Source organism: Ignavibacteriales bacterium (assembly GCA_020635255.1).
Taxonomy (GTDB): domain Bacteria; phylum Bacteroidota; class Ignavibacteria; order Tepidaquicellales; family Tepidaquicellaceae; genus JAEYVS01.
In genome coordinates this window covers 57,672-115,342 of the sequence record JACKAC010000003.1, presented here as the reverse complement: position 1 = coordinate 115,342, position 57,671 = coordinate 57,672, and the positions used below count along the sequence as shown (strand labels likewise).

Below are 57,671 nucleotides of genomic sequence, written 5' to 3'. Positions count from 1 at the left end.
CGATCGTATGAAGGATTATGACCGTATACTGGAGGAGTACTGTACCGATAAAAGCCTTATCAAGAAAAGCTATGAGACAGTAGAGAAATACGTAGAGCCATTCTTTGCAGGATCGGGATTCGAAAAGAAGGAATTTAAGAACGTACAGGAAATGGATCTTATTGCGTTAAAAGGGAGGATATTTTCGTATTCGGATATGCCGGCAGAGGACGAAGCAGGCCCCGAACTCATGAACGCCATACAAACCTTCTACGACAAGCACCAGAAGGACGGGAAAGTAGAACTGGAATATGTAACAAGATTATATAATGGTTGTGTTGGGTTAACAGATGAAGATTTTGAAGATGAGAGAATACAAATTTTTATAAACGCGGTAAAAAAATATACTGACACTATTGAGAATTATAAAGATTATTCATTGATAGGGTTTTTTACAGAAGTTTCTAAAGATATAGCCTTAATATACCAAACATATTTATGTCTGCCTGAAATACCACACACTCTGGAATATTTTGACAGAGATGAAAGATTCAAAAAAGTGGATGAAAGCAAGTTTAGTAATTTATACGAATTTATTGGTGAAAAGTATAGCCGCTATAATCTTGTTTACAACCCCTATTATAAGAGTGAAGAAACGGTTTCAAGTATGTTAGCTGAAGACATCGATAGTATATATTTGGATCTTTATCCTATTGTTAAATTTTTTGATCGCCCTATTGGAGTTAAGCAAGATATTTTATGGAATATACAGTTGTATTTTGGCCACTGGGGGCATCATCTTACTTCAGCATTACATGCATTAAATGCAATTATATACCATTATAATGGGTTAGACAGAGATGAAAGTGAGGACTATGATGACATGATTTTTGGAAAGGATGAAGATGGTCGATGAAAAAAATAATATCGATGAGTTAATTTCTACAATTAGGAACTATTGCTCTTTAGTTGAGGATTATGATAATTACGAAGTGAAAGATTTCTTTACTAAAGTGGATCAGTTATTTTCTAAGATTAGTTTTACAGTGCTAGCTTTACCTCACATTCCACTCAGTAATGTACCGGATAAGGATTTTAATGGAGATAATGGAATTCTGAAGGGTATGCGAGAAAAGTTTGGTGGTGTCATATACCACTATTCCTTTAATCCATTTAAAAAGGAAGAACCGGTCAGCAATGACTTGATCCTGGATATTTTTGAAATTTATGAGGATTTAAAAAGTGAAATTGAAAAATATGATAACGGTGATGATAACTACAAGCAAGATGCATTATGGGAATTACAATTCGGTTATGTATCACATTGGGGAAGACATATGGCTGTAGCTCAATATGTTATATATTATTACCTTCATGATTATTATTGGGGAGATTCTTAAGCATTCATTGAGAGCGATAATTCTAATACCAATATTTGTATTCATCTGCAATAGTTCCTTTGCCCAGGATAAATCTGTTCAAAAATTCTTCTATCAGGATGACGTTGTAAATGTTATGGTGCAGATTCATGGTAAAGAGAATTGCCTCAATGATTCTATAAAGATAAGTTACAGAATAAGAAATATTTCCTGCGAGACTATTTATGCTTTATATGAACAACATGCTATAAATGGCACTGGGGAAAATGGAAGATATATAATAATTGATCTAGGTATGGAGTATTCACCCGGTATGGAATTTGAGGATAAAATCGTTGAGATATTTCCGGGCAGTGCGTATGAGTATAGTGAATTTCTAAAATTAGAAGATAAGGGCATAAATGACTCTGTAAAAGTTATTTGCGGTGTTGCTTATGTATCGGACAATAAATTGAAGAAAAATTTACTTTCAGCTGATTATACTATGACTCAAGATGATAATGTTTATACACTTTTTTCCGGGGAAATATTCCTATCGCTTATATATGGAGACTATTTTTCCTGCGGGAATGTGAAATTACTAAAATGTAATTAATACCCTTCTCTCACATCAACTTCATTCAAAAACTTCCTTTTTCCCTGCGCGAGGCGGGAGAGGTTTTCTATGACGTCGTCCCAGCGGTCGAGGTCGTCGAAGGGTGATGCCGCGCGGTGAGGCGAGATGATCGTGTTACCGAGTTTGTGGAAGGGGAAGTGATACGGGTACTTCCTGCCTTTGCGGTCGGGCTTAGGATCATAGTCATACCATACGTCTATAGCCGCGCCCGCGATGATATTTTCTTTTAATGCTTTGTACAGTGCTTCTTCTTTGACAGCATCCCCGCGTCCAACGTTTACCAGCAGACCGTCCCTTCCGAGCAAGCGCAGTTGTTTCAGCTTTATCATTTCCTTCGTCTTACCTGTCTGCGGAAGCGCTATGATGAGTATGTCGGTCTGCTTCACAAAATCATCCAGCTGTGCGGTGGTATATTTTCGCTTCAATCCTTTGCCTTCCCCTTTTTTCCACGACCTTTTCAATGCGATGAAATCGAGATCGAAATTGGACAGGAACTTATGAGCCTGCTTTGGGATATGCCCGTAACCCAGGAATCCGACGGTCTTTTTTCGGAGGGGAATTGACTTTGCGGCTTTATCGCCGAGACGCCACTTGCCTTCCGAAAGCCACCTGTGGTGGGGAAGTATCTTATTGGCGAGCGTGAGAAGCATTGCTACCGTGTGTTGTGCGGTGAAGTACGCGTTACCGTGCCCGTTTACGAGTACCACTTTTCGCTTTTTAGTGAGTTCGGTAAACATCTTCATCAGGTGTTTCACACCGGCACCGGGATTTATGCAGAGGTTGAGGTTCTCTGCTTTCTGCAGAAGCTTCTCCGGGGGCATCCAGCCAACGATGGCGTTTACTTCAGGAGCGTATTTTAGCAGTGTCTTCTCGTCGGTTTTATTGGGGAAGATGAGGCGGAGGTTCTTATGTTTTCCGAGCCGTTCCCGGAAGCGCTTCTTTAAAGCGGGGAAGGGTTTGAAAAGAAAAAGTACGTTTACCTTCTTATCCATTCTTGCGCGCTTTTATGGAGAACATATGCGGTATCTTTGTCCCGCAATGTTTATTAACGAACTTACCCGGCTCTATTTCCTCATTCTCCGGGAAACAAGGGTAAGCAGAGTAGGGATATTCATTGAATTCTTCAATAGTGAATCCATGCTTAATGAGCGAGTTGATAACGTCCGAGAGGGTAAAGCTCCACTGGTAATCGATGAAGAAATTTCCGTCACCGCCGCCTGTGTAAGTTCCCTCGTGTTCCTCAACATAGGGTTTTCCGGTATTAAAATAACTGTATGGGATGGAGTTGAATTCGGGATCGAACGTGAGATAGAACGGATGAAATTCTACTATGTAAAACGTCCCGCCGGGTTTTGTAAAATGCGAGACTATCTCCGCCCATCCATCCATATCATGAAGCCAGCCGAGCACACCGTACGAGGTGAACACGATATCGAACTGCCCTTCGAGGTTGTCTTTGAGGTCGTAAATGTTTGAATTAACGAAGCATGATTTTAGTCCTAATTCGTCTCTTAATTTTTCCGCCTGGCGCAGGGCTTCATCGGAGATATCGATGCCTGTTGCAATCGCGCCTTCACGCTCCCAGGATAGAGTGTCCATACCGAAGTGGCATTGAAGGTGAAGGAGTGATCTTCCCTTAACATCGCCGAGGGCATCGAGCTCTATGTTCATAAGTGAACTCTTTCCTTTTTTAAAGCTCTCTATATCATAAAACTCCGAACCAATATGTATGGCGGTCCTGCCGTTCCAGGAGTTCTTGTTCGTTTCGAAATACTCTTTATGTTTGTCGTCCATTATAAATGCGCTTTTAATTCGTCCAATGTTTTAATTAATGCGATCAGATCGCTGTCGGAATTTTCGAAATGCTTATGCCCGTATCGTGAAATCCCGATGAAATCCGTTCCGGCGTTCTTTGCCGTCATCGCGTCTATGGGATTGTCCCCGATGAAGAGAGTATTCTCTTTTTTTGAGTTCATTCTTTTCATTGCCAGTAAAAGTCCTTCCGGAGCAGGTTTCATTTCCTTTACATCTTCAGTTCCTACGATCACTTCGAACAAATCGAGATAATTATGCTTACTAAGAAATTCCTCGATCCTGAAACGGTATTTATTTGAAACAATTCCTAATCGGTAATCATTTTTTATTAGATGCAGCAAGGCGTCATGCGTATCATCAAAGAAACGGGTCATATTGGTCATTTGTTCTTTTGCTACTACAAGGTAATTAGAATAGATGCCTTCAAGGATTTTGGAATCTTTATTCCCTGAATGTCTGGAGATAAGCTCGGTCAGTGTTATACCCTCGGTATATTTTTCCATTCCGGGCGATATGAATTCTAGATTCATCTGCTCAAAGCCATAACGGAGGCAATGCTCAATCCCCTCGGAAGCGTCCGCGAGAGTGAAATCAAAATCGAATAATATTGCGTCGTATTTCTTACTCATTTGATTTTGTGGATAAGTAATAAAGGTAATGTATTTACGTTTTTGATTGAAGTGATTTAGGAAAGATTATTTCATCAAAAATGACAACGGGAAAAGTTATATTGCAGTAAACCCAAACATAACTTTTAACCGAAATGAGTACAGCAGAAAAAATAGCAGACCGGGCAGTTCCGAGCGTTTGCCGTATGGCTGAGACGCTCGAGGGATCGAGCATATTACGTATAGCTAACGAAATCAAAGATAAGAAAAAGCAGGGATACGAAATTTATAATCTGACGATAGGCGACTTCGACTCAAAGATATATCCTATCCCGGCTGAGCTGGAAGAAGAAATTGCAAAGTCATACAAAGACGGGAATACAACTTATCCAAACCCACAGGGTAATCCCGAATACCGTGAAGCCATTTCCGATTACATAAAGAAATACGAAGGACTCGATTACAGCCCGGCGGAGTTTTTGATAGCCGGTGGCGCGCGCGCGTTGGTGTACGCGGTTTATAGAACGATACTGGATGAGGGTGACGGTGTAATCTATCCCGTTCCATCGTGGAATAACAATCACTACACTCACCTCGCCGATGCTAAGGGATGGGTGATAGAGACGAAAGCGGAGAATAATTTTATGCCAACTGCAGAGGAGATAGCTCCTTATATCGGTGATGCGAATCTTATTTCGCTTTGTTCACCCCAGAACCCTACGGGAACGGTTCTCACCCGCGAGGGCATGGAGGACATCTGCAATCTAATTCTTGCCGAAAATGCAAAACGCTCCGGGAACAGAAAACCTGTTTACCTCATGCTGGACCAGATATACTGGATGCTTACTTACGGCGATTATGAACACTACAATCCCGTTGCAATTAATCCGGACATGCGCGAGTATACCGTTTTTATCGACGGGCTTTCCAAAACATTCTGCGCGACAGGCTTGCGCGCCGGATGGGGGTTCGGTCCGCCCGCATTGATAAATAAAATGAAATCAATTATCTCACACATTGGAGCATTCACGGCAACAGCGGAGCAGGTGGGAATAACGAATTATCTTAACAGAAGTGAAGACGTTGAAGCACATGTAAGATCAGTAAAACAAAGGCTTTACGGATCACTATCCGGGTTTTATAAAGAGTTCTCCGCCCTAAAAGAAGCGCGCTATCCCGTAAACGCTATCGAGCCACAAGCGGCAATGTACCTTACTGTGGAGTTTGATCTGCTTGGCAAGACCGGTCCTGATGGAAAAGTAATTGAAAACTCCGATGACATAACGACATTCCTCATCGATGAGGCGAAGATCGGATTGATACCTTTCACTGCATTTGGCGCACACAATAACCCGACATGGTTCAGATTATCGGTCGGTACGTGCACGGCGGATGAAGTTCCTGTAATAATGTCAAATCTTAAAACTGCTTTAGATAAAATTAGTTAATAAATGGCTGAAAGAAAAAACATCGACCTGCTTATATATGAGTTGGAAGACATAAGAAAAGTCCTTCTCAAAGGCGTGGATCATTTAACGAAGGAGCAGTTGTTTACTCCGCCGGTTCCGGGCGAGTTTCCCATAGGAGCATACCTCATGCACTTTGCCGAAGTTGACCTTGGTTGGTTGAAGGCTCTTTCTGAAGATACGGTCGAAATAAGCGACGACATAAAGAAGCGTTCCTATTATAATTCATGGTATGATGCGTGGGGTGAAGATAAGGGTGAACCTCCTACAGAAGCGCTCGAAGTACAAGCGTATTTCGACACAATGGCTGAAACCAGGAAAATGCTGCTAGATTATATTAACACAATGACTGATGATGACCTCGAGAAAGAGGTTACCCGTACACATGACGGCAAGGATTATAAGTTCATCAAGAAGTGGATCATATACCATCTCATCGAGCACGAAGCACATCACCGCGGACAGATGTTCATGCTGTTAAGAATGGCAGGCTGGAGCAAAAAGAAAGATAACTGATGGCGAAACAAATGAAGCGATGTTTATGGCCCGGCAGTGATGCCCTCATGGTAGAGTACCATGATAATGAATGGGGAAATCCTGTTCACAACGACAGGAAGCATTATGAATTTTTATTGCTCGACGGATTTCAGGCTGGACTCAGCTGGTCCACAATTCTAAGGAAGCGTAAGAATTTTAAGAAGGCATTTGACAATTTCGATTATAAGAAGATAGCTAAGTATGATAAGCGAAAAATTAACTCTCTCCTAAAGGACGAAGGCATCATCCGCAACAAGCTCAAAGTTCACTCCGCCGTAACAAACGCACAGAAGTTAATGGAAGTGCAAAAGGAGTTTGGATCATTCGATAAGTATATATGGCAGTTCACCGGCGGGAAGACCATCCACCATAAGCACAAAACTATGAAGGATTATCAAGCTACATCCCCGGAATCGGACGCGATGAGCAAGGATCTAAAAAAACGCGGGTTTAAATTCGTCGGCTCGACGATATGCTATGCCTATATGCAGGCGGCGGGCATGGTCAACGATCACTTCGTGGACTGTTTTAGATATAAAGAGGTAAAGAAGTTTAAATAGTTAATAATTCAAATATAAATAAAATGAGCTATGACGACGACCAAATAATAGATGTTATCGATGAATTGAACAGAACAATTTTTTTGCCCGACATTCAAAGAGAGTTTATATGGAAGCCTGAACAGGTAGAAAAACTGTTTGATTCTTTAATGTTGGGGTACCCTATTGGGTCATTTTTATTTTGGAAAATTCGGGAAGAGCATATTAAAGACTGGACAGTATACGAGTTTTTTAAGAAGTTTGATGCAGAATCTCCTCATAATTCTGAAGCAAACTTAAATGAAATTAGAAAAGATATTAATCTTGTGCTCGATGGACAGCAAAGACTGACATCTTTATTTATAGGTTTGAAAGGGACCTATAGATATTTTTACTATCAATGGAAAGAAACAAAATTATACTTAAATCTTTTTAAAAAACCAGAAAAATCTGAGGATCCTGATATATTAACTTATCAATTTAAGTTTGTAGAGCCTTCGGAAGCAAAATCAACTTCGGATGAATATTGGTATCAAGTTTCCAACATTCTAAAATATGACAAACCTACTACAGCTATTAATGAAGTACTAATGGATATTTCAGATTATAGTCAAGAAAAAAAAGATAATGCTCACAATTTGATTAATGATCTTTACAATATTGTTTTCAGCCAAAGGTTAGTTAACTATTATGAAGTGAAAGATCAAGATTATGATAAAGTTGTAGAAATCTTCGTTAGGACTAACACTGGAGGGAAAAAGCTTGAATATTCTGACATCCTTTTGTCAAAAGCTACTGCAAAATGGGAGAATTTAAATGCTAGAGAGGAATTAAATAATTTTACTGATGCTATAAATAAGATTGGAAATGGATATTCATTCGACAAAGATTTTGTATTAAAAGGTTGTTTATATTTAACAGAGGATTTACCAATAAAATATAAAGTTGCAAACTTCACAAAAGATAATCTAGTGAAGATAGAAAAAAACTGGGAGAATATTAAAAATTATATTGAGGAAAGTATAAGGCTGGTATACAGATTTGGATTCAATGATAAAAATTTAACCTCATCTGGAGTATTACTTCCAATTTCGCTTTACTTGAAAAAAGAGGGATTTAAAAACTATTCCAATTCCAGTAATAAAAATCACTTCAAAGATCAGAAAAATATTGCAACTTGGTTAATATTAGTTCTCTTAAAGAATATATTTGGGAGTTCCTCTGATACGGTACTTTCAAATACAAAATCAGTAATTGAAGAGTCAGATTTAGGTAGTTTTCCATATACTGAACTAAATAGTAGACTTAAAGTTGAGCCTACTTTAAGTGATTTAGAAATAAACGAATTACTAGAGACTACTTACAAAACTAAATATAGCTTTTCAATACTTTCCTTGCTATATAGGGATAGGGAGTGGAAAGATGTTAAATATCATGAAGATCATATTTATCCGAAGTCTGAATTTACAAAAGCGAAATTAAGTAGACGTGGGTATACTGAAGCGAAAATAAAAGAATACCAAGCTCACTGTAATACTATTTTAAACTTGCAATTGTTAACGGATTCTGAAAATCTTGAAAAGAATGACAAGGATTTTAATGATTGGATTAAGACAAGAAATACTTATTTTAAAAACATTCATTCAATACCTGAATTAAGCGATTATTCTTTTGATAATTTTTTAGAGTTTATCAGTTTACGTAGAAAAATTATTTACGACAAGCTGTCATCGATTGAATTTGATTAATTTTTTCGGGTTAGTATAACTAGGAATCAATACTTTCTGTAATCTTATCCAATTTTTTCTCGGCTTTTGAAATACTTTTTGCCTTCTTCGCAAACCCCTCCCACGGATCTCCTGATAAACCCGACAATCGTTTAAAGATGTTGTTGATATTATACGACTGTGAATTTGTGTTCTTTTTATTCAGATCTCCCCAGCTAAGCGGAGTCGCGACAGGTGCTCCTTTTATCGCGCGTAATGAATACGGAGCAACTCCAGTCTGTGCATAAGCGTTCCTCAGATAATCCAGGAAAAGCCTTCCTTTCCTTTTATCCTTACGAATGTCTACTGTGTAGTCATCGGGATATTTTATTGACAGGTAAGTCGAGACCTTTTTCGCAAACCGTCTTACAGTATCGAAATCCTCCTTAGCTTTTAGAGGAGAAACTATATGCAGTCCTGACGAGCCTGTTGTCATCGGGAAGACGCTCATGTCCATTTCATTTTCCATCAGATCCTTTATTACAAAAGCCGCCTTTTTTACTATGGCAAAGTTATTTCCGGGCGGATCGAGATCGAATATAAGTTTGTCCGGGTAGTTAATTGCCTTCACTTTTGAGAGCCATATGTGAAATGTGAGACATCCCTGGTTGGCGAGGTAGATAAGTGTGGCTTTGTCGTTGCATATGAGCTGGTCGACATGTCCCCCCTCTTTCTTTATCTCCTTTGACTTTATCCAGTCCGGGAAGTAATCCGAGCGGTCCTTCTGATAAAAACCCTGCTTACCAATGCCGTTTGGAAATCTCTGCATTGTAAGGAGACGGTCTTTCATTAGAGGAAGCATCCGGTCGCTAACTCTATCATAATAGTCAATTACGTTCTGTTTAGTGATATTATCACCGGGATATAATATCTTGCTGCCGTTTGAAATTTCGATATTATATTTTCCTGCTTTCAACTCTGCTTATTTTACCAGCGTCATTTTCTTCGTTTCAACAAAATCGCCCGCGGTGATCTTATAATAGTAAACCCCGGATGAATATTTTTCTCCGTCCCACTCGATCGAATAATTTCCTGCTTCCAGCTTTTTATTTATTAGTGTGGTGACCTCATTTCCGAGCACGTCATACACTTTTATTGTAACATTCTCCTGCCTAGGGATAGAATAGTTTATCACTGTCTTCGGATTGAACGGGTTTGGGTAGTTCTGTCCCAGCTTATATCCTGCTATTTCTGAGTTGTTTTGGATACCTATCGAGCCCAACCCATTCATAAATTTTAGTATCTCGGTTGCAGTATTTTGCAATGGACCGGAATTTTTCCAGTTAGATATCATTACAACACCCGTTTTCACATTCGTTGTAGGATGTGTTGCAAAAATCATATAACTGCAAAATCCCGCTGTGCTGCCGTCTTTAAATGTACTTCTTATTTGATTGCTGGGATTATTGGGAAAGAGTTTGCCGAATTGCCACGCAAGCCCTACGCTGTCAATTGACTCAGGATGCAAACAGGAATCGTTAGTGAGCCTCCGTTCCAGCATTAATGTATCCAGCAAGCCCTGGAGTCCGTGATTGTTGATCTGCATTGCGAACTGCAAGTATGTCATCATATCGTTGAGAGTTGAGGTTATACCGCCCGCGCTGTAATAAGCCGGCCAGTTCGGCATGAGGGCCGGAGCCGGCTGTAGATTTGGCTTGTAACCCTGAGCTAACCTGCTTAGCTGTGAAGGGGTGAAGTCAATTATCCTTGAATCGTACATGCCAAGCGTATCACAAACCATATTTGGGATCAAAAGTTCTATGCTATCCTGTAGTATTGTTTGTATTGCAACACCAAGCAACGCAAAACCCAGATCGGAATAAACATAACACTCTCCGGGTTTTTTAAACAGGTGACAGGTATCGAGGTAATTAAACATCTCCTGGTATGTAGTCATACCTCCGCTTCCGATAGGAGGCTCATCGTCGAGACCCGAATAATGTGTAGCAAGATCTATAAATCTTATTACGGTTGTATCATTTCCTTCTACCCAGACCGGCACATGCACACTGTCGGGCACATATTTTTTTACGGTATCATATAGATTTATCGTTCCGTTATTAACCAGCATCGACAATAATGTTGCGTTAAATGTTTTTGTTATCGAGCCTATCTGGAATAATGTGCTGTCATTTACAAGAGGAGAACTATTTGTGTCTGTGGTCATGTGCCCGTATGGGAATTTCCACATTTCTGGCGTCTGCCCCGGAACCATCTTTACCACACCGACTATTACGGCACAATTAGAGTTACCACGAAATGAACTTACAACACTGTCGACAAAAGCCGACGGATCCTTGCCCCTTTGAGCAAATAGAGTGGAGTTAATTGCTAAAAGAATTATTACGAATAATAATTTTCTCATAATAGTAGTGTAAATTTCCTGAAATATATGCTTTTAATAATCCGTTTGAAATGAGAATTACAGAGTGGGTTTTATATCACTATTTTATCTCTATTTAGTTAAATTTCTTTATGGAAGAAGTAATCATCCAAACAAAGATAATCCCCGAAAAGGATACCTCAAGACTCCTCCCTCGTCCTCAGCTGGTGGATCTATTAAAGAAAAATGCAGGCAAACAGCTGATCGTCATTTCCGCCGGGGCGGGCTATGGAAAAACTACACTTGTTAAACAGTTTATAGATTCGGCAGGAATTAGCTATTGCTGGTACAAAATAGATGAGACGGATAGTTCGCTTTTTACTTTTCTGACTTATTTAATTGGGTCAATTTCTAATTCAGTCGAGGGATTTGGGGAAAGTTCATCTGTCATTCTGGATTCGATAAAAAACAGGAATGGGGCATCACCTGCTTCGGTGATAAATACAGTTTGCGGTACGGTAGTGAACGAGCTTTCTAAATCGGTCAATGAGGATTTTTACATCATATTCGATGATCTTCATTTATTGCCGGATGAGAACTGGGTACAGGAAGTGATGCAGTATCTTTTGAATTACCTTCCGAAAAATATACATACTATAATAACGACGAGGAAGAAAGAGCCGTTTGATACGGGAAAGCTCAAAGCAAAGCGGAAGTATTTTGAAATAACTGATGAATTGAAATTCTCCCCCGAAGAGGTTAGCCGGTTGGCACAGATAGAATATGATGTTGACATTAAAGAAGAGGATACCCCCTTTGTGGGCAAGTTTGGAGGGTGGATCACCGGACTTCATATGTTTCTCCAGACAAATAGGGAAAAAGCTTTCGAACTTCTTAAGCAGGACGTTCTCCCCGAAAACCTTTATGATTATTTTGCTGAGGACATTTTTAATTCCGAAAGAGGCGACTTGCAAGATTTTCTTTTGATGTCATCCGTGCTCGATAACTTCACCGCTAAAGAATGTGATGAAATATTTAACAGAAAGGATAGTGCTAAAATACTTGGCGAGCTTTCACAAAGAAATGTTTTTATACAAAGAGCCGATTCTGCGAAAGATGGTAAGGTCGAGCAGATATATAATTACCAGCCTCTCTTTAAAAATTTCCTTATGAATAAATCTATTCAAAATATTGACCCGGTTAATAGAAAAGGAAACTTCAGAAAGATAGCTGATCATTATTCCAAAGAAAGAGAGCCGGTAAAAGCAATTAAATATCTTTTGCTGGCAGAGGAATATGAGGAGGCTCTTAAGCAAATAATGGATTACATTGATGAATCGGGAAAGAAGGCAAATATACATCTCGCGGAAAAATGGGTAAAATCTTTTCCGGAGGAGATAATGGTTACAAATCCTGATATGCTCTTTTACAGAGGTTGGCTCAAAAAGAATTTAGACGGCGATTATAAAAGTGCTCTTGAGTTTTTTAATAAGGCTCTCGGCTTGAACAATAACGTTACCGATAATTTATTCAGAATTAAAAAGTACATTGTTGAGGTTTTAGTAGGAACAGGTAAGATCGAAGACGCGGAAAAAATTATTGCTTCTGTATTAAAGGAAGATCTTCTCCCTGATGAAAAGGCTACATTCCTTTACTGGTATGGAGTAGTTTTGAGCAATCTTTCGAAATTTAACGACGCAATAATAAAGTTCGAACAAGCTCTCGAGATAGTGAATGTAGAAGATATTACGGGGATAAAGTACTCGATTCTAAATGAGTTGGGAAATATTCATCTAATCAAGGGAGATTACACAAAGGCGGCTTTTTATTACGAAAGTGTGATTTCTAACTCAATAAATGTTTATAACAAATTCCAGACGATAAATAATATTGTACAGGTTTATGCATATGAGGGCAGTTTCTTAAAAGCCGATGAATTTCTTAAGGAAGCGGAGGAGTTTGTAAGTACTTATCCGTCGCAATTTTTCAAGGTGAATTATCTTTTATCTTCGGCATATCTTAAGTTCATGTTATGTGATTACGAAAGGTCTGTTTCTGTATGGGAAGAATTGCTTGCTATCTCGATCAAGAGCAAGATACCCTATTATACTTATGTCGGAAATCTGAATCTTGGGATTTGTTTCTTTTACTTGAAGGATTTTACTAAATCGGAAGGATATTTTTGCCTGGCTGAGGAATTGAGCCGCGATATGGATGAAGGCGAAAAAATTTATCTGCAATACTGGAGGGCCGTACTTGCCAAAGAGGCAAATCTTAGCGAATCCAATGGAAAAGATTTAGAAAAGGCTGTCGAATATTATACTAAGATGAACATGATGTATGAAAGAGTTCACTCGCTTTATCATCTTGCTGATTTTTATTTAAAGAGTGGTAATGAAAAAATGGCTCGGGAGTTTCTTGATAAAGCGCTTACCGAAGGTATTGAGAGGAAATACATTACCATCTTTCAAAAAGAATTTCTATTTAAAAGAGCCCTGTTCGATCTTGCCTCGGAAAAGAAGTTACACCGCGACTTTCTGGGACATCTTATATCAAGTCTTTTTGAGCTTGCAGAGATAAGAGAGGAAGATATTCTTACCGGAGTTTACGATATAAGACTTCAGACATTTGGTGAAATAAAATTAGAAATAAGAGGAACCGGCATACCCGATGACAAATGGGTGAGGAAGATCAGGAAGCTGATATTTATTTACATTCTCCTGAGCAAAAAAACTATTACAAAAGATTCTTTGATCGATCTGTTTTATCCGGATTCCGATCCTGAGAACGCGACAAGTATTTTCCACCAGACTCTGAGTAACATCAGAAGTATCATAAAGTGGGCAATAAAAGGTGACAAGAAAGATAAAAGTCTTGTTCCTGAGTTTGTTATTTACGAGGGGCAGAGAATAACACTTAACACTGATTTCATATATTATATAGACGCTTTTGAATTTGAAAGATTATACAATAAGGCAACAGGTCAAAGTGTAAAGGGGAAGGAAAAGATCGCACTATTTGAAAAGGCTATTTCTCTATACAAGGGTGAATTCCTTGAGGGATATTATCAGCCGTGGTGTGAGGAATTGAGGGAGAGATACACAAGCTATTATATTTCAATACTCGAAGAAATGCTTGAAATTTACAGAAATTTGGGTAAAATGGATAAAATTGTTGAATATTCTGAACTACTCTTGAAAGCCGACAACCTTAACGAGGGTGTTTATCTCGACCTCATTAAAGCGCATCTCGAATCCAAGCAACATGATAAAGCAAAGTCTGTTTACGATTCCATGATCAACACATTTAAAAAAGAACTGGGTGAAGAACCCTCGGCAGAAATAAAAAAAAAGATCGAAAAATTAATTGATATTCATTCTACTTGATTAAGACCATCTTTCTTACTTCTCTCCATTCCCCGGCGGTGATTGTATAGAAATAGATACCGCTCGATAAGCCCGATCCGTCAAACCTTAATTCATATATCCCGGCTGTAAGATCCTTACTTAGTAGTGTTGAAACAAATTTCCCGGAAGCATCATAGACTTTCAATTCTACAAGATCACTTCGCGGTATCGAAAAAATTATCGTAGTGAACGGGTTAAATGGGTTTGGATAGTTCTGTTCGAGCTGATAGCCATTAGGAAGTCCGCCTGAGATCTGATGTATTGAAGTTGTGATCGAATCGAGTACAAACAGTTTCTCATTCTTGTTTGATGCTCCGCTTCCGTCGAATCCTCCTAATGCGTAAACTTCATATTCATATCCCGACGACGTTGTATCGATAATAAATCCATCCACCTGGGCATGTGTAATTGGTGTCGGCTTATCTGACAGTGTGTCAAACCCCGGGCCGTCTTCATAAATGTATGTATCACTTGTCGCGAGATTATCTTTTGGGAAAGTATTCTCTCCGCCGGTAAAGAACACCCTGCCGTCTTTCGCACCCCAGTTCCCGAAATTATATATTTTTCCGCCGGGATATAAGGGTCCCGTGTTCCAGTTTATATTAGCAGGGTTTAATGGGTTTATGATCCCGAGAAAGGTTCGCGCCAGAGCACTGTCGTTATTCTTACCGCCTGTGAATATAACCAGGCTGTCCAATACAAATGACAACCCACCTCCGAATGATTGGATGGGAAGATTATTTGCCGGAAACCAGTTGTTTGCTTTTCCGTTATATAGAAAGACATTATTCACAGGTCCCGCATTGTTTTTTCCGCCGGCTACATAAGCAAGAGAATCATTTCGCTCGGCCGTGCTGTATGTTATCTCGCCCATTGAAGAAGGGAAGTTGGCTTTATTGACCCACGGACCATTGCTTGTCAGATCCAGCTTATACAGAGTGTTCAAAAAAGTATTTCCGGTATTTGTAGAGCCGCCGACTATGTACATCGAGTCGCCTAAAACAAATCCGCCTGCCCTCTCGATCTGCATCGGCATTGGAGGCAAAGGGCTATATTGTCCGCTGGCGGTATTATAAAGTAAAACATTGCTTGAAGTGATACCGTTTATTCTTCCCCCCGCGGTGATAATAAAATTTGTATCCTGGTGTTGCCACGCGACAGTGACATGATATTCCTGGGTGAAGGGAAGATTACCCAGCACAGTCCATTGTGAAAACGGGTTTACACTCAGCGAACTAAAATCCGTGAATGAAAAAAGTGATATTAGAACTAATGTGAGGGATATTTGTAATGACAGACGAAAGTGTGATACTCTCTTCATATTTTCGTCTTTATTTCAAAGATATGTTTAAAAATCCGATTATACAATAAATATCATCCTTCCGATATACTTTCCGATAATAATTAGAAATATATTAGAATAAATAAAATAACTCGATATGAGAGCATTACAATTTGTAAACTGCTGGAAAAATACTTTCTATTTTCCATAGAGTCTTGCCGGTGGGCAGGAAATGACAGACAAGAAAGCGGATGTCTTGAGGGAGGCATCCGTTTTCGCTAATATTTGGAAAAACAATACCGGGGATTTTAACGAATTAATTCTTGGTATTACTTTTTTAAAAATAAAATGATACCTTTTAACTTCAGGCAATATGTGGGGAGTGAATCTAAAATTTCATGGAGGGTACATGAATAAACTTACACTCACTCTTTTTTTAATTCTTATCACCGTATCATTTTCCTATTCACAGACCGGGTACACTATAATAGATAACACACCGTATGGTATCCGTGATTTCTATTCTATTAGAATAGCAGGGTCACCCTTTAAGGAGATCTATGTACAGCAGGGAATGATTAGTGGTTCCCAGGGGCAGGAAGGTGGAAACTATTATAAGATCAACGGACAGCGGACAGGCTGGAGCTCCGCCTCATTCCTTAACTCCATTCAATGCGGCAGCGGAAATTACTATCCAGTGGATTTTGTCGTCCAATCTCGTACTAACCCAAATGTGATGATATTCAACGGGATGTTCGTATGCGGACCCGACAGCGCCGATTATAATAAGCTCACACTCAATGGCGGCACAACTGTTGTCGATCTTCCATTCGGCGGCGGCAATATGGGACAGCAGTGCCGGGGATTCGATATAGATCCTTCAAATGAGAACATAATGTATATGGCGCACACCGTTTACAATAATGTGTATTATTCCGAACCCCGCATATTCAAAAGCACGGACGGAGGCACAACATGGAATGTAATGGATACTCTTTCCGGTATGAAATCGATTCACGGTAAGTGGAACACCACAGGCACTTTCCCCGGCTTTCTCAAAGTCTGTCCGTGGAATACAAATATAATAATGGCAGTTACTGACGATCATTTGGCTTACAGTACGGATGCCGGTAATAGTTTCGTAGTTAGAAATGATGTTCCCTCTATTAAGGTCATTGTATATGACGAAGGTGACAATTGGATACATGGAGTGGGATTCGATAACAAGATATACTGTAACCAGGGAGACCCTAACGGTAACTGGCTCCCTCTCTCTGCAGGATTTGATGTAAAGAACATAGAGGTCAATCCGTTCGATCATAATATATGGTATGGCGGATCTGTGGAGGGCGTTTATCGTTCTAATAATTACGGCTTGCAATGGTTCCTATACAATAACTCCTTCTCGACTTCCGATAAGATAATTGGTATCGCATCGGATAATTTCTCCGGTGACACACTTGTTGTTGCGACCGATCAAAAGGTTTACAGGACTTGGGCATCGGTGATACTCGGTATCACTCATAATAATACTAACCCGCAGAGTTTTGAACTGAAACAGAATTACCCGAATCCTTTTAATCCCGTTACCAGGATAAGTTACTCTCTACCCGTTAAGAGTAATATTTCCATTAAGCTGTACAGCGTCACCGGCGCAGAGCTGATGACGCTGGTAACGGGTATTGCCGAAGCAGGTGATTACTCGTTCGATCTTAATGCAAGCTCATTATCCAGCGGAGTTTACTATTATAGATTACAAACTGAAGGATTTTCCGATACCAAAAAGATGGTGGTTGTGAAATAATAAAGCAGTATTTTAAATTCCACTCACAAATCCCCTTTATAAAAGGGGATTTTTTATTTTATGCCTTATGACTAATTTCTATTAATTAAAGAATTACAATTGAAACTCACTCGACTCGGCAGACCTATTGATCAGGAATATTTTCCAAACGTATTGATAGTGGTAGTAACCATTATTACTATCGCATCCGGTTCGGTATATTACGTTATAGCGGGGGAGCAGGTGACTTTTGTCGTTCTTTATGGATTTGCAATGGGTATCGCCGTCTTTTTGGGATGGGCAATATCCAGGGAGATAGATCCCGATAATGACTTCTCCGCATTTGTGCAGATGCCTTTCACTATATGGGGGATGCTCTACTATGGAGTCCCGAATATCTTCGTAATGCTTTTTCTTCTTCACATGCTCAGGATAATAACACGGTCATCCGGTTATCATGCTACCTGGTTCGAGAGTATCGTGTGGTTTTTATTCGGCGCCACGCTTGTTTTGATCGAAGACTATGTGGCGGGAATTGCTATGGCAGGTGCATTTATTCTGGATGGTACTCTGCGCAATCCTCTGAGAAGGCATTTATACTTTGGAGTTGCCTCGGTAATATGGGTTGCTGTCATGGTCTTTATGAAAGGACACTTTCTAATTATGCAAAGTATCAGCACATGGGAAATTATCTCAGCAGGAATAATCACCATTGCGTTTATTCCCGTGATAATCGGCTCCGGTGCTCCGGTCTCTATGGTTGATACTGAAGAGGAAAGATGTGACGGATCACGTATTCGCGCGTCGCAATTACTGTTGTTATTAACAGCTATCGCTTATATGGTTTTGGTTGGAAAGGAAGGACTGCAGTATAATTATCCTCTGTGGACTATACTGCTTGGCGTTTCAGGATATTGGTATTACAAGAAATTTTTTAAGAAGACTCCTATAGATGGACGAGCTTAATAAAAATAATGAAAGTGAGGTAATTGAGGAGATCGTGTTTGCACCTGCCTCAATGTGGAAGAGACTGGGGGCATTCATTATTGATTTACTGATTGCCGGTATTGCTTCTTTTATTATTTCAATCGCGATTGCTATAGTTTTCTTCATTTTAAATGGACCTTATAGCGAAATGTCAGATAAAACAATTGACATATTAATATTCTTAATGGCTATTCCTGGAGAATTTTTATATTTTTCCTTGATGGAATCTTCGCGGTTTCAGGCTACTTTTGGAAAAATGGTTTTTAATATTAAAGTAACGGATTACAACATTGAAAGGATAAAGTATTGGAGATCGGCAGTAAGGACATTATCGAAATATATTTCTGCAGGATTATTCTATTTAGGATATCTGGTAGGATTTCTTACAGAGTACACACAGATGCTGCATGATTTTCTTGCGAAAACGTACGTGGTTGATGCGACGCCAGTTAGACGAGTTGAGGAAATAAATGAAGTTCAGGAAGATTCAGCTCAGTAACCACTCGATTGCTTCCTCATAATCCGATACCACGTTTATCTTAAAGCCACGGTTCTTTGCGCACATTTCTATAAATTCCATCTTGTTGAAATTCTCGTCCGGGTCATCTATCACAACGATCTTATTTCTCAAAACACTTTTATGCTTCTCCATTTCCATCACTATATTATAAAGCTCGATAGTACCCATGTGCGGGGAGGTCGTTCCCCTTATGTCTATCATTAAATGATGATTCTTATGCTTGCGGGCTTTCTCGACGATAGTGTGAAGCAGTTTCTTACTTTTTGTAAGGTCCAGCTCTCCCCGCGCGGAAGTCTTTAAAAAGTCCCTCCCGTTAATGATCTCAACCGAAAGAAGCATATTTGTATTTTAAAATGAAAATTAACTCAGGAAGAGGAACCGGGTGAAGTAACTAACGTGGATTTGATCTTTCTTCCTGTTGCCTTTCGATAACCCCATTCAAAAATGAAACAGATTATAATTAGCCCTATAAAAGCGAAAAGGATTGCAGAATTGTGAGTGAAAAGATACCAAAAGATAATTCCAATCAATGAAATATTCAAGATAATGCTTGCCAGCAATATTATTGAGTTTGCGCCCGTTTGCTTCTTTACCTTCATGTGAGCAATATTTACTGCTATATAAACAAGCAGATAAACCACTCCGCCCAGCATTGCTATTTTCTCTATTGGAAATGCAACAGCCAGTAATATCGTGACTATAGCGGTAATGAAAAGTCCCCCAAGCGCATTTTTCCATACCTGCCTGCCGAATGCAGACGGAAGCTCGCCGTCGCGTGCCATCATATAGCTTGTATTCGCCGCGCCGTACATAGTTGCATTTATAGCTGAAGCGGTCGAGAGCAATGCCGCTACCGCAATTATCTTAAATCCGACAATACCGAGTATCGGCTGCGCTCCCTCAGCCAGTGCATAGTCTTTTGCTTTTAAAACTTGGGAAAATGGAAGCGTACCCATTACCATTACAGACACCAGCAGGTATATCCCGATTGAAATTATTACGCTGAGATACAGGGCCTTCGGAAGCATCTTCTTCGGGTTTTGCATGTCGCCCGCAGTATTTGTGATGTAACCGAAACCAAGATAGGAAAAGAATACCAATGTAACCGCTACCAGTATGTTGGATGTGTCCGGCCATTGGGAAACCGAAAGAAGCTGAGGTTTGATAAAAAATAATCCGGAGATCCCGAATAGGAGCAGTATACCAACCTTTATCGAAACGATCGTCAGCTCGGAATTTCCAACTGCCTTGGCTCCCCAGAAATTGACCACCACAAAAAGCAATATTATGCCTATCGCGAAATATGTGATCCACTCGCTTCCAGGTGAGCCGGGCATGAATGAAACTGCATAACCGCCGAACCCCCTCGATACCAGCGCCAGGGAGAATATGCTCCCCAGCCATATCAAAATATTAAAACCGCCTGTTGTTATACTGTCGCCAAAACCCTGCATGAGAAATTCTGCCGGTCCGCCGTTGGAGGGGAATGTCGCGCCGAGCTTTGCGTAAGAGTATGTGTTTAACAATGCGACCAGCCCCGCTCCCGCAAAAGCTATCCAGAGAGCGTTGCCTGCCTCCGCGCCGGCAGCCCCAAATATGGAGAAGATCCCGGCACCTATCATAGCGCCTACTCCTATCGAGATAGCCGCCCAAAGGCTCATGGATTTTTTGGGCGGTATGTTAGGAGTAGCGGTTTGATTCATTAAGCCGGCTGTGTTTGTGCGGTTAGACCCTTAATTTTAAATGACAGCGAAACTGCAAACACACCATAGACTAGGAGGAAAGCCCCTATTAACATTGTAAGTGATACCGCACCCAGAAGCGGATTTAAGATCAATAAAATCCCGAAGATCGTCGAGATAACCCCGCTTAAAAGAAAGAGCCACTTTCCGCTCGCTGATACCGTGAAGAAACTTATTACCTGGGAGATACCCATAAAGATAGCCCAAACTCCGACAAAAAGTATGAATATGGCTATAGACATTAATGGATATGATATTACTATTACTCCAAGTATTATATCAAGAATGCCTTCGAAAAGCCACCATCCCCAGTTTTGATTTACTGATTTGTGAGCAAATGCGGCAAAGATCATAAAGAACCCGGTAAAGATAACAAGGAAACCGAAGTAATACGCTAATGCTACTGCGCCCATTCCAGGTGCAAAAAAGATCATTAATCCAAAAATTATAGCCAGAACACCTTTGATGGTTAATGCCCACCAATTCTTGTATAGTGATGTGTTCATAGACGGGAGAATTTGATTAATAAAACAGGTTATTTGTGAGATGACTAACTAAAATAACCATTTTAATTTAAAAATGCACAGGATAGCGGTTATACCCTGTGCATTTTAATCTTGGCAGGCAGACTAAACTATTTTATCAACATCATTTTACTTGTTATAACATTTCCATTCGATTGTAATCTTACGAAATACACTCCGCTCGAAAGACTGCTTCCGTTAAATGTCGTCGCATAGGTCCCGCTTGAAAGAGTTTCGCTCACCAGCGTTTCTATTTCTTTCCCTAGTGAATCGAATACTTTTAGCGAAGTGAATCCCTTTTGCGGTATGGAAAATTCTATTTTAGTCGATGGATTGAATGGGTTCGGATAGTTCTGTTTAAGATCAAATCCCTCCGGTGCTGATGAGTTTATATTTATGATTCCCGAGGTAACACCGGTTATCATTCTGAGTGACCTCGTATTAAAATCGGACACGTATAGCGTATCACCTGTGGTTGTTACTGCGATCCCGTTTGGACCGCTGAATGTCGCGCTTGAGACCGGACCATTCACTTGACCTGCCCCGCCCGTTCCGGCAAAGGTTACCGTGTCTCCGTTCATCGATGTTCGGAATATCTTATTCACCTGGAGAGCAGTGGTGTATATATAACCGTTTGCGACAACCATAAATCCAAGCGTTCCCGGTAGATCCGCTATCTGGTTAAATGTACCCGCCGAATCCACACGGAATATCTTGCCGTCCGTAAAATTCGCTACGAGTAGGTTTCCATCAGTATCTCTATCCATGTCGACAGGTCCGTTCATTCCGCTCCCTGTATAAAGTATGCTGTAGCTCCCGCTAATGTTTGCCCTGTATATCCTGTTTAGCTGGTAACTGCATATCAACATACTCGTATCACTTTCAAAATAAACCGTCGTCGGATATTGTATCGAGGTGATGAATGTATCTACGACACCGCCCGGCGATATCCTGTCTATCCTTCCGGCATTTACATTGTTAGGCACATATAGATAGCCGTCCGGTCCAAAAGCTGTTCCGTTCGGAGTGCTCAGCCCGCTTGCGAAGATACTTGTCATCCCCGCGGGTGTTATCTTTGTTATTGTTGTCCCGACGTAGCGTGAAGCGTATATGTTCCCGTCGCCGTCCAGCGTGAGACAGTCATCGAATGTCGATGGACCCGGCACGAGCGTGCTGACTGTCTGTGAATACGAAATTTGAAAGGTGCAAAAAAGTACTCCGAAGACTGTAATAATTGTCTTTTTCATTTGAGGGCGTTTTAGTTAAAAAAAAAGAGGGCTCGTTGAGCCCTCAAATAAAAATAGTGTTTTTTCCCGTAATATTAAATAGTGTTGAAAGCCCCTGAAAATATATGCTCATTTTACCAGTATCATCTTTTTTGTTTCCGAATACCCATCTGCTTTTAGGCTGTAAAAATAAACACCGCTCGGAAGTCCCTCTGAGGTATATGTTACTTTATAGTTACCCGGGCGGACGGTTTCTTCTACGAGTGTTTTCATTTCCTGTCCGTTTGTGTTGTATATTTTTAAGCTTACATTAGATTTTACAGGAATAGAAAATACGATTTCCGTCGAAGGGTTAAATGGATTTGGATAATTCTGTCGCAGAGAAAATCTTTCGGGTATGGAGGAGTTGATCGTATTTATACCTACACCCGATAGTATAAGCATTCTTATCTTTTGGTTAAACGTGTCCCCAATAAAGATCGTATCACCCGTAATACTCGCTGCTATACCATTGGGTCTGTTAAATTGCGCGCTTAAAGCCGGTCCGTCTAAATATCCCGTCTGTCCCGTTCCGGCAACTGTGCTCGTATCGCCTTGGGGGGTTACTTTGTATATTTTATTATTACCTAACCCCGCTACATATATGCTACCCTTTGCGAATGTAATGTACCCGATACCGGTTCCCGGAAAAGTAACAAAGTGTGATACAACGCCAGTACTGCTGATCTTATTTATCGCCGAGTTATTAAAATTCGCCAGGTATAGATTGCCTTCATCATCGAATGCAAATCCATCCGGACCGTTGATCAATCCTGAAGATGTAAAAAATGTAGTTGAGCTATCCGATAGATTGACCTTACTAACCGAGTTGGAATTATAGTTTGCTAGATAGAGGAAACCTTTACTCGTATCCATTATTATTCCTGTCGGACCCGAAAAACCCGTTGCAAATGCAGGCGTATATATATTATCCGGTGTTAGCTTTCCTATCGTCCCCGGGTTAAATGCGGAAACATAATAATTACCCTGACTATCGAAGCCGCCTCCCTCCGGAAGGGATATACTGATAATAACAGTCGAGAATAACCCATCCATGGTTATGCGCACTACCTTTGCCAGTTGGGGCATGGGTGTATAGATACTGCCGTCCGGGGCTACAGCGAGCGCCTCCGGCCTCCCGCCGAGATTACCGACGAGAGTCTCTACTACCTGTCCGGTTGATGTCTGGGCGGCAGACATCATCATGACTAGCAGTAAACAAAGTTTAATTTTGTGTCTCATTTTTCTTTAAGTTATTGTATAATTGTGGAACCTTCTTTTCCGTGATTTCTCTAAAGTCCCTTGTATTTTGTTTGCCCTTTTCTGTTGATACCAGATCAAAATAACTGTCCATTATTGAAGTGTGACTTTCAACGTGATCAAAAAAAGCTTCATCCATGCCATACTTAAAATATGTACCTGAGATCATTACCGACATCGTCAGCGATGCAGTGTTCTGATCGACGTTATCTTTCACTTCCCCGAGTCTCTTAGCTTCATTAAATAACTTTGCTACCTCTTCGAGGAACGTGAAGGCATATGGCTGACCTCCTCGCTTCTTATAATGATTTGCAATTTCCATCCGCAATCTGTAAAAATTTCGGATCTTTGCCTTGCTTGAAAACTCAGGTACATTTCCATATACAAGGATCTTGATCTTTGTTAGCGGGCTTTCTTTCAGGTTTAATATCTGGGGAAGAAGGAGCTCAGCTGACCTGTCATAGTATTCTATAATATCATCGAGAATTGCCGCCTTGTCTTTGAAATGCCAGTATATAGCCCCCTTTGTTACTCCGGCTTTTACTGCTATCCTATTGAGGGTTGTGTTATCGTAACCCTGTTCTATAAAGAGAGCAAGCGCAGTCTTTTGCAGTTTTAGCTTCGTCTCTTTTGCTTCCTCTTTTGTACGCTTCAATTGTATTTATTATTGCATTATACATACCGTCGGTATGTAAAGTTACAAAAAATTCTCCCAAATGCAAATAAAAAAATCCCCGCTTCTTTCTAAGACGGGGATTTTATAAACATTTGAATCATCTTTAATTCGTGCCCAGCCATGCATTTCTTAGCTTCAATTGCTGGGGAGTTGGGTTTTCCACCGGGGTTAATTGATTGTTTGCCGGACGTTCCGTCTTTATCATAGTGGCGGAGAGAGTAACCTTTTTACCGTCCCTCATTACTACCATTTCAGTCTTATCACCTTCTTTAAAGGTAGTGAACAGGTCTTCAAAAAATTGCTGTATGCCCTGCTCCGGTATTACGTCGCCATTTATACTATATACTTCGTCGCCCTGTTTATATCCCATTGCCTTTCCAAACTCATCCATATTGGAAATATCGGCTACCACCAGGCGTTTGGTCTGCGGGTTAAATCCGAACTGAACGTGACCAAGAGTAAAATCTTTCCTTGTCCCTTTCTCTTTGTAATCTATACCGACCTCTGCCATTACTTCTTTGAGTGGAAGCGGGGATGAGCCTGCAACATATGTGTTTAAGAAATCGCCGATCTCAGGATATGTTAGCTCTACTATAGTTCCGAATAGCTCTTCATCTTTAAAAGGCCTGTCTTTACCATACCTCTTCGAAAGATCTTTCATCATATCTGCAAGGTTATATTTACCGTCGGAGAGCTGAAGCAGTTTTATATCAAGTAGCATACCGATTATTGCGCCCTTTTCATATACGTTGAGATATTGATCCTTGTATTGGTCGAGGCTTCCTTTACTCATTACTGTGAAAGGAAGGTTGTCATCGTATTGTGTTAGCATACTACCAATCTTTTCGCTCATTGAGTTAAAAAACTCTTCTTGCGATTTTATACCGTATTTTACCTGTACATGATGAGCAAAGTATTCTATTACACCCTCATACATCCACAGATGCTCGGACATCTTCGGTTCATTAAAATCAAAATATTGTATCTCTTCCGAATGAATACTGAGCGGTGTAACAATATGAAAGAACTCATGCGCGGATATTCTCAGCATGTTTGAAATAATATTCTCCTGTCCCGCGTCCGGCATATAATAAACGGACGAATAAGAATGTTCAAGCGCGCCGAAAGCAAATGCGCCAAGTTCATGATTTGCTTCATCATTTTCATCATAGTCGCTCAGATCCTGGAAGTATAATATGAATGCGTACTTATCCACAGGAAGTGTACCGCCGAGATACTCCTTTTGCGCTTCCAATACTTTTCTGAAATTCTCAGCCATATATTTGGACTGGACGGAGCCGGTTGGCGAATATACCGAAACAAGCACGTTTGCGCCTCCTACTTCCATCACTGTCGTATCGGGACGAGTGTACATTATAGGGGAATCGACCAGCCTGTTATAGCTTTCTGTGATGAATACATCCGTGTTGTTGTCATTGCTGGCGGGTATCATACCCGTTGCTCCGTAAAACCCTTCCGGGTGCTTTATCTCTACTACGTATTCTTTGTCCTTCATATCCTGCAGGTATCCGAAAAATCCGTGAGTGTTTACAAGATAAACCTTGCCTTCTTCGATGTCGGTACCGCCCATTTTAAATATAGGGTCTTCCTTTATATCCGTATCATATGTGTCATCTACTGTGTATGTGATCTTGTATAGACTTTGTGCGTTGTCTATCCTCCAACCGTTCGTTTCTATCTTCTCTACGGGCAGTTCACCTCCGTCCTTTGCAAATGCTTTCACATCGCTTATGAATCTGCCGAAATCCGCTATTCTGTATGTGCCGGGGATAACCTTTGGAAAATAAAATACGATCGATTCACTGCTTACTGTAGGAGTAATAGCCTCGACGAATGCCTGGTCATTTTTGATATTGTTCAGGTCGAGAAAGAAGTGATAGCTTTCATCCTGCTGAATTTCCTGGGCATGTAGACTGCCCATAGAAATACATAAGAAAAGAATAATTAATAATTTACGCATAAGACGATTGGTTTCTTTAAGGTATAAGAATGATACGGCTTTATGAAGTGATTAGTTACGAAATGAAAAAGGGCTTCACTCCGAAGCCCTTTAAACTCGGGAGAGTTTTCTATATATCCATGTCCCATATCTTTTCGCCTGTGTTCCAGTCAAAACATAATATTCCTTTTCCTTTAAGCTTGAATATGAACATATTACCGCCTCTGTCTCCTTTTAAATTACCCTTCATAAAGAACATCTTACCGAACGGATTCTCATCCTCGTCGAGCTTTAGCTCTTCGAATAGTTCGTCATTTGCAGTCGATTTAGTCCACTTGATATTTCCTTCACTATCCACCCTCGACAGGAGTCTGTCTGCGGTTTTACCTATCTGGTCCTGGTATATTATCACAGCTCCATCATCATCGTAATAAAGCACCTCGCCTTCCAGGTAAACCTTATCCGGTGTAAGAGGCGTTGCGGTGGATTCATAATGTTGCAGTATATAGTTACCGTTCTCTATAAGGCTTTCAGGTATGTGTGAGCTGAATATTTTTCCTGCCGGACCGGTTATCTTATATAGTTTTTTTCGCTCTGATGAACCCGATTCGGTTACCAGTGTATATATTGATGCATCTCCCTGTGTGTTCTTCTCTGCGTATGTGTTATAGTCTGAAATACTTTTAAATGAGGTATCCTTGTTTACCAGGTACACCAGCTCGAGTCCGTCCTTTGTTTTAAGACTAAGCCTGTATGGGCGGTCATCCACCCGCAATTGTGTTATACCTGCCTTGTATTGAGGATGTTTATTGATGAATCCCTTCGTGTCCATTATTACGTCACCGCTTGCGGCATCATACACGTTTATCAACGGCTCATTATTACTGTTGTTGTCGCTAACTATCCATACATTTCCATTATCGCTAAACATGGTCGGGGTCGGCGGTATCCCATCGTAGTCTGTAGTAAATTTCTTTAAAACGGTCTTTGTTTTCGGATCGTATATAAATGTCTCCGTCCTGCAAAACGCGCATTCCTGTCCGACCGATTTATAGCCCGGGCTTTCCGTTTCCTGTATATATTTAAATGAAGGATCTGTTTGTATCCATAGGTAACCTTTCCCATCCTTACCCTCCGCGTATGTGAGATCGAGCAGTGTACCCCCGATGTCATTCGGGAATAACATTGGCCATATAAAAAGGTATCCAAGTAATATTACCCCGCCCAGCAGTACAAGTAACCCTATAATTGAAAAACATCCTATCTTACTGCAGCCGCTTCCGCGCGGTGTCGTGCCGGACGTTCCGGAGGAGGTAGGTACATATGGTCTGGGTGTGCTGGGAGTTATGGAATTGTAAGATTCGCTCATACTTGATTTTGTTTTTATAAATTAAACAAAAATACGTGCCAATCAAAAGAAACTTTATTGCAAATGTTATCAGGGGTTCTCTATCAAAATACACATAATAAATAAGATAAAAATCCTATTGTGCTGGTTATTTTATGGTATGTTCCGCCTTTTTTACCGAATGGAAGTATGAATAACATCATCAGCGAGAGCAGGGCAAATATAAATCCTCGTGAGCTTAAATCAATGAAAAACAATAGAAAAAACACATTTATTATGAGCAATGAATATATCACCTGGTGGGTTCGCCTTGAGATGGAGATTGCATTAAAATTTAATCCCCACCCGATCGAGTAGTTCAATATATACAGCACCAGTCCTGAGTATAGTAAAACGCTCCCCATCAATCTTTAAGTGAATTTCCCCATTTGTTCTTGAATGCAAGATCCTCCGGTGCCTTCCTCTGTGCTGACTTCCAATCTATCGTCGGACGCTTGATTCCCTCTTCCTTATATCCCATCCTGAATACCGCTGCCAGTTCATGATCACCCGGTACGTTCAGCATCTCCGATATCTCTTTCCATTTCTCCGGTATCTCCCCCGGCGTGGACACGAATTGCATTCCCATCCCAATGTCCGTCGTAACCAGCCACAGATTTTGTATCACCGCGCCCATGGATATCGTCGAGTAAAATCCCGACAGCGCTCCCGGTATGTACTCCTCCTTGTTCAGTAATATCACGAATAGTATCGGCGACGACGCAACAAGCTCCTCTTCATCCTTGCCCAGTATCTTCGGTATCTTTAGCTTTGCCATCAATTTCCCGCCTTTCTCGCTCATTATTTGCTTTGCGAAGGGCTTCAGCATCTTTGGGAAGTGGTCTATGTGTATCCCGTCCTTAGAGTTTTCTATTTCCTCTTTCGTGATCCTGAAATACTTCTCGTACTTTTTCCAGAATGTCCCTTCCTCCATTAACTGCACCATGCTGTTGCCCGCTATCTTTCCGATTCGTGAGATAGTGTCCTCGTCCTCGATAACAATAAATCTCCACGGTTGCGAATTAAAATGGCTCGGCGCAAACGACGCCATCCGGATGAGAAGCTCGATATGCTCCGGTGATACTTTCTTATCGGCGAACTTCGTATTCGTCGTCCGCCTGTTTAATATTGCTTCCTGTAATTCCATATTATTTTATTCTGTAATGTCCTGCTACTTCCCACGCATCCAGCACGTCCTCTTCCGCCACGTACCCTGGACTTGGGAAATTATGTATTATGTATATCCTTCCGTTGACGATCTTATCCGAGACTATTCCGATATGATCATGCGTTCCGTCCTGGTTTAGATCCCACACCACTATGTCTCCCGGCTGGTAATCCTCACTATTATAAGTTGCAGGAAGTTCATCCCAGTTCTTTCCCAGCCATACCTCTAAATTCGGTACGCGCCGGTGGTCTATATTGGGATCGGGTTTCTTTGCGTTCCACTTCTTCATCGGGTAGTCCGACCAGCTTGCCCTTATGTCCTTGTTCAATGCCTCCTGCAGGTCCACGACGCTTCCCTTTCTCAATGCTCTTATCACCACGTCCGTGCATACGCCTATCTTCGGATCGATATCACCACCCGGAAAGACCTTCCCGCCTACATACTCCCCCTCCTCATTATACTCTGTCGTATAATATCCCATGGTCATATCATACTCCGCTCTCTCTTCGAGAACTTTCTTCGCTCCTTCGAGCACTTTCCTCTGATTCTCAGAAAGCTCACCGCCATATATCGTATCACCCTTCTGCTCAATACTGTCTTTTACCAGGGGTGGAGCGTTATCCTTGTTACCACAGGATAGCGATACTATCATCAAAATTACCAGCATACTTGTTCGCATAGTTATCTTTATATGAACTAACTTACATTAATAGCGGGAGTATAGAAACAAAAAAAGCCGGAACCATTGCATCAGTTCCGGCTTTGCATAGATCCTCCTTTACAAATCCTACTTCACAAGCATCATCTTTTTCGTCTCGACGAAATCGCCTGCCTTGATCGTGTAGAAATATATTCCTGAATTCAGTCCCGCTCCGTCGAACGTTACCTCGTATGTTCCCGGTTGCAGGTTCTCATTTACCAGCTTGGTTACTTCCTGCCCAAGAGTATTATATACTTTTAGAGTTACAAAATCTGCCTTTGAAATATCGAACTTGATCTTTGATGAGGGGTTGAACGGGTTAGGATAGTTCTGTGAAAGTGAGTACCGCTCGGGAGTATTCGAAGAAACTGGTGTAATTCCCAATGAAAAGTCACTTCTGTAAATATTTCCAGTGTTTCCAACAGCCCATTGATAGTATAATCCACCTCCATTTGGATCATCGGTTATTATTGCCAACACTACTCCCATTGCCAAAAACTGTGCTCCTGTTACGGTTGTATCTGTTATCCACGAAGTTCCGCCGAAGTTCGAGCTGTAAATGCTTTCACCCTGTCTTACAAACCAGAACTTATTTTCTGCTCCTGTCATTCCCAAAACATTTCCTGTTCCCGGTGATGACTGTGTGCTCCAGTTGTTCCCGCTGTTTGTGGTTCGCATTAATCCGGTTCCACCTGAAAGACCTACTCCGTTGTCAAAATTTACAAAGAGTGAATAACTGTTTGCCTCAGGTGTGGTTTGGGCAGACCAGGAAAGTCCTTCGTTGGTTGTTCGATATACCCGGCTGTTATTTGTACCAAAGAAAAATTCATTGTTACCGTTAAACGATCCTGAGTTATTCCAACCTGCTTCACTTCCTGCTTGTTGCAAATATAGTCCGCCTGAATCCCATGTCACACCATAATCGGTTGTCTTCCACAGTGACCATCTGCCTCCCACCGGGTCACCCTCCATAAATCCTTTCCCCGTCAGAGGGTTTATGTTTATAACATTCATAAATCCTCCCGTCTGCGAAAATACCTGGGTCCAGTTTGCTCCCGAGTTTGATGTTCGATAAACAAATGTTCCTGTCCCGTTTGATCCTGTTACCAGTGCTGTGAATTCACTTAAACTGCATATGTTATACAGATCTAGTGCTGCAAACAAACTGCTCCCGGCGCTATTCCAGGTACCACCATAGTTGTCGGAATGTAGTACAGTGCCGGCTGTACCGCAAGCCCATGCGCCGCCACCGGTTGTGGCGGATACCGAATACAGTGTTTGAGTAGTTCCGGATGTCTGTTTTACCCATTGTGCATTTGAAACAGACGCTATAATGCATGCAAGAAAAACCAATAGAATTGTCTTCATTTCTTCCTCGAAGTTTTATTAATAATGGAATTTTTTTAAGGGGAGCTATTCAAATGTAAAGCGAATTTTCACAAATGTAAAGTAAAAAAGCCGAAGCATTTCCTCAACGCTTCGGCTTTTAATGCATAAAATTCAATGTTTCTACTTCACAAGCATCATCTTTTTCGTCTCGACGAAATCGCCTGCCTTGATCGTGTAGAAATATATTCCTGAGTTTAGTCCCGCTCCGTCGAACGTTACCTCGTATGTTCCCGGTTGCAAGTTCTCATTTACCAGCTTGGTTACTTCCTGCCCAAGAGTATTATATACTTTTAGAGTTACAAAATCTGCCTTTGAAATATCGAACCTTATCTTCGATGTTGGATTGAATGGGTTCGGATAGTTCTGTGAAAGAGAATATCTTTCAGGTAAATTCGATGAAATAGGATCTACTGAAAGCAGTCCTTCCGACATATAGATACCTCCTGTAGCTCCTACTGCCCAGAGCCTGTTTCCTGATCTTGCAATTGCGAGATCGCTTAATGCTCCTGTTGCAGTATAATCGGTTGTCCATGTCGCACCATCATCGGTAGACTTATAGACATTGGTTCCTCTGATTGCCCAGAAGGTCGAAAGTGATGCGGCAATACCATTGATATTTCCCGATCCTGATATTGTTTGTGCTGACCAGTTTAAACCGCCGTTTGTTGTCTTCATACCATCGGTACCGCCGGCTAAACCTACTAAACCGCTAAAGAAAACTGAGTATGAGTTAGCCTGCGAGGTGGATTGTGCAGTCCATGTCAGTCCTCCGTTTACGGAACTATAAATTCTGCTGTTACTTGTACCAAACCAGATGCTGGTTCCGGTCATGTAAACTGAATTGTTCCAACCTGCTTCACTTCCTGCCTGAGGAAGATACATTCCGGTAGAATCCCAGCTTGTTCCTGAGTCAGTAGTTTTCCAGAGTGACCATCTTCCGCCAACAGGGTCGCCTTCCATAAATCCTGTACCGCCGGCACCGATCTCGATGACATTGATGAATCCGCCGGACTGAACAAATACCTGGTCCCATGTTGCGCCGCCATTGGTGGTTTTCCAAACGGTTGCACTTGCTCCTGAATTTGTTACAAGCGCGTTGCTCACGTCGATTGCGAAAACATTGTAAAGATCACCGGTAACAGGTGCTGCACTGACGTTTGTCCATGTTGCACCGCCATCGGTTGTTCTTACTACTGTTCCCGCGGCGCCGCATGCCCAGACTACATTATTGTCTACTGCAGAGACTGAGTATAGCAGGCTGGTAGTACCGGATGTTTGAGGAGTCCATTGTGCTCCTGCAGTCCCAAACGCAATTAATACGAATAAGACCGTCGTAAATAGTGTCTTCATTTTTTCCCTTTGTTTTAATTGTGTGAATACTGAATTATTAATCTAATAAATTATTACGATTTTGTTAAGGTAAAATCTTACAAATTTTTATAAATCAATAATTAAGTCGCAAATTCCGTACCATTTCCAAAATCTTTGATTTGAACCGGATTTTACGATTTTTGTATTTGTGATCTTTAATTTGTGTGTACTTAGTATGCATTATGTGTGACTAATTAGCCTCGGTTTTTTTCGGATACTCATGACTTTAATGTTCAATGCTCAATTATTATTTTACCGCATGGATTTTGACCAATATCTCACTTCTCTCGACGGGTGGTCGGCATATCACGGCTTTAAAAAAATGGACATTCAGCCCGGGCTGGATGTGGACAGGATGTTTTATAAGGAGTCCAGTGAAGCTAGCAAAATGGGTGTCGTTGACCGATTTCTTTATATTAAGAAAGTCCCGGATAATATAAATGCGGAATGGGCTAGGAAATTTTCTTCAGGACTTTTTGAATACTCACGTCAGTATAAACAAACCTTCGGACGCTTCTTCCGCTCTATGATGATAGTTAATCCCGTAATGGCAGTCGATACTATTTCGCGCGAACTCTATGATTTCATTATGTCCTACTGCCCCAAACAGTTCAAGGCAATGGAGTTTCCTGCTATACTTCAGCTTAGCACAAATGATCTTTATCTCTACCAGAAGACACCCTTTTGGGGAGCGCTTTATTATGACGGGATAAGGAAAAGTACCTCGGACTACTTTTCACCTAAAAGGTGGGAGCAGATATCTCAAAATCAAAAATAGTAATGAGTAAACTAACTGCCACAGCAGTTTTATTCATAGCGATACTTTCCTCAGGTAATTTATTTTGTCAATCCAAACTTTCGGATTTTTCATCTCAGAACTCATTTGGCGGTATTGGTTTAGGACCGAATATAGTAATTCATAATAGTCGAGCCGGTTCTAATGTTTTCGGATTCGGTTTTAGTGTTTATGGAGGGCATTCCTTCACCGATAATCTTTCCGCTAAGGCACAGTTCGGGTATACAACCTTCGTCGATGATTCAGATACCCAGATTCTTGACAGTCCTTCTTCGATTGATGCGCCGTCGGACCTGGATTTCACTGGGGGGAGCATGCATATGTTTTCAGCCGACCTTATATTAAGGCTTGGTATATCATCAAAACAAAGATTCAATCCATACCTGGCATTGGGTGTAGGAATGGCGTTTGAATCGCAGGATAATAGTTATGTAAATATGAGCGCAGGCGGTGGTATCAATTTTAATTTAAACTCATTAGGAACTTCCTTAAACCTCGAAGCGCTCTATAATTCGTCGGTTAATGGAAATTTTCCAATAAGATTATTTCTTGCTCAGACATTTTAATATTGGTTAGATGAACTTTAACGACTACCTTAATTCTCTCGATGGCTGGATGAAGTACTGGTCATTCGAGAAACAAACCATACAGCAGGGTCTTGAAGTGGACGCAATGTTTTACCGCGGACGCATCGAAGGTACTAAGTTCGGTAAAGTGGATACATACGCTTTTATAAAGCATGTGCCTGATAATATTAACGCGGAATGGGCGAGGACATATTCAAATAACCTTTTCGAATACGCGTCACGCGTGAGATCGGGACCTCCGCTCGGTTTCGGTGCTATGCTGATTGTTTATCCTCTTTTAGTGGTTGAGAATATCTCCAATGATCTCTACCAATGGTCGCAGAAATACTGTCCTAAACATTTTGCTGCCTCCGAGTTTCCCTCTATACTTTCTCTAACGACGCAGGATTTATATTACTATCCAAAGACTCCCATATGGGGAGCGCTTTACTACAGTGATTTTCGTAACCAGTCACAGCAGTGCTTCTCTCCAAAAAAATGGGCTGACATTTCCGCCCGCGCTCGCCAATAAAAAGACTTTGTTCCCCTCCGACGGTTACCGATTAATTTGTCGTGAAGCATAAATCATTCCCCTCCGACGGAGGGGCTAGGGGAGGGTTATAGCAGTCAGTGTTTAGATATTTAAAATAACACCTCCACGCGTTATAATTCTTTTCTCTGCGGTCTCTGTGTTCTCTGTGGTTAAAATTTCTTAATAAAAAAGCCCCGCGCTTTTCAGCGCAGAGCCCTGTGAATGCACATATAAGGGAATATAGAGACTCGTATTTCTTTTATCCCCCCTTTTATAAAGGGGGGTTAATCAAATTATCTTCCTGGAGGAGGTCCGCCGCCGGGAGGTCTGTTTCCGCCCGGTCCCTTACCGCCCGGTCCCATTCCGTTCGGTGGTCCCTGCCTGCCGGGAGGACCCTGGCGCATGCCGTCCGGAGGTCCGTCCTGATTCATTGGTCCCTTTGGACCTGCCTGCTTCATTGCGTCTATTATTATTTCATCGAATTTCGTCTTCTGCTCATCGGTACATATGGCTCTAAGCTGTTTAAAATGTTCGAATGTCGCCTTTTCTAACTCTGTTGTCTTTTGTCCGATTGTGCTCTCCAGTTGTTCGACCTTGCTCATGTCCGGGTTGTCGCTTTTTACCTGCGCGAAGAGCTCTTCTCGTGCGTCCTGCATTTCTTTTAAAAGACCATCTACAGTGGTCCTGTGTTGTTCTCGCAGGGTGTCGAACTGTTTCACCTGCTCTTCACTAAGCCCCAGCTCTTTTGCTAGGAAGTCACCCGGTCCTTTTTTGTTATCCGGTAGTCTCCCCGGATACTCATGCATCGGTCTTGGTTCCCTGTTCTTTTGGAACCATAGCGCGCCAAGACTCAGCACGTTCAATACGATCAGTATTATGATTACCCATGCCAGGAATTTATTTTTTGAGAATATGTCCATTGTTTTACGTTTATTGTTTAGTAATTGTAATAATCACCGCCTCCGAAATATTCATCGGCTACCTTCTCTATGTTCTCCTGCCTTGTTGTCTGCGCATCTATCTGGTCGCGCCTCTCTGTAGCTGTGTTATCACCGGACAATGTAAAATATACCGTCAGCGAATTTGCAACCAGCAATAGCGCGACAAATCCCATCGCCAGCTTCCGGCTAAAACCAAGGAATGCGGGTTCTGAGATATGTCCGCGCTTTTCAGATTCGATCTTTGTCATGAGACGCGTATAGAAGTATGGCTTTATTTCCTGTTTTTTCAGGCTTTCTGCCATCTCCAGCGTCTTGTCTATCCTGTCTTCTAAGTTCTTATTTTGTAGATTTTTATCCATTTTCTATCCTCATTTGGTTAGATGTTATTTCTAAAAAAAACTTGCGCTCCCCCAATATTGTCATTGCGAGCGAAACGAAGTGCAGCGCGGCAATCTCGTTCCCAAATTCCGATTTGGGAACGCATACTATTAATTCTCCTGGTCTCAATTACTCATCTCCCTCTCATAATACTTCTTCAAATACTTCCTCAAATTCGTCCTTGCCCGGTGAACCAGCGATTCCACAGATGGCTTACTCGTCTTCATCACGTCGCAGATCTCATCATAACTCAGCCCATCTACCTTTGCCAGCGTAAATGCGATCCTCTGGTTTTCGGGAAGCTTGTCGATCGCCTTAAACAGCGCCTCGCTCTGCTCCTTGTTATTCATGTCCGCGCCGGGATGGAAGTAGCTCACATCCTTCACTTCATCAGGATCCTGCTTCGAAGGTATCAGCGAGCCCCACCTCTTCTTCCGCTTCATCTTCCTCAGAAAATCCAGCGACTTTGTTGTGGTGATCCTGTACAGCCACGTTGATAATTTAGAGTCACCCCGGAAGTTCGCAACGCTCCTGTACACCTCCGCAAACACCTCCTGCGCGATGTCCTCTGCATCCTCCGCATTCCTGACAAAGCCCATTGCGGTATTATACACCAGGTTCTGGTATTCTTCTACCAGCTCCTTAAATGCTTCCTCGAACGAAGCGCCTGCTTCACCCGCCTGAAGTGTATTTATCAGTATGCCTTCTTCCAATATATTCCCTCTACTTAAATATATGACGCCCTTAAAAGTAATAACTTGCGCTGAGTATTTCCCCCGGCGACTAAATTTCGCTCACTCAGTTCCCCTCCGACGGAGGGGGTAGGGGAGGGTTATAGCAAGTAATAAATAACCAAATGTTTAATCCTGAAATGGTAAACTAATTCTCAGGATTTTTCTTTTCATTTTTATCCACCCAATTTAAGATCGTAAGAGCTACATTATTTGAATCTTTTATAACATCAGACTCAGTAAATCGTAGAAATTCGATACCGTATGACTCTAATTCTTTTTGGCGTTTTTTATCTCTGCTGATTTTCTCGGCATGTGACGAACCGTCTATCTCAATTGCCAGCATCAATTCTTTACAAAAGAAATCCAATACATAATTTGAAATGGGTACCTGTCTTCTGAATTTATATCCTTTAATTTGTTTCGTTCGGAGATACTTCCATAGTGAAGTTTCACCGGGCGTGGGATTATTTCTTAAATTACGTGAGAAGGTTTTTAACTTTGGATTATATGGGAGGATTTTCCTTCTCATTAGAAATAAAATAGTATTATTAAATATTGAATTCATTGCTAAAAGTAAATCATTTACTTAGCTAACCCTCCCCCTGCCCCTCCATCGGAGGCGAGCTCTTCCCTTAAATCCCTCCCACATTGTCATTCCCGCAATTTTGCCATTCCTTCTCTATTGCCATTGCGAGGAGCGCAGCGACGCGGCAACCGTCAGCTGGGCGAAGCCAATCTCGTTCCCAAATTCTCTACGAGCCGAGTCCTTGACCGATTTGGGAACGTAATCCCTTAAATCCCTCCCGTAAAATTTTTATATTTATAAAAAACATACATTATGCAAAAACGCCGCCTAGGTAGATCCGAACTCCATATCTCACCCTTTGTCCTCGGCACCAATGTTTTCGGACATACCGTAAATGAAAAAACCGGCTTCGAAATACTCGACGCATTCCGCGAATCCGGCTTTGAAACGATTGACACAGCTAACTCCTACACTATGTGGGCTCCCGGCAATAAGGGAGGCGAATCGGAAACAATAATTGGAAATTGGATGAAGGACCGTGGCGCGCGCAAAGAAATGATTATCGCGACAAAGGTTGGCTGGGAGATCACTGATGAAATTAAAGGACTTACACGCAAACAGATCATTACCGAGGTCGAAAATTCTCTCCGACGTCTCCGGACCGATTACATCGACCTGTACCAGTCGCACCGCGACGACCCCAATACTCCGCAGGAGGAAACGCTCTCCGCTTACGATGAACTCGTACAGCAGGGCAAGGTCCGCGTCATCGGTGCTTCTAACTATTCCGCTGACCGCCTCGCCGAAGCACTGGCTATATCCGCCGAAAAAGGTTACCCGCGCTACGAGTCGCTCCAGCCCCTGTATAATCTCTACGACCGTGAGGACTACGAAAAAAACCTCGAACAATTTTGCCTTAGTGAAGATCTCGGTGTGATTCCTTACTTCGCTATCGCGAGGGGATTCCTTACGGGGAAGTACCGCGGTGACGATGACGTAAGTAAGTCCCCGCGCGGGAATAACGTAAAAAATACATACTTCAATGACCGCGGGTGGCGCATACTCTCCGCTCTCGACGATATATCCGAGCAACACTTCGCGACCCCTGTGCAGATAGCTCTCGCGTGGCTCATTCACCGCCCGTCTATCACAGCCCCGATCTCCAGCGCCACAAGCCCTCAACAGCTCAAAGAGCTCCTCGGCTCTTCGGAGATCTCACTCACGGAAGACGACATAAAAAAACTGGACGAAGCCAGCGCAGTCTAGAACTAATTTCGGGTGACGGGCTGGCGTTCTAAACGGTTAAATTATCTCCACGCATCCAAAACCCGTCGGATTCATTTTCCCGAATCCCGCCCGGTACGCGAACTCCAGTATCTCCGGGTGTCCCTCGATCTCGAAGTCGAAGCTCCATCCCCTTACGCGTGTCTCGGCCCGCCGTCCCTCCTTCAGAATGGTCAGGCTCGGTCTCGGCTTGCTCACCGGCTTAAAGCTCCGTATGGTTCCCGTTCTCAGCATCCGCCTTTCCACCGAATAGACAGGCTCTCCCAGCGCGCTCTTCCACGCGGTAAACTTTTCCTCGATGTTCCGCTTCAGGTATTCAAGATAGTCCGGGTCATCAGGGCTCATGTACACTTCCTTAAATTTCCCCGTCAGCGCGCTCTTGCGGTAAATCTTTCGCGAAAGTACGATGGGTGAGATCGTTCTCAGCTTCAGCGCGCCTCCGATCCGCGGTTCCGGCATCGAATAAATGTTGCAGATAAGCCTCGCGTCCCCCAGCCTCAGTGTCCTGTCCTTATGATTTCCCCACAGCAGAATATCGAACAGCCTCTCGCTCACCATCGAGACCGTCATCCTCACGTGCTCCGAACCCACGGCCAGCATCTTCCGCCCGTTTATGTCCGCGGGCTTAATGTCATCCGCCCTCAGGCGTGAAAACGTAAAGAGTTTAAAGCTCTTGTACCCGTGTACCGCTCCGCGGTCCCTCAGCATCCGCGCGTACCCTCTATCCCGTCTCTGTATCCGCCTGTATATGGCATTCGACATCTGGTATTGGAAATTGATCGGTATCAGTATCTGCCCGGTATCATCCGCCGATCTCATCGCCATCTCAAATCTCATTTCTATTCTTTGTTTTCATTCTTTGTTTTCATCCGCTCTAATCCGTTTTTGTTTCCGGTCGATTTTTCCAGTGCCTCATCACGCGAGGCTCCCCACAAATTGTACGTAACATATTTACTCTTCCTCCGGCGTAGCGCCATAAAGGTTCGATCGTGTATGCGCCCACCAGTAGAATAAACCGGCGAGACAGCTCCTAAGAGAGGTTCGATCGTAAACAGCAAAGGTAATGCCTCTGCCTGCTAATATGGCTGTGCCATTCTAGTTCGATCGTGTGTACTGATTAGTGTCTTTGCGCAGTGCATGGTTTATCTTTTTTGTTTTAAAAACCGGTGTAAAGTTAGGGAGAGGGAGGGAGAAAATCAATAGGTGGTGATGAGAAATTCCGGGAAAGCGAGCGGGGATAGTATTATTAACAAATAACTGAGCGAGAGGAGATGCTTTCTTTTGGGGAGAAAAATAGAGAAAATCTAATTCGTTCAACTATTTAAGATTTTAATTATCATACAGGTACTTTCTCTATTTCCAAGTAAACTTGTAATAACAAACCAATTTTAATATATTGGGTTTTTATCTCCAAATCTTGAATATGGATAGAGATTTCCTTAAAGCTTTACTGCACAAGCTCCAGGTAGGTAATACAAGATCAATACATTTGAACTATATTCCCGGTCGTAGTGCTACAAAACTGGATGTATCGAATTTAGAGGATATATATCCTCACTTACCTAAAAACTTTATTGAAAAACTCTTATCAGAGCAAAACTTCGAATTTCGTTTTGGAATAGATTTAGAAAGAAAGGTATACGAATCAGATGAAGTTTTTGAAGAAAGATTTTCTAAACTAAACCAAATTAATAGAAGACTTACTTCCATATATTATGAAAACGAAGATGATTTTTCAGAGAAGGGCATTAAAACATTTGGATTTGGGTATCCGATTTTTGTTTTTAAACCAAGATCAGATGCAAGTAAATTAATCTGTGCACCTATCTTTATATGGAAACTGGATATATCAAGAGCAAGGAATGAATGGATAATTTACCGAAAAGAGGATAGTGGAATATTGTTAAACGAGATGTTGATTAATTATTTAGAAAGGGATTTAGACTCAACGGGTTTTATTTCGATAACAGAAGACCATCTTGAGGATAATCTTCTGGATTCCGAAGAGGTAGAATCTTTGACAAATGGTCTACTTCACAATGTCAACCCACAGGTAAATTACTTCACAACTCATTCAAAGATTGAAAGATTAGAGGCCAAGGACAAGATACGAGATTTACTCAATGAAAGATTAAATCCTTTTATAATAAATGGCGGTGTGTTCGGACTTTATAGATCACAAAAGGAAGCTATTATAGCAGATACTAAACGAATAATTAGGAATTTTGAACAGTATAAATTTGATACGATAGAAGTTACGCCATATCAAAGAAATCAATTTTCCTTCATAGAAACTGATCCCTCTCAAGAGACAGTATTAAAGGGGGTTAAGGATTCAAGCAAGATAGTAATAAACGGTCCTCCAGGGACTGGGAAAAGCCAGTCTTTGACTGCGATTATTGTTAATGCATTAGCAAATAAATCCAAAGTTTTAGTTGTTTGCGAAAAAAGAACGGCATTAGATGTGATTAAACGGAATCTGGAGTTAGAAGAATTATCCGATTTTTGTGCTGTGATTGAAGATGTCAGTCGAGACAGAAAAAATATTGTTAAGTCTGCTCGTGTGAGAACAAATACAGGTAATGCTATAGATCTAAACACATTTAATTCCTTAGTGGAAGATGCGACTGAGGACAGTAAGAAAATCAATTTGGGTCATACAATAATAAGGAAAAAACTTCTAAATGATAATAACTGGACTTCACTATCAGGTAGATTTATACGTCTTCAGAAAAAGTCCAATTTATACCAAAAAATGTATACCAAATTTAAAAATTGCGGACTAAACTTTGAAAGTGAAGACATTTCGACAATCTATAATAAGCTTATTATAAATATAAGGAGGAATGAAACTCTTTTCAAAATTGCAAAGACATATATAAATACATTTTCTTTTTTAAAAGACTCTATCTTTGAAAATAACTTTTCGGAAAGGAATAAAGTAGAATTGAATGATTATATCAAGAATTTCGTTGATATAACTTCAAATCTTAGGGTAAATGGACTCGATATTAAGATGCAATATAGCAAGAAATTGAGTTTGCATTACTCATCTTACTATGAAGAGCTACAAACAACAATAAATGAAATTGAGGAATTATATAATGAAAACATAAAAAGAAGTAAAAAGCTTTTTACAAGTTTAGGCAAACCGTCGAATTTACTTCTAGGCTTTCTAAATATTTTTTCCAGAAAATTCAAGATTGTCAAGAGAGATAAGGAAAGAATATTTGCCTTATATGATGATTTAAAGAGACAACTTAGTTTAAATTATTTTAATTTCAGAGTGAAGGAATTGAGTATTAATCTTGAAGAGATACTTCCCATCTTAGAAGATTGTAAGAAACGTTCATATGAATGGTTTAAACGAACTGAAGAAAGGGTCGTAGTAGAAACCGATGAATTGAATAGTAGTAATTTTAATAAGCTTTGTGATATTTCGAGGGAAACCGTTACTAACTTCGAAAGCAAAACTGACAAATTATTTTCGGAGGTTAATAATTCGCCATTTTTCAAATTTTCTTTTGAACTTCAAAATAACTTTAATTCCAGGATTAAGATTTTAGAAACTATTGAAGTAAGCTTAAACGAGATATTATCAAATTATGTAAATATTGCAGACTATACAGAGTGGAGAAAAGATTATTTAATGAATGATAGGAATATTTGTGAAATATTTGATTTTTTTATAGAAAAGGAAATAGATGACTGGGAGTTGGACTTTGAAACATGGTTCATTTATAATTTATTACTGGAAAACGAAGCTGATCATATAATAAGAAATAATAATATCCATGGCTCCTTTGAGAGTAAAAAATTAAATATTAGTAAATACCAAAAAGAGTTTATAAAGGATTATTGGTTTAACAAACAAATGAACTCAAGAAATAGATTTCAATTAACACATGGTGTGGGTCTACCGATGCTTTACAATTTAGCCAGAAATAATCTTTATGCGAAATTAAACTCCCTTAGAAAGATCATAAACACTGATTTTGAACTTTTTACGGATTTATTTCCCGTTATCTTAGTTAATCCAAATGTATGTAGTTCTCTTTTCGAAATGAAAGAAGGAATATTTGATCTAGTTATTTTCGATGAGGCAAGCCAGCTTAGGGTAGAGGATACATATTGTGCAAAACTAAGAGGTAAACACAAAGTAGTATCAGGTGATGCAAATCAAATGCCTCCGTCTGATACTTTCAAAATTTCAATTAAATTAGACGGTGATGGCTCGTTAGAGGAAGAAGCGGATGATGAAGAAGATGCAGATTTAAATTTTAATATGATTCCGCTATTAGCAAGAGCAGAATCGCTTCTTGACTTCGCGACTTCAAAAGCATATAAGGAAACATATCTTGATGTTCATTACAGATCAAAACACCCAGACCTAATAGAGTTTTCAAATGCAGCATTTTATGGATCAAGATTAAAGCCAGTTCCTCCTACTGAAAACTACAAAGCTATAAAATACTATCAAGTAAACGGTCTTTATGACTCTGAAAATGGTATTAATAAAGAAGAAGCTTTAAAAGTAATCAACCTAATTGATGAACTTACTCCTGAAAATGAGGATGATGAAATCAAAAGTATCGGAATTGCAACATTCAATATTCTCCAAAGGAATTATATATTAGACTTAATCGGCAAAAAATCTGAAGAGAGTACAACTTTCGCATCAAAAATTGCACGACTTAGGCAAATCAGAGGAGAGGAATTATTTGTAAAAAACCTTGAAAATATCCAAGGTGAACAGAGAGATATAATAATAATATCTACAACATTTGGAAAGAAACGAGATGGAAGTTTCACACAAAAATTTGGCCCGATAAATCAACAAAAAGGATTCAGGCTACTCAATGTGATTGTTACCAGAGCTAAGTATAATTTATTTGTATGTACATCTATTCCGGATGAAAAGGTTTCTCAATATCCGGAATTAATTTCTGATTTAGGAAATATTGGCAAAGGAGTTTTTTATGCTTATTTAGCGTATGCGAAAGCAATTGAGAATAATGACTTAGAAACCAAAAAATCAATATTAAATCTATTATGCCAAGGACTACATGACAATTTAACCGAAAATGAGAGATTAGAATCACCTTTTATAAGCGAGATTGCTGAAATGTTAGGTGAACACATTGGATCAGAAAGAGTTGTTACAAACTATTGGTTAGGAGGCTTCCGAATCGATATATTAATCAAATCAAAGGTAACAGGACTCCCCGTTGCAGTAATTGAATGTGATGGAAATAAAGAACCATCAACTAACGAAGCTTATGCATGGGATATTTTCAGACAGAATTTCTTAGAATTGTATGGGCTAAAGTTTATAAGAATTTGGTCGATCAATTGGTGGAATAATTATAAACAACAGATGGATAAACTTATTGAGTTTATAGATATGGCGGAGGATATTGAACCTACTAGAAAACCCGGATCTATTTTGGAAAGTTCTCCCCAGAATAAGATCCAGAATTAATTTACATTATGGACAATAATTACAAAGTTCCGGCCGGTACTCGCATCGGGCATGTCCATCTCAAGGTTGCGGATTTGCAGAGGGCGCTGGATTTTTATATTGGTCTGCTGGGGTTCGAGCTGACGACGACGTACGGGCATGAGGCGGCTTTTATTTCGGCGGGAGGGTATCATCACCACATCGGCCTGAACACATGGCTAAGCAAGGGCGCTCCACCGGCTCCGGCGCGAAGCGCGGGCTTATTTCATACCGCAATACTTTATCCGACACGTAAGGACCTGGCTGTCGTCGTTAAGAGGCTGATAGACGCGGGGTATCCGCTGAGCGGGGCTTCCGATCACGGTGTCTCGGAGGCGATATATCTGAATGATCCGGACCGCAACGGCGTCGAGCTTTATTGGGACCGCCCCAAGGAGGAGTGGCCTCATCAAGCAGACGGTTCGATAGATATGTACACACACCCGCTGGATATTAACAGCCTGCTTAGCGAGTTGGAGAAGTGATCATTTAACCCCCCTTAGTCCCCCCTTTGTAAAATGGGGAATAACAATTCGATTATTTTATTACGATCATTCTATTGCTGAAGGTCTCACCGCGGAGAGTGAGAGCCGTGAGGAAGTATGTTCCGGATGGAATATTGATGCGCACCTGCCCTGTGAGGAGGTCGTTCCCGGAGAAGCTGAGCACCTGTCTGCCGAGTACATCATAAATTTTAACGGAGCGGAGTCCTTCGGGATTTTCGAAGTTGAGTATGCCTCCCGTATGAAGGGGGTTGGGATGAAAGCTGAACGTGAAACGTGAAGTGCCGGTTGTGTTATTGTTAATGCCCGTGGTACCGCGGAAGATCCGGTCGAAATTCCGCGCGTATTCATATAGGGGATGGCAATTGACCTGCGCGTCCCAGTTAACAGACCAGTCCATCATTCCTTTGAGCCCGGGGTAAGTTCCGACAGCCGTGTAGTTGGCGGGTTTCGGTCCGGTTCCGAGGAGATATTTTATAGCAGAACGCACGGTATCGGGATTTATGTAGCCGCCGCCGGAAGCAGAGGAGCATGCGGGCAGTCCGACAATAACCTGCTGAGGCTGGAAGGGCGCGAAGAAACCTCCCTGCGTATTGAACCCCTGCAAAAGCGCCTCGGTCTGCGACAAAATAAAGTCCGCCGTACCCTGCGTGTACACATGACCATCTATACCGAACATGGACCCGCTATTATACAGCTGGACGTGAAGGTAAGCGATGGAGTCCCTGAGCGCGTGAAGGACAGGGAGATACGCGCCCCATATTCCTCCGTAAGATGACATACCGCCCTGCACGTAAGCAGTCTCGGGAGCGAAGCCGAGTATAAGCCTGCGCCCGTGCAGAGAGTAATATTCCTGCATTATTTTTTTGACGGCGTAGATGAGATGGATGATGCGCGCATCGACGGGGTTAGTAATAGTACCGCCCGTGACGGAGAGCGACCCGCCTTCTATATCGATGTCCATTCCGTCGAAGCCGTATGTGTTTATGATCGAGAGCATGGACGAGATGAATATGTTCCTCTGGTTAGTGTCGTTGAGTTCGATATTTGCAGTGGCGCCGCCGACGGAGATGAGAATTTTTTTTCCGAGGGACTGCATGGACTGCACATCGTTTATGAACTGCTGAACCGTTCCCACGTCGGGTGTGAATGTCATATTATAAGTAGAGCCGGGAGCGGGTACCGCGAAGGCTACGGGAATGATATTATAGCTGGTGTCGATATTCGGGAGAGGGATATAGGGTGACGCGGGGTCCTGCCAATTCTGCCAGTAGCCGATGAGCTTCGGGTCTGGATCTTGCGAGTAGGAGTCTGCGGAGATGAGCAGAATAACTGCGAGTATGATTCTTTTCATGATAATACAGCCGTTTAATTCATCAAATATAACGCACCGTATTTACTTTAACTGCCGTAGAGAAGAAAAAAATTCCTTACTCGTACTGTTGGCGGTAGTATTTAGAGCCGGCAGTGAATTTGAGCGGGTGATCTGCCATCCATTCAGCGAAGGCATCGAACGTGGATTTGTTTTTATCGTACCAGGCGGAGAACCTGTCCGGATCGGCGTACGCGAGTATGAGGTAGTTATAACACGTGAGGTAGTCTTTGTTCATATCCATCAGCTGCTTCTGCCTGTCGAAGAGGATGTTCTGGTATTGGGGTTCATTTTTTTCAGTCCAGAGTTTTGCAATGACATCGCGGAGGTGAGCGAAGCCGTCTAGATTTAATCCGTATTCCTGCAATGCAGTTACACCGAGGAGGCTGTACATTTCATATCTTCCCTGTAAGTTTACCTTGTCTTTGTCACCAAGTGAGTTGAATGGATTTATAGAGACGGTATACCCGTCGTCGGTCTTTTGAATACGGGATGCGTAGAAGTCATAGATCATTTTGCTCAGCTCCTCGGCGCGGGCATTATCGGGAATCAGGTTTAGGTAAATCTCCCCGTACAGTACAGACCAAATGGATTGGCTAGAACCGTCGAGGAGCTTTGCTGCCATGTAAAAATTACTGGGATAAGCGGGATCTACAGCGATACCTTTTTCGAATTTCTCCAGCGCTTTTTCCATCTCCTTTTGCTTCGCGAGGGTGATGCCGTAGTTATAATACATTACGCCGGAGTTTGGGAATTTTTCGAGCCCGGCTTTGTAGGTTTCAATCGATTTGTATGGGTCATTCATTTCATCGTAAACATTTCCGAGGAGCACGTACATGTCGGGATTCTTAACGCCCTTTTCTATCTGCGCAGAAATAAGGGAGACGACCTTCTGGTAATTTTTGAGGGCGCTGTATGTGTAACCCATCTCATAAATAATTACCTCGTTACCGGGTTCAATCTCGAGCGCCTGCTCATAGAGGGAGATGGCTTTGTCGTAATTACCGTTGTCGTGTTCGTTTATACCCTGTTCGAACAGCTTCTTTGCTTCGGGGTCATTGACCTGCGCGAATGCAGATGTGCAAGCGAATATAAATAAAAAGAGGTAAGCTAGTTTTCTCATTTCCGTTTTCTTTAATTTTGCGGTTCAGTCTTTGGGACTTCGCCTTCTTTGAATACGGCGAGGACAATACCTCCGGGCGCGTCATAGAGGAAAAGGCGGTCATTTTCTATTGTCCATGTGCGGGCATTTTGCAAAGCATTGAAGAATCCTTGCTCATTGACACCTTCACAGTACATCCGTGTGGAAATTATATTGCCGAAGTATATCTTGTCGCTTGTAGCATAGACCGGTCCGCCCATAGTGTTACAACCGGTGCTTCCGCTCATAGTAGTAGAGTTGACCTTTAGCTCCATCCATGGGAGACCGTTAGGGAAGTTAGAGTTATCGGCGGTTTTTCCGGCGAGGTTTTGGAGAACCCAGACCTTGTTTAGTTCATATTCTTTACCGATGTAGGAGTTACCGGAGGATGAGCACCCGGCAAGAAGCAGAGTAAGCGCAATAGCCGGTATTAACAGGCTCAGTGTTTTCATTTGCATAAGGGTTTTACTAAAGATAGTGTTTTATTGGGAATTATGGAATGGGAAAGCAGGCATGAGGAGGGGTTGCCGGCTGAATTTTAAGGCTGTTTTTTTGATTTCCCGTTACGTAAATTCATCCACCGCACAACCCTTAAATTAAAACAAGATGAAAAAAATCTTATTCTTATTTGGCTTTTTGTTCTGTCTTTCCTTCTTCACTTCACAAAATTCTTATTCACAGGCTCTGGGTTTTTATATTGAGAACAACACCGGGGTTACTCTGAATAACATTTATGTTTCACCTGCAGAGAGCAATAACTGGGGTGACGACATATTACCGAGTGATCTTTTTAACGACCAATCAACCGTACAGGTATATATTCCGGAATCGCTGGGAGAAACCTGCATATTCGACATAAAGATCACCGACCTGGATGGGAATGCAGTAATATTTTACAATGTGGATGCATGTGCACTACATACGCTCCGGATAAATTGGGACGGAACGTTTGAAGTGATAAACGAGTAGCTTTTAAAAAAGGCGGTCAATGACCGCCTTTTTTGTTTATTTAATAAACCCTTCTTTCTTAAAAGATTCGTATCCTTTCTTAGTCAGGTCTCCCAACTCTTTAAACAGATCCTCATCAATGGTTTTGAAATTGAAGCATGATTTCCCCTGCATTTTCTTTTTGAGCGCAGGCGAGATGCCCTTTAGCAAGGCGGGATTTGTATATACAGGCATGAGGTAATACGATACGTAATTCTTTTTTATTGCGACAGCGGCGAAGAACATCGGTTTTTTGTTGAATTCGGTATTAGTATTTAGGTAGTAATTGTCTTCGGTGCTGTTTTGAACAACTATACCTTTTTTAAATTGAGTGAGGTTCTTTTTTAACCGCGTGAAGATATCTTTGAAGTTTTCCATTTGTAAAAATAACTTTTCCTGAAATGAATTTGAATTTTAAAAAAGAGCTATTCGTAGGAATTAAGTTTGGGCAAAAAAAATGGCGCAAAGTAAATCTTTGTGCCATTTGTGTTGGTATCACAACGGGACATTACACTGCATGATAACAGCGCTCTGCCACAGTATATACGGGGAAGGGTATTTCAATTCAAAAAACAATTTCTATTCAAAATTATTATATGGAGGAGTAATAAGCAAAGAAATTAAAGTAATATTATACCCAGTAAAAATTAACACAATGTTGCTAATTTAGGCTAAAAATTGTATTTTTTAGGAATAATTATACCCATAAAAAATGGCAAAAAATCTTATAAGAATTTTACAAACCTTCAGTAAAGAAGAGATGAAGGATTTTAAGACCGTACTGGAATGTCCGTACTTTAATAAGGGACGTGATTACACGGTTATTCTGGATGGTCTTAGTGAGTACATTTCGAAAAAGGGTAAAGATACCGAAAGCTCTTTTGAGAACTTCTTTATGGCGAAGGAGGAGAACAGGTCATATTCGAAGCAGACATTAAGGAACCGGTTTTCGGAATTAAAAAAATTGACGGATGAGTTTCTTGTCATAAAGAACATAAAAAACGACCGTGTTCATCGCGAGAAACTCCTTCTCAATGAATACAAAGATCGGGGGCTTCATAAGGAGTTTGAAAAGAGGATAAACAGTTTGGAGGGGTGTGAAATACAGAAGTTTAATTTTAACACAGACATGAAGGATATACATTTTTTACATGCGCAATGGCTGAGCATGACGGGAAAGAATTTTCATAATCAATACCTGGTATTTACAAATTACCTGGCGAGCTGTTTCTTTTTAATTGTTTTCGATCTATATATAGAGCATACACAGCAAAAGCTACACAGGGTAAAATCGGAAAACAATCTCGTGGACCTGATAGCACGGTCGATAAATCTGAAGAGGCTTAAAGCCGGATTGAGGCGCATGAATTTTCAATTTTCGAAAGAAGTTAAACTCCATACCTGTTTGTTCTCTACTTTCAGCGAGCCTGATAATAAACGCAACTATCTCACGGCAAAGAAATTCTTTTTCCGGAATATAAACAGCTTTTCAGAGAAGTATAAGGATTCGGTTCTCAAGGTGATGACAAACCATTGTATAAACCGCATGAACATAGGCGAGGAGGATTATATAGCCGAGATATTTTACCTGTTCAAAAAGAAGCTGGAGCTTGGTCTTTACGACGATCTGAAAAAGTTTACATTTCCGCTAAACAACTTCAGGGATTATGTATTTATAGGTCTAAAGATGAAGGATCTGAAATGGACGGAGAACTTTATTCATAAATACTCACACTTCCTTCCCTCAGAGCAAAAGGAAAACGAACTTAACCTTTCGCTAGCCAAGATAGATTTTGAGAAAGGTAAGTTTGAAAAGTCGCTGGAGCTGGTGAACAAGGTGAACGCAGAGAACTATATTTATTACATAGACAAGTCCAGGCTAAGGATGAAGAACTTCTTCGAGCTGGGTATGCTGGATGAAGGATATGAGGAGCTAAGCAAGCATGCACAGTATCTCAAAAACCGCCCGGATATTCCTCTCTCTCACCTTAATACGGGCAAGCAGTTCATGAACAATTACAAATTTATTTTGAAGATGGCAGGGAAGCCGAAAGACCAGAGAAAGGAGATGGCGGATTTAGATCCTCATACACCTAAGAAGGATTGGTTTGGAGAGAAAGTGCGTGAAATGGTGAAGGAAGTTAGAGCACAAGCTTAAATCCATTAGAGAAGGAATAAGAAGTATTTGGCACGGAGGGAGGAGGGAAAGTATCATAAAGAAGCCTGTACTTTATCACAAATTTGAATTCATCGAATATTTTGAATTCCAGATCGGTTTGATTTACCAGACGGTAGTCATCGAGCTGGGTGACCTCAGGCTGATAATATACTGTACCAAAAAGCAGGAGCTTGCCAATATTAAATGTGTATGAAAAATAACTGCTTATCCTGTTTTCACGTTCTATGATAGGTTCGGATTGTCTTTCCTCGTATTCGTACATGTACAGCGTCCCGATGTAAAATCTCATCTTATCCGTATCATATAATTTAAATCTTGGTCCTGTGCCGGCAAGGAGGCGGAGCTTTATATCCCTTACTTTATTAAACTGAGCCTGAGTGAAGACTTCCCATCTCAGAAATGTATCGGTGAGTTTATAGTTATACCTGATATGCTGAAAGCCGCTGTTCTGGAAATCCTTGTCATCTGCTTTAATGAAACCCAAATCCGAAAGAAAAAGGAAGAGGCTTTTATCTTTTTTAAACTGAATCTGGGCTTTACCCTCAATCGCGTAAACGGTGCTAACCTCTTTTAGGATGAAGAAGTCTGCGCTGGCTTCACCCGCCCATCCGTCCTTTTCGGTACGGAGTCGGCGCGCCTCTATATTAACAACCTGTGAGAATGAAGTTGAAGCAAAGAGTAGTACGAACAGAAAAGCCGTAAGTGTTTTCAATAGGATAAGGTTTTGGTAAAATTAAGAAAAAAAGGGGAATATTTAAAGGAGGAGGGTAAATCCTCCTCCTTTATGAAGTTATTTTATTAAGAGCATTTTCTTGGTTTCGGAGATACCGTCCGTGTCAAGGCGGTAAAAGTATGTTCCGCTGGGGAGGTTTGCCGCATCGAAGTCTACCTCATAAGTGCCGGGTTTCAGATCTTCGTTTACAAGTATAGCAACCTCTTTACCGAGTATGTCATATATAACAAGTTTTGTGTTGAATGCTTTTGGTATGTCGAATTTTATTTTAGTCATAGGATTGAACGGGTTTGGATAATTTTGAGAAAGTGAGAATGCTCCTGGAACGTTCGAGTTTGCCGGGATTATTGTTGTTGGCAGACCGTACTTTAGTGTAATGAAATTATATCCATTGGTGTTTGTATTGGTTCTTCCTGTTATGTAAACGTTTCCCTGCGCGTCGAGTATCATATTTTTTGTTTCATCATTTAGGTTATTAGGTCCGTTATATCTGAATCCCCACAGTGAGTCTCCCGCCGGGCTGTATTTTATAAGTAATATGTCACCGTTAGGAGCATAGCTGTTTCCGGCTACATATACATTTCCAAAGGGATCAGTTCTAATGGTTATTCCTTCATCCCAACCACTGCCTGAGGGACCGTTATATCTTTTTACCCAGGCGGTATCGCCGGCAGGAGTATATTTGATCGTTGTAGCGTCGCCCTCGGTACCGGCTCCATAGCTGTAACCGGTTATATAGGCATTGCCGGAATGATCCACGGCGACCGAGTATGCTTCATCCCAATCGTTGCCGGGACCGTTATATGTTCTTGCCCATTGTTCTACGCCTGCCGGATTATATTTAACGGTCGCGTAGTTCCTTGTAGAGCCGGGACCTTCTACATAGCCGGTAACATAAACATTGCCGGAATCGGTTACTGCAATACTATATGCGTAGTCATTGTAGCCCCCAGGGCTCGAATAAAAAGCATGCCAGAGTTCGTTTCCCGCAGAATCGTATTTAATAGTACCAATGTCATCTTCCGAAGCACCGCCGGCAATTCTTTTCCCGGTTAAATATATATTGTCCGAATTATCGACAAAAATGGCTTTAGGAATATCTTCCGGACTTGCTACAGCTCCGACCGACCGCGTGACCCATAACGAATCACCAGATGGACTATATTTGATCGTAAGGAAATCATAATAAGTGCCTGAATTGTAACTGTATCCTGTTACAATAATATTTCCCGCGTGATCGATGACAATCCCGGTAGGTTCGTCGAAATTGTTCCCGAGTGTTGGTCCGGTATATATTTTTGCCCATTGCTGTACACCAGCCGAATTATATTTTATTGTAATGTAGTCGGCAATGTTGGAGGCATCTCTGCTGCTGCCTGTAACGTACACATTACCGGAATCATCAACTGCAATGCCTACCGGTACATCTCCCCGCAGGGAAGGTCCGCTGTAAGTTACAGCCCATTGCTGAGCGCCTGTGGGATTGTATTTCACGGTTGTAATGTCGGTATTTGTGCCACTGAGAGTGATTAACCCCGTTACATATACATTTCCCTGAAGATCGGTTGTAACCGCTTTGGATTCATCGTTCTGAACTCCAGAGCTGTTGTAAGTGGATACCCATTGCTGTGACACCTGTGAGAATATGTTAGATAAAGGTATTAAAATCATTAGTGAAAGCATTACAATTGTTTTCATCTTACCTGAGTTTGTTTAGATGTAAAGTTGCTCCTAATTTAAAAGCGAGGCTACTATACGGCAAAGAATAATTATTTAAAAATTATCCTGAAATAGCTCGGAATTGACGTGTTAAGAATTGAGTAAACCTTTAATTTCAGATTGTTTTTTGAGTTTTTTTATCTGAAATTAGATCTATATAATTATCCCGGGATGGAGAATATTAAATTAATTAAAGTTCTGCGCTCGTTCGATAGTAAGGAAATGAAACGCTTCGGCGAGTTCATCTCATCGCCGTATTTTAACAGGAGTAGGTTGGCGATATCTTTATTCGAATCACTTGAAAGGTACTACCCGGAATTTAAGAACAGGAACCTTACCATAGAAAAGATATTCGCTAAAATCTTCCCTAAACAGAAATACGATTATCACAAGATCAATAACGTTATATCAGACCTGTATAAGCTCGCGGAAAAATTCCTTGCTCAGATGCATTTTGAGAAAGGGGAGTATTATCTGGAAAGAAATGTACTGATGGAACTTCGTCTTAAGAAGCTTTTCGGTATCTATGAACAGAAGATGGCATCCTATACTAAAAAGCTCATTGAACGAAAGGCTAAAGACGAAGACTATTTTTACTATCTGTACGAACTTAACGATGAGTACCTGTGGTACGCAACAATTAAGAAACCAAATACGGAGCTTAATATTTTACAAACAGAGTTTGACCATTTCCTGCGTTACGCGGTCATACGCCTGCTGCGATTTTATAACCTAATGCTGCACGAGAGAAACCAGAATAATTACGATTACAACCTAATGATGGCTGACGAGATGATAGATTTTTTGGATAAGCATCCTTTTAGTGACGTTTCCATTATTGAAATTTACAAGACGACGCTCTTATTATTGAAAACAAAAGAGAAGAAATATTATGACAAGCTATGGAAACTAAAGGAGAAACATTTTAAAGAACTGAATACAGAGGATGCCCGGTTGATGTATATACATTTGTATGATTTTGCGGCGTATATGGTGAATTTCAAAGGGGAGGAGTCATACAATAAGGACATGTTTGCGATCTATAAAGAAATGCTGGAAGAGAAATTCATCACACCGCAGAGTTTTCATTACGCGGATTTTATGAATGTTATAAAAATTGCCTGCCGTAATAAAGAGTTTGCTTATGCAAAGGAAGTGCTATCGAGGTTTGAACCCTTTTTTCCAGAAAATGAGAAAGTAAACGTCAGCGAATTTTGCCATGGAACAATAAAATACTGTGAAGGTGACCTAAAGCAAGCGCTGGAGCATTTTTCAAAGACGAACTTTCAGAACTTTATTTTTAAGGTACAGGTCAAGATACTACTGCTGAAGATATATTATACTCTTGGTATGACGGAACAGGTTTACCAGATGGTAGATACGTTTAAACATTACGTAGCGAGAGAGAAGAATCTTTTGCAGGAACACAGGGACGCGTATATTGATTTTCTAAACTGTATGGTTAAGCTGAACAAGATAAAGAGCGAGCCGGTTAAGGATCATTCATTTGAAATGAAAAAGCTTATTAAAGAAGCAGATAATATTACATATAATCCATTCCTGATAAAATCATGGCTTCTAGAGGAAGTAAATAAAAGGGCATAGCCTGGAAAGCTATGCCCTCGTGCAATTTATTTTACTACCACCATTCTTTTTGTTTCCGTGAAGCCGTTAGTTATAAGCCTGTAAAAGTACGTCCCACTCGGGAGTTCAGCCGCGCTAAAATCAACTTCATATGAGCCGGGTTTTAGGTTTTCGTTCACAATTACAGCAACTTCTTTTCCCAGTAAGTCATATACGGCAAGCTTAGTATTAACAGATTTAGGTATGTCAAATTTAATTTTTGTGACCGGGTTAAACGGGTTTGGATAGTTTTGATAAAGGTTATAGTCTGAGGGATTCTCCGAATTAATTTGTATTAACGATGTTGTTTGGGAGTACTTAATCGTGAGGTAATCGTCAGAGTTTAGAATATCACCACTCCTACCCGTAATAAAGACGTTACTATTATTATCAAGAACAATATCATTTGCGACGTCAATATTGTTGCCTGCACCGGTAGATCTTATTTCCCATAATTGATCGCCATTCGGATCATACTTTACTGTCAAATAATCTTCAGCAGCTCCTGACTGTCCCTGACTCCCACCTGTTACATATACATTTAGATTTGGATCAATAGTAAGTGAATAAGCAACATCATTTCCACTAAATCCGTTATAGCTTTTTATCCAAAGTCTCCCAGATGAATTATATTTTGCTGTTATATAATCATAATCAAATGACGGGGAGCGGGCATATCCGGTAGCATAAATAACACCGTTCGCTCCGGAAATACGATTTGCATTACCATCCAAACCCTGTAAATATTTGTCATACCATTGAAAAATGCCATTAGAATTATACATTACTGTTATAAACGAACGGAATCCGGATGAATCGCTGTATCCGCATACGTAAGAATTTCCCAGATCATCAACCGCTATATCTGATGACTCATCCGAACCAGTGTTAGGTGAATTAAAAACAGTTGCCCACAGTTGACTTCCGGAGGGGTTATACTTTACGGTTACAAATCCGTAATTTGGGCCAATGTATTCATTTCCTGAGATTATAACATTTCCTGGGTTATCCACAGCTATTCCTGTGCCCAAATCGGGTCCACTAGCTGTGCCATTATATGTTTTAGACCAAAGTTCAGTACCGGATGCATCATACTTGATAAGTAATAGATCGTTATTGGATGAAGTTAAAGTGTTACCCATAACGTATATCGAGCCTTGATGTATAATCAGTTTTTTGCCTTCGCTGTTCGATCTTTTTCTAATCCATTGTATTGCACCGCTTGAATTATACTTAATGGTAACACAGTCACTATTTGAGGGACTTGCTTCAGAGCCGGTAATATAAACATTTCCTGAATCATCAACCGCTACATCTCTGCCATAGTCTAAACCGCTTGACAGCCCGTTGTATACATCGCTCCATTGAACTATACCTGAAGGGTTATATTTTATAGTTACAATGTTGGTTCTTTGTGTAATAGTGTCGCTATTGTTTCCGGTCACATATACATTCCCAGATGCATCGGTTGCTATTGAATATGCTATATCGCTTCCATTCACAGGTCCGTTATATCTTTTTGACCATTCCTCACTAACCTGAGCGTAACAGGGCGTTATGATCAACATCAAATATAAATATATTAAAAATTTCATTTTTCTGATTTAATTATTTTAATAAAACCATTTTTCTCACCTGGCTGTATTTATTGCCAATTGACAGCTTGTAGAAGTATATCCCGGAACTAAGCTTTGTACCATTAAAGAAATACCGATATTCTCCCGCGGGAAGAGTTTCATTTACAAGTATCTCTACCTCTTTACCAAGAGCGTCGTATACCCTCAACTCCACAATATTTGATCCTGTATTGTAAAATTTAATGTTTGTTGTCGGATTAAATGGATTTGGGAAGTTTTGAAATAACTCATACCGATCGGGTGTAGTAGTCCCGTTAAATCCTGTGGAAACAATTGAGCCTGTCGAGCCTCCTGATACCCAAACATGAGTTCCCGTGCCGGTATTCTCGGACCATAGTGCTAGTGAGCTGTCTCCCTGGGTAAACCTAAATCCGGGCCTTGGGTTCGTTGTGAGTGAAGCGTCGATATGATTTACCGGTGATACGGGAGATCCCCATACATAATTATTACAAACAACCATAGAAACACTATCAAAAGAATTGGAAATATCACAGTATGAACAATAAAACTTTCCAGGTGAATTCCATTTCTCTTTGATATCGGCTCTCTGTGAGTTTCTAACACTAAAATCAACATTACCTCCAATCCAGTTTCTGCTTCCGTTTAAAGAAGTAAAGTATTCAATATCCCAGTCCTCAGATGAGTACCTAGTTCGTGATACAATCATAAGTCTATTGTATGCTCCATTTGACGCAATATATGAATGTGACCTTCTCCTTGAATTGGGATGTATTGTTCCGACTGTAGATACAGAGGAAGTAAATGAAACAATAGATGAAACATGAATAGAAACGGTTGAAGTATCCTGGAATCCGGTCGCCACAAAAGCTATTGAATCATCTCCATTTTCAAAATATGCTATATCGTAAAATACGTCGGCTGATAATCTAAGACTATTAGGTACGATCGGTTCGGGTTTATATGTAAAAGACGGTGTAAGTGTAAAAGGGGAATTGCATCGGGCTACTTTTCCGCTAAAACCCCGCAATGGGGGGATTGCAGAAGTTGAATCGTAACAGGCAACTATATAAACCCATGGGACGGTCGGATATTCAGCATTGTCGGTACAAATACGAGGTCGATAGTATCTGGAATTTGATGTACTGCCGGGCCAATTTAATGTATAGCCAGACCAGTTTACACCGTTTGTGATTTTTACAATTAGAACGCCGACCAGTTTATCTCCCGACCCGTTTGTATAACCAAAAACTATCCATAGATATTTATCTCCGGTATTACCCTCAATAATCTCAGTATCTATTTCATCAATGTTAATTCTATTCCCAGTCGAAAATGAAATTATTGGAGTGTAATCCAGCCAGCTAATACCATTATCCTCAGAATATTTTACACCAATGGCATCTTCGGTTCCGTTATCAAAGCCGTAAACAGTCCAAATTCTTGATGCTGTTACCCCTCGTTGTTCTGTACTTAATGATATGGCTTTTAATCCTGACACTGCGACTACCTGGCTTACATTTATGTTATCGGATTGAAAAGGAGGTCCTGAAGTTGATCTTTTATCGTACAGGGATATTGGTGTTCCGGGTATTGTAATGGAACCGGTTAGCGCATCCATTTGCTTTTGTAATTCATCTATTTCAAGCTGATTATTATCCATCTTAGCTTTCATCATTAATTTTTCAGTCGTCAACTCATTAATAGTCTGGGGTTTATTGAATGATGGAAGACCTTTTATCTCAACATGAAAATCTTTTCCTTTTGACTGCTTTTGTCCGGATACGGTAAGTGGAATAAGTGTTGTTATAACTATTAACAAAATTAATCGCAAATTTTTCATTTTAGCTTTGTTTAGGTTGCAAATAATAACCGGCGTACCGGCACGCCCTTGGGGGTAGAATGTTTCGAACCATTCTACCCGGTTAATTATTTGCAGATTTTTGAATTTCTAAAGCAAAATAAAAATTGAAGAGTGTCTTATTCAAAGAAAAATCAGCCGGATTTTCACTGGCTTAAAATCAAAAAACCCTAAAAAATAAGTCGTTTTTATAGATTTTTAGACTTATTTTTCACTGCATGAATAACAATAGTACCATATCAATTTTCAAAA

The 57,671-nt window shown here is 40.9% G+C and carries 54 protein-coding genes (2 of these 54 cut by a window edge); 22 read left to right on the top strand and 32 right to left on the bottom strand.

What is annotated here, in order from left to right; genetic code table 11:
* The 3 genes in view from H6614_13020 to H6614_13010 are tightly spaced (at most 7 nt apart) and all read left to right on the top strand, a layout consistent with a single transcriptional unit that may run on beyond the window.
* A protein-coding gene (locus H6614_13020; GenBank protein ID MCB9244590.1) for a DUF5063 domain-containing protein crosses the window boundary here: on the top strand, positions 1 to 895 show its 3' portion. The gene continues 440 nt to the left of window position 1, outside the view; the window shows 895 of its 1,335 coding nt (coding positions 441–1,335); its start codon lies off the left edge, out of view; it ends in the stop codon at positions 893 to 895.
* Positions 885 to 1,379, top strand: coding sequence for a DUF5063 domain-containing protein (locus H6614_13015; GenBank protein MCB9244589.1), 495 nt, complete (start codon positions 885 to 887; stop codon positions 1,377 to 1,379). Before H6614_13020 ends, H6614_13015 begins: the two co-directional genes overlap by 11 nt.
* Before the next feature lie 7 nt (positions 1,380 to 1,386).
* Complete coding sequence (locus H6614_13010; protein MCB9244588.1) at positions 1,387 to 1,953, top strand: hypothetical protein; 567 nt, start codon at positions 1,387 to 1,389, stop codon at positions 1,951 to 1,953.
* Here the strand turns inward: H6614_13010 and H6614_13005 are convergent.
* From H6614_13005 to H6614_12995, 3 genes are read right to left on the bottom strand one after another with little or no spacing between them, the layout of a single operon-like run.
* Positions 1,950 to 2,966 (bottom strand): hypothetical protein, encoded by a 1,017-nt coding sequence (locus H6614_13005; protein MCB9244587.1) that lies wholly within the window; start codon positions 2,964 to 2,966, stop codon positions 1,950 to 1,952. The genes H6614_13010 and H6614_13005 overlap by 4 nt on opposite strands.
* Positions 2,959 to 3,768, bottom strand: coding sequence for a class I SAM-dependent methyltransferase (locus tag H6614_13000; GenBank protein MCB9244586.1), 810 nt, complete (start codon positions 3,766 to 3,768; stop codon positions 2,959 to 2,961). The genes H6614_13005 and H6614_13000 overlap by 8 nt, the downstream gene beginning before the upstream one ends.
* Positions 3,768 to 4,418, bottom strand: a complete 651-nt coding sequence (locus H6614_12995) for an HAD-IA family hydrolase (GenBank protein MCB9244585.1) — start codon at positions 4,416 to 4,418, stop codon at positions 3,768 to 3,770. Before H6614_12995 ends, H6614_13000 begins: the two co-directional genes overlap by 1 nt.
* Before the next feature lie 185 nt (positions 4,419 to 4,603).
* On the opposite strand from H6614_12995, the gene H6614_12990 reads away from it, so the two are divergent.
* From H6614_12990 to H6614_12975, 4 genes are read left to right on the top strand one after another with little or no spacing between them, the layout of a single operon-like run.
* Positions 4,604 to 5,845, top strand: coding sequence for an aminotransferase class I/II-fold pyridoxal phosphate-dependent enzyme (locus tag H6614_12990; GenBank protein MCB9244584.1), 1,242 nt, complete (start codon positions 4,604 to 4,606; stop codon positions 5,843 to 5,845).
* A gap of 3 nt (positions 5,846 to 5,848) precedes the next feature.
* Positions 5,849 to 6,379, top strand: a complete 531-nt coding sequence (locus H6614_12985; protein MCB9244583.1) for a DinB family protein — start codon at positions 5,849 to 5,851, stop codon at positions 6,377 to 6,379.
* Positions 6,380 to 6,390: 11 nt separating this feature from the next.
* The gene (locus H6614_12980) at positions 6,391 to 6,960 is read left to right on the top strand and encodes a DNA-3-methyladenine glycosylase I (GenBank protein ID MCB9244582.1); all 570 of its coding nucleotides are present in this window, start codon (positions 6,391 to 6,393) and stop codon (positions 6,958 to 6,960) included.
* A gap of 23 nt (positions 6,961 to 6,983) precedes the next feature.
* The gene (locus tag H6614_12975) at positions 6,984 to 8,687 is read left to right on the top strand and encodes a DUF262 domain-containing protein (GenBank protein MCB9244581.1); all 1,704 of its coding nucleotides are present in this window, start codon (positions 6,984 to 6,986) and stop codon (positions 8,685 to 8,687) included.
* A gap of 19 nt (positions 8,688 to 8,706) precedes the next feature.
* Here H6614_12975 and H6614_12970 read toward each other — a convergent pair whose 3' ends face one another.
* A complete protein-coding gene (locus H6614_12970; GenBank protein MCB9244580.1) occupies positions 8,707 to 9,621 on the bottom strand; it encodes an ATP-dependent DNA ligase in 915 nt (304 codons plus the stop codon).
* Between the two features lie 6 nt (positions 9,622 to 9,627).
* On the bottom strand, positions 9,628 to 11,070 hold the full coding sequence (locus H6614_12965) for a serine hydrolase (GenBank protein ID MCB9244579.1): 1,443 nt from the start codon (positions 11,068 to 11,070) through the stop codon (positions 9,628 to 9,630).
* 110 nt (positions 11,071 to 11,180) lie between these two features.
* On the opposite strand from H6614_12965, the gene H6614_12960 reads away from it, so the two are divergent.
* A complete protein-coding gene (locus H6614_12960; GenBank protein ID MCB9244578.1) occupies positions 11,181 to 14,414 on the top strand; it encodes a hypothetical protein in 3,234 nt (1,077 codons plus the stop codon).
* Here H6614_12960 and H6614_12955 read toward each other — a convergent pair.
* Positions 14,407 to 15,756 (bottom strand): T9SS type A sorting domain-containing protein, encoded by a 1,350-nt coding sequence (locus tag H6614_12955; protein MCB9244577.1) that lies wholly within the window; start codon positions 15,754 to 15,756, stop codon positions 14,407 to 14,409. The two genes, H6614_12960 and H6614_12955, sit on opposite strands and share 8 nt — an antisense overlap.
* A 370-nt stretch (positions 15,757 to 16,126) precedes the next feature.
* Here H6614_12955 and H6614_12950 point away from each other — a divergent pair, with 370 nt between their 5' ends.
* The 3 genes from H6614_12950 to H6614_12940 all read left to right on the top strand — a co-directional run bounded on the left by H6614_12950 (position 16,127) and on the right by H6614_12940 (position 18,986).
* Positions 16,127 to 17,521 carry a T9SS type A sorting domain-containing protein gene (locus H6614_12950; GenBank protein MCB9244576.1) on the top strand — a complete coding sequence of 465 codons (1,395 nt, stop codon included), beginning with the start codon at positions 16,127 to 16,129 and terminating at the stop codon, positions 17,519 to 17,521.
* Positions 17,522 to 17,620: 99 nt separating this feature from the next.
* Complete coding sequence (locus H6614_12945; GenBank protein ID MCB9244575.1) at positions 17,621 to 18,466, top strand: hypothetical protein; 846 nt, start codon at positions 17,621 to 17,623, stop codon at positions 18,464 to 18,466.
* Entirely contained in the window at positions 18,453 to 18,986 is a 534-nt protein-coding gene (locus H6614_12940) for an RDD family protein (protein ID MCB9244574.1), read from the top strand. Before H6614_12945 ends, H6614_12940 begins: the two co-directional genes overlap by 14 nt.
* On the opposite strand, the gene H6614_12935 is transcribed toward H6614_12940, so the two are convergent.
* The 8 genes from H6614_12935 to H6614_12900 all read right to left on the bottom strand — a co-directional run bounded on the left by H6614_12935 (position 18,975) and on the right by H6614_12900 (position 27,803).
* Positions 18,975 to 19,346 (bottom strand): hypothetical protein, encoded by a 372-nt coding sequence (locus tag H6614_12935; GenBank protein MCB9244573.1) that lies wholly within the window; start codon positions 19,344 to 19,346, stop codon positions 18,975 to 18,977. The genes H6614_12940 and H6614_12935 overlap by 12 nt on opposite strands.
* Positions 19,347 to 19,372: 26 nt before the next feature.
* Positions 19,373 to 20,686, bottom strand: a complete 1,314-nt coding sequence (locus H6614_12930) for an amino acid permease (protein ID MCB9244572.1) — start codon at positions 20,684 to 20,686, stop codon at positions 19,373 to 19,375.
* A gap of 23 nt (positions 20,687 to 20,709) precedes the next feature.
* The gene (locus H6614_12925) at positions 20,710 to 21,255 is read right to left on the bottom strand and encodes an HdeD family acid-resistance protein (protein MCB9244571.1); all 546 of its coding nucleotides are present in this window, start codon (positions 21,253 to 21,255) and stop codon (positions 20,710 to 20,712) included.
* A gap of 128 nt (positions 21,256 to 21,383) precedes the next feature.
* Entirely contained in the window at positions 21,384 to 22,520 is a 1,137-nt protein-coding gene (locus H6614_12920; GenBank protein MCB9244570.1) for a T9SS type A sorting domain-containing protein, read from the bottom strand.
* A 108-nt stretch (positions 22,521 to 22,628) separates the two neighbouring features.
* Positions 22,629 to 23,780 (bottom strand): SMP-30/gluconolactonase/LRE family protein, encoded by a 1,152-nt coding sequence (locus tag H6614_12915; protein ID MCB9244569.1) that lies wholly within the window; start codon positions 23,778 to 23,780, stop codon positions 22,629 to 22,631.
* On the bottom strand, positions 23,764 to 24,453 hold the full coding sequence (locus H6614_12910) for a TetR family transcriptional regulator (GenBank protein ID MCB9244568.1): 690 nt from the start codon (positions 24,451 to 24,453) through the stop codon (positions 23,764 to 23,766). The genes H6614_12915 and H6614_12910 overlap by 17 nt, the downstream gene beginning before the upstream one ends.
* A gap of 124 nt (positions 24,454 to 24,577) precedes the next feature.
* Positions 24,578 to 26,455, bottom strand: coding sequence for a peptidase M61 (locus H6614_12905; protein ID MCB9244567.1), 1,878 nt, complete (start codon positions 26,453 to 26,455; stop codon positions 24,578 to 24,580).
* 109 nt (positions 26,456 to 26,564) lie between these two features.
* Positions 26,565 to 27,803: a hypothetical protein gene (locus tag H6614_12900; GenBank protein ID MCB9244566.1), complete on the bottom strand. Its 1,239-nt coding sequence runs from the start codon at positions 27,801 to 27,803 to the stop codon at positions 26,565 to 26,567.
* Positions 27,804 to 27,971: 168 nt separating this feature from the next.
* On the opposite strand from H6614_12900, the gene H6614_12895 reads away from it, so the two are divergent.
* Positions 27,972 to 28,139 (top strand): hypothetical protein, encoded by a 168-nt coding sequence (locus tag H6614_12895; GenBank protein ID MCB9244565.1) that lies wholly within the window; start codon positions 27,972 to 27,974, stop codon positions 28,137 to 28,139.
* A 46-nt stretch (positions 28,140 to 28,185) separates the two neighbouring features.
* Here the strand turns inward: H6614_12895 and H6614_12890 are convergent, their stop codons facing one another.
* From H6614_12890 to H6614_12875, 4 genes are all read right to left on the bottom strand, one after another.
* Complete coding sequence (locus tag H6614_12890; GenBank protein MCB9244564.1) at positions 28,186 to 28,968, bottom strand: nitroreductase family protein; 783 nt, start codon at positions 28,966 to 28,968, stop codon at positions 28,186 to 28,188.
* Position 28,969: 1 nt separating this feature from the next.
* The gene (locus H6614_12885; GenBank protein ID MCB9244563.1) at positions 28,970 to 29,656 is read right to left on the bottom strand and encodes a DUF1287 domain-containing protein; all 687 of its coding nucleotides are present in this window, start codon (positions 29,654 to 29,656) and stop codon (positions 28,970 to 28,972) included.
* A gap of 120 nt (positions 29,657 to 29,776) precedes the next feature.
* Positions 29,777 to 31,057, bottom strand: coding sequence for a T9SS type A sorting domain-containing protein (locus H6614_12880; GenBank protein MCB9244562.1), 1,281 nt, complete (start codon positions 31,055 to 31,057; stop codon positions 29,777 to 29,779).
* Between the two features lie 141 nt (positions 31,058 to 31,198).
* Positions 31,199 to 32,428, bottom strand: coding sequence for a T9SS type A sorting domain-containing protein (locus tag H6614_12875; protein ID MCB9244561.1), 1,230 nt, complete (start codon positions 32,426 to 32,428; stop codon positions 31,199 to 31,201).
* Between the two features lie 280 nt (positions 32,429 to 32,708).
* On the opposite strand from H6614_12875, the gene H6614_12870 reads away from it, so the two are divergent.
* From H6614_12870 to H6614_12860, 3 genes are read left to right on the top strand one after another with little or no spacing between them, the layout of a single operon-like run.
* On the top strand, positions 32,709 to 33,227 hold the full coding sequence (locus H6614_12870) for a hypothetical protein (protein ID MCB9244560.1): 519 nt from the start codon (positions 32,709 to 32,711) through the stop codon (positions 33,225 to 33,227).
* Between the two features lie 2 nt (positions 33,228 to 33,229).
* Positions 33,230 to 33,811 (top strand): outer membrane beta-barrel protein, encoded by a 582-nt coding sequence (locus H6614_12865; GenBank protein MCB9244559.1) that lies wholly within the window; start codon positions 33,230 to 33,232, stop codon positions 33,809 to 33,811.
* Between the two features lie 10 nt (positions 33,812 to 33,821).
* Positions 33,822 to 34,343 carry a hypothetical protein gene (locus tag H6614_12860; protein MCB9244558.1) on the top strand — a complete coding sequence of 174 codons (522 nt, stop codon included), beginning with the start codon at positions 33,822 to 33,824 and terminating at the stop codon, positions 34,341 to 34,343.
* Between the two features lie 293 nt (positions 34,344 to 34,636).
* Here the strand turns inward: H6614_12860 and H6614_12855 are convergent, their stop codons facing one another.
* The 4 genes from H6614_12855 to H6614_12840 all read right to left on the bottom strand — a co-directional run bounded on the left by H6614_12855 (position 34,637) and on the right by H6614_12840 (position 36,925).
* Entirely contained in the window at positions 34,637 to 35,263 is a 627-nt protein-coding gene (locus H6614_12855) for a Spy/CpxP family protein refolding chaperone (GenBank protein ID MCB9244557.1), read from the bottom strand.
* 17 nt (positions 35,264 to 35,280) lie between these two features.
* Positions 35,281 to 35,643: a hypothetical protein gene (locus tag H6614_12850; protein MCB9244556.1), complete on the bottom strand. Its 363-nt coding sequence runs from the start codon at positions 35,641 to 35,643 to the stop codon at positions 35,281 to 35,283.
* A 144-nt stretch (positions 35,644 to 35,787) separates the two neighbouring features.
* Positions 35,788 to 36,378, bottom strand: a complete 591-nt coding sequence (locus H6614_12845) for a sigma-70 family RNA polymerase sigma factor (protein ID MCB9244555.1) — start codon at positions 36,376 to 36,378, stop codon at positions 35,788 to 35,790.
* Positions 36,379 to 36,541: 163 nt separating this feature from the next.
* Entirely contained in the window at positions 36,542 to 36,925 is a 384-nt protein-coding gene (locus tag H6614_12840) for an endonuclease domain-containing protein (GenBank protein MCB9244554.1), read from the bottom strand.
* A 309-nt stretch (positions 36,926 to 37,234) separates the two neighbouring features.
* On the opposite strand from H6614_12840, the gene H6614_12835 reads away from it, so the two are divergent.
* Positions 37,235 to 38,188, top strand: a complete 954-nt coding sequence (locus H6614_12835; GenBank protein MCB9244553.1) for an aldo/keto reductase — start codon at positions 37,235 to 37,237, stop codon at positions 38,186 to 38,188.
* Between the two features lie 36 nt (positions 38,189 to 38,224).
* Here the strand turns inward: H6614_12835 and cas6 are convergent, their stop codons facing one another.
* Together cas6 and H6614_12825 are read right to left on the bottom strand one after the other, a co-directional pair.
* Positions 38,225 to 39,043, bottom strand: coding sequence for a CRISPR-associated endoribonuclease Cas6 (gene cas6 / locus H6614_12830; protein MCB9244552.1), 819 nt, complete (start codon positions 39,041 to 39,043; stop codon positions 38,225 to 38,227).
* A gap of 2 nt (positions 39,044 to 39,045) precedes the next feature.
* The gene (locus H6614_12825) at positions 39,046 to 39,183 is read right to left on the bottom strand and encodes a hypothetical protein (protein MCB9244551.1); all 138 of its coding nucleotides are present in this window, start codon (positions 39,181 to 39,183) and stop codon (positions 39,046 to 39,048) included.
* Positions 39,184 to 39,629: 446 nt separating this feature from the next.
* Here H6614_12825 and H6614_12820 point away from each other — a divergent pair, with 446 nt between their 5' ends.
* Both H6614_12820 and H6614_12815 read left to right on the top strand, forming a co-directional pair.
* Complete coding sequence (locus H6614_12820; protein ID MCB9244550.1) at positions 39,630 to 43,688, top strand: hypothetical protein; 4,059 nt, start codon at positions 39,630 to 39,632, stop codon at positions 43,686 to 43,688.
* A gap of 8 nt (positions 43,689 to 43,696) precedes the next feature.
* Positions 43,697 to 44,191 (top strand): VOC family protein, encoded by a 495-nt coding sequence (locus tag H6614_12815; protein MCB9244549.1) that lies wholly within the window; start codon positions 43,697 to 43,699, stop codon positions 44,189 to 44,191.
* Between the two features lie 52 nt (positions 44,192 to 44,243).
* On the opposite strand, the gene H6614_12810 is transcribed toward H6614_12815, so the two are convergent.
* The 3 genes from H6614_12810 to H6614_12800 all read right to left on the bottom strand — a co-directional run bounded on the left by H6614_12810 (position 44,244) and on the right by H6614_12800 (position 47,174).
* Positions 44,244 to 45,563 carry a T9SS type A sorting domain-containing protein gene (locus H6614_12810; protein ID MCB9244548.1) on the bottom strand — a complete coding sequence of 440 codons (1,320 nt, stop codon included), beginning with the start codon at positions 45,561 to 45,563 and terminating at the stop codon, positions 44,244 to 44,246.
* Between the two features lie 76 nt (positions 45,564 to 45,639).
* The gene (locus tag H6614_12805; GenBank protein MCB9244547.1) at positions 45,640 to 46,704 is read right to left on the bottom strand and encodes a tetratricopeptide repeat protein; all 1,065 of its coding nucleotides are present in this window, start codon (positions 46,702 to 46,704) and stop codon (positions 45,640 to 45,642) included.
* A gap of 11 nt (positions 46,705 to 46,715) precedes the next feature.
* Positions 46,716 to 47,174 carry an META domain-containing protein gene (locus tag H6614_12800; GenBank protein ID MCB9244546.1) on the bottom strand — a complete coding sequence of 153 codons (459 nt, stop codon included), beginning with the start codon at positions 47,172 to 47,174 and terminating at the stop codon, positions 46,716 to 46,718.
* A 154-nt stretch (positions 47,175 to 47,328) separates the two neighbouring features.
* Here H6614_12800 and H6614_12795 point away from each other — a divergent pair, with 154 nt between their 5' ends.
* Positions 47,329 to 47,691, top strand: coding sequence for a hypothetical protein (locus H6614_12795; protein MCB9244545.1), 363 nt, complete (start codon positions 47,329 to 47,331; stop codon positions 47,689 to 47,691).
* Positions 47,692 to 47,727: 36 nt separating this feature from the next.
* Here H6614_12795 and H6614_12790 read toward each other — a convergent pair whose 3' ends face one another.
* Positions 47,728 to 48,087, bottom strand: a complete 360-nt coding sequence (locus H6614_12790) for a hypothetical protein (protein ID MCB9244544.1) — start codon at positions 48,085 to 48,087, stop codon at positions 47,728 to 47,730.
* A gap of 334 nt (positions 48,088 to 48,421) precedes the next feature.
* On the opposite strand from H6614_12790, the gene H6614_12785 reads away from it, so the two are divergent.
* A complete protein-coding gene (locus H6614_12785; protein ID MCB9244543.1) occupies positions 48,422 to 49,867 on the top strand; it encodes a hypothetical protein in 1,446 nt (481 codons plus the stop codon).
* Here the strand turns inward: H6614_12785 and H6614_12780 are convergent.
* Positions 49,851 to 50,600 (bottom strand): DUF481 domain-containing protein, encoded by a 750-nt coding sequence (locus H6614_12780; GenBank protein MCB9244542.1) that lies wholly within the window; start codon positions 50,598 to 50,600, stop codon positions 49,851 to 49,853. The genes H6614_12785 and H6614_12780 overlap by 17 nt on opposite strands.
* Positions 50,601 to 50,678: 78 nt before the next feature.
* Positions 50,679 to 52,319, bottom strand: a complete 1,641-nt coding sequence (locus H6614_12775) for an SBBP repeat-containing protein (GenBank protein MCB9244541.1) — start codon at positions 52,317 to 52,319, stop codon at positions 50,679 to 50,681.
* A 192-nt stretch (positions 52,320 to 52,511) separates the two neighbouring features.
* Between H6614_12775 and H6614_12770 the strand changes: the two genes are divergently transcribed.
* Positions 52,512 to 53,945, top strand: a complete 1,434-nt coding sequence (locus tag H6614_12770) for a hypothetical protein (GenBank protein MCB9244540.1) — start codon at positions 52,512 to 52,514, stop codon at positions 53,943 to 53,945.
* A gap of 26 nt (positions 53,946 to 53,971) precedes the next feature.
* Here H6614_12770 and H6614_12765 read toward each other — a convergent pair whose 3' ends face one another.
* Positions 53,972 to 55,558: an SBBP repeat-containing protein gene (locus tag H6614_12765; GenBank protein ID MCB9244539.1), complete on the bottom strand. Its 1,587-nt coding sequence runs from the start codon at positions 55,556 to 55,558 to the stop codon at positions 53,972 to 53,974.
* A gap of 13 nt (positions 55,559 to 55,571) precedes the next feature.
* Complete coding sequence (locus H6614_12760) at positions 55,572 to 57,380, bottom strand: T9SS type A sorting domain-containing protein (protein ID MCB9244538.1); 1,809 nt, start codon at positions 57,378 to 57,380, stop codon at positions 55,572 to 55,574.
* Between the two features lie 257 nt (positions 57,381 to 57,637).
* On the opposite strand from H6614_12760, the gene H6614_12755 reads away from it, so the two are divergent.
* Positions 57,638 to 57,671, top strand: the beginning of a protein-coding gene (locus tag H6614_12755) for a hypothetical protein (GenBank protein ID MCB9244537.1). The gene runs 1,418 nt beyond the window's last position; only the first 34 of its 1,452 coding nucleotides appear in the window; it begins with the start codon at positions 57,638 to 57,640; its stop codon lies off the right edge, out of view.

Bases quoted from the DNA above. Each gene is read 5' to 3' on its own strand.
- H6614_13015 (MCB9244589.1), top strand. From the start codon at position 885: ATGGTCGATGAAAAAAATAATATCGATGAGTTAATTTCTACAATTAGG.
- H6614_13005 (MCB9244587.1), bottom strand. From the start codon at position 2,966: ATGGATAAGAAGGTAAACGTACTTTTTCTTTTCAAACCCTTCCCCGCT.
- H6614_13000 (MCB9244586.1), bottom strand. From the start codon at position 3,768: ATGGACGACAAACATAAAGAGTATTTCGAAACGAACAAGAACTCCTGG.
- H6614_12995 (MCB9244585.1), bottom strand. From the start codon at position 4,418: ATGAGTAAGAAATACGACGCAATATTATTCGATTTTGATTTCACTCTC.
- H6614_12990 (MCB9244584.1), top strand. From the start codon at position 4,604: ATGGCTGAGACGCTCGAGGGATCGAGCATATTACGTATAGCTAACGAA.
- H6614_12985 (MCB9244583.1), top strand. From the start codon at position 5,849: ATGGCTGAAAGAAAAAACATCGACCTGCTTATATATGAGTTGGAAGAC.
- H6614_12980 (MCB9244582.1), top strand. From the start codon at position 6,391: ATGAAGCGATGTTTATGGCCCGGCAGTGATGCCCTCATGGTAGAGTAC.
- H6614_12975 (MCB9244581.1), top strand. From the start codon at position 6,984: ATGAGCTATGACGACGACCAAATAATAGATGTTATCGATGAATTGAAC.
- H6614_12965 (MCB9244579.1), bottom strand. From the start codon at position 11,070: ATGAGAAAATTATTATTCGTAATAATTCTTTTAGCAATTAACTCCACT.
- H6614_12960 (MCB9244578.1), top strand. From the start codon at position 11,181: ATGGAAGAAGTAATCATCCAAACAAAGATAATCCCCGAAAAGGATACC.
- H6614_12955 (MCB9244577.1), bottom strand. From the start codon at position 15,756: ATGAAGAGAGTATCACACTTTCGTCTGTCATTACAAATATCCCTCACA.
- H6614_12950 (MCB9244576.1), top strand. From the start codon at position 16,127: ATGAATAAACTTACACTCACTCTTTTTTTAATTCTTATCACCGTATCA.
- H6614_12940 (MCB9244574.1), top strand. From the start codon at position 18,453: ATGGACGAGCTTAATAAAAATAATGAAAGTGAGGTAATTGAGGAGATC.
- H6614_12935 (MCB9244573.1), bottom strand. From the start codon at position 19,346: ATGCTTCTTTCGGTTGAGATCATTAACGGGAGGGACTTTTTAAAGACT.
- H6614_12925 (MCB9244571.1), bottom strand. From the start codon at position 21,255: ATGAACACATCACTATACAAGAATTGGTGGGCATTAACCATCAAAGGT.
- H6614_12920 (MCB9244570.1), bottom strand. From the start codon at position 22,520: ATGAAAAAGACAATTATTACAGTCTTCGGAGTACTTTTTTGCACCTTT.
- H6614_12915 (MCB9244569.1), bottom strand. From the start codon at position 23,780: ATGAGACACAAAATTAAACTTTGTTTACTGCTAGTCATGATGATGTCT.
- H6614_12905 (MCB9244567.1), bottom strand. From the start codon at position 26,455: ATGCGTAAATTATTAATTATTCTTTTCTTATGTATTTCTATGGGCAGT.
- H6614_12900 (MCB9244566.1), bottom strand. From the start codon at position 27,803: ATGAGCGAATCTTACAATTCCATAACTCCCAGCACACCCAGACCATAT.
- H6614_12895 (MCB9244565.1), top strand. From the start codon at position 27,972: ATGAATAACATCATCAGCGAGAGCAGGGCAAATATAAATCCTCGTGAG.
- H6614_12890 (MCB9244564.1), bottom strand. From the start codon at position 28,968: ATGGAATTACAGGAAGCAATATTAAACAGGCGGACGACGAATACGAAG.
- H6614_12885 (MCB9244563.1), bottom strand. From the start codon at position 29,656: ATGCTGGTAATTTTGATGATAGTATCGCTATCCTGTGGTAACAAGGAT.
- H6614_12880 (MCB9244562.1), bottom strand. From the start codon at position 31,057: ATGAAGACAATTCTATTGGTTTTTCTTGCATGCATTATAGCGTCTGTT.
- H6614_12875 (MCB9244561.1), bottom strand. From the start codon at position 32,428: ATGAAGACACTATTTACGACGGTCTTATTCGTATTAATTGCGTTTGGG.
- H6614_12870 (MCB9244560.1), top strand. From the start codon at position 32,709: ATGGATTTTGACCAATATCTCACTTCTCTCGACGGGTGGTCGGCATAT.
- H6614_12865 (MCB9244559.1), top strand. From the start codon at position 33,230: ATGAGTAAACTAACTGCCACAGCAGTTTTATTCATAGCGATACTTTCC.
- H6614_12860 (MCB9244558.1), top strand. From the start codon at position 33,822: ATGAACTTTAACGACTACCTTAATTCTCTCGATGGCTGGATGAAGTAC.
- H6614_12855 (MCB9244557.1), bottom strand. From the start codon at position 35,263: ATGGACATATTCTCAAAAAATAAATTCCTGGCATGGGTAATCATAATA.
- H6614_12850 (MCB9244556.1), bottom strand. From the start codon at position 35,643: ATGGATAAAAATCTACAAAATAAGAACTTAGAAGACAGGATAGACAAG.
- H6614_12840 (MCB9244554.1), bottom strand. From the start codon at position 36,925: ATGAGAAGGAAAATCCTCCCATATAATCCAAAGTTAAAAACCTTCTCA.
- H6614_12835 (MCB9244553.1), top strand. From the start codon at position 37,235: ATGCAAAAACGCCGCCTAGGTAGATCCGAACTCCATATCTCACCCTTT.
- cas6 (MCB9244552.1), bottom strand. From the start codon at position 39,043: ATGAGATTTGAGATGGCGATGAGATCGGCGGATGATACCGGGCAGATA.
- H6614_12825 (MCB9244551.1), bottom strand. From the start codon at position 39,183: ATGGCGCTACGCCGGAGGAAGAGTAAATATGTTACGTACAATTTGTGG.
- H6614_12820 (MCB9244550.1), top strand. From the start codon at position 39,630: ATGGATAGAGATTTCCTTAAAGCTTTACTGCACAAGCTCCAGGTAGGT.
- H6614_12815 (MCB9244549.1), top strand. From the start codon at position 43,697: ATGGACAATAATTACAAAGTTCCGGCCGGTACTCGCATCGGGCATGTC.
- H6614_12810 (MCB9244548.1), bottom strand. From the start codon at position 45,563: ATGAAAAGAATCATACTCGCAGTTATTCTGCTCATCTCCGCAGACTCC.
- H6614_12805 (MCB9244547.1), bottom strand. From the start codon at position 46,704: ATGAGAAAACTAGCTTACCTCTTTTTATTTATATTCGCTTGCACATCT.
- H6614_12800 (MCB9244546.1), bottom strand. From the start codon at position 47,174: ATGAAAACACTGAGCCTGTTAATACCGGCTATTGCGCTTACTCTGCTT.
- H6614_12795 (MCB9244545.1), top strand. From the start codon at position 47,329: ATGAAAAAAATCTTATTCTTATTTGGCTTTTTGTTCTGTCTTTCCTTC.
- H6614_12790 (MCB9244544.1), bottom strand. From the start codon at position 48,087: ATGGAAAACTTCAAAGATATCTTCACGCGGTTAAAAAAGAACCTCACT.
- H6614_12785 (MCB9244543.1), top strand. From the start codon at position 48,422: ATGGCAAAAAATCTTATAAGAATTTTACAAACCTTCAGTAAAGAAGAG.
- H6614_12775 (MCB9244541.1), bottom strand. From the start codon at position 52,319: ATGAAAACAATTGTAATGCTTTCACTAATGATTTTAATACCTTTATCT.
- H6614_12770 (MCB9244540.1), top strand. From the start codon at position 52,512: ATGGAGAATATTAAATTAATTAAAGTTCTGCGCTCGTTCGATAGTAAG.
- H6614_12765 (MCB9244539.1), bottom strand. From the start codon at position 55,558: ATGAAATTTTTAATATATTTATATTTGATGTTGATCATAACGCCCTGT.